54 protein-coding genes and 1 tRNA gene (2 of these 55 cut by a window edge) are annotated in these 56,439 nt (G+C 70.2%); 33 read left to right on the forward strand and 22 right to left on the reverse strand.

What is annotated here, in order from left to right; genetic code table 11:
* Nucleotides 1–392, forward strand: partial view of a GDP-mannose 4,6-dehydratase gene (locus AC1RTC_RS10280; RefSeq protein WP_493155435.1) — the final stretch only. Its footprint begins 547 nt before the window's first position; only the last 392 of its 939 coding nucleotides appear in the window; the start codon falls outside the window, past its left edge; it ends in the stop codon at nt 390–392.
* On the opposite strand, the gene AC1RTC_RS10285 is transcribed toward AC1RTC_RS10280, so the two are convergent.
* The gene (locus AC1RTC_RS10285; RefSeq protein WP_493155436.1) at nt 389–1,342 is read right to left on the reverse strand and encodes a GlxA family transcriptional regulator; all 954 of its coding nucleotides are present in this window, start codon (nt 1,340–1,342) and stop codon (nt 389–391) included. The two genes, AC1RTC_RS10280 and AC1RTC_RS10285, sit on opposite strands and share 4 nt — an antisense overlap.
* Nucleotides 1,343–1,470: 128 nt before the next feature.
* On the opposite strand from AC1RTC_RS10285, the gene galE reads away from it, so the two are divergent.
* The 4 genes from galE to AC1RTC_RS10305 all read left to right on the forward strand — a co-directional run bounded on the left by galE (nt 1,471) and on the right by AC1RTC_RS10305 (nt 7,287).
* A complete protein-coding gene (gene galE / locus AC1RTC_RS10290; RefSeq protein WP_493155437.1) occupies nt 1,471–2,451 on the forward strand; it encodes a UDP-glucose 4-epimerase GalE in 981 nt (326 codons plus the stop codon).
* A gap of 100 nt (nt 2,452–2,551) precedes the next feature.
* Nucleotides 2,552–2,875, forward strand: a complete 324-nt coding sequence (locus tag AC1RTC_RS10295; RefSeq protein WP_493155438.1) for a WhiB family transcriptional regulator — start codon at nt 2,552–2,554, stop codon at nt 2,873–2,875.
* A 51-nt stretch (nt 2,876–2,926) separates the two neighbouring features.
* Nucleotides 2,927–5,743, forward strand: coding sequence for a glycosyltransferase family 2 protein (locus AC1RTC_RS10300; RefSeq protein WP_493155439.1), 2,817 nt, complete (start codon nt 2,927–2,929; stop codon nt 5,741–5,743).
* Entirely contained in the window at nt 5,740–7,287 is a 1,548-nt protein-coding gene (locus tag AC1RTC_RS10305; RefSeq protein WP_493155440.1) for a DUF5719 family protein, read from the forward strand. The genes AC1RTC_RS10300 and AC1RTC_RS10305 overlap by 4 nt, the downstream gene beginning before the upstream one ends.
* A 7-nt stretch (nt 7,288–7,294) precedes the next feature.
* On the opposite strand, the gene AC1RTC_RS10310 is transcribed toward AC1RTC_RS10305, so the two are convergent.
* Nucleotides 7,295–7,738, reverse strand: a complete 444-nt coding sequence (locus tag AC1RTC_RS10310) for a metallopeptidase family protein (RefSeq protein WP_493155441.1) — start codon at nt 7,736–7,738, stop codon at nt 7,295–7,297.
* Nucleotides 7,739–7,800: 62 nt separating this feature from the next.
* Between AC1RTC_RS10310 and AC1RTC_RS10315 the strand changes: the two genes are divergently transcribed.
* The 4 genes from AC1RTC_RS10315 to AC1RTC_RS10330 all read left to right on the forward strand — a co-directional run bounded on the left by AC1RTC_RS10315 (nt 7,801) and on the right by AC1RTC_RS10330 (nt 12,839).
* Nucleotides 7,801–8,016 (forward strand): DUF3499 family protein, encoded by a 216-nt coding sequence (locus AC1RTC_RS10315; RefSeq protein ID WP_493155580.1) that lies wholly within the window; start codon nt 7,801–7,803, stop codon nt 8,014–8,016.
* A 104-nt stretch (nt 8,017–8,120) separates the two neighbouring features.
* A complete protein-coding gene (locus tag AC1RTC_RS10320; protein WP_493155442.1) occupies nt 8,121–9,644 on the forward strand; it encodes a phosphohexomutase domain-containing protein in 1,524 nt (507 codons plus the stop codon).
* A gap of 25 nt (nt 9,645–9,669) precedes the next feature.
* Nucleotides 9,670–11,811: an ROK family protein gene (locus AC1RTC_RS10325; protein ID WP_493155443.1), complete on the forward strand. Its 2,142-nt coding sequence runs from the start codon at nt 9,670–9,672 to the stop codon at nt 11,809–11,811.
* Nucleotides 11,811–12,839, forward strand: a complete 1,029-nt coding sequence (locus AC1RTC_RS10330; protein WP_493155444.1) for an alcohol dehydrogenase catalytic domain-containing protein — start codon at nt 11,811–11,813, stop codon at nt 12,837–12,839. Before AC1RTC_RS10325 ends, AC1RTC_RS10330 begins: the two co-directional genes overlap by 1 nt.
* Here the strand turns inward: AC1RTC_RS10330 and AC1RTC_RS10335 are convergent.
* From AC1RTC_RS10335 to AC1RTC_RS10350, 4 genes are read right to left on the reverse strand one after another with little or no spacing between them, the layout of a single operon-like run.
* Nucleotides 12,836–13,630, reverse strand: a complete 795-nt coding sequence (locus AC1RTC_RS10335; RefSeq protein WP_493155445.1) for an SDR family NAD(P)-dependent oxidoreductase — start codon at nt 13,628–13,630, stop codon at nt 12,836–12,838. The genes AC1RTC_RS10330 and AC1RTC_RS10335 overlap by 4 nt on opposite strands.
* A gap of 4 nt (nt 13,631–13,634) precedes the next feature.
* A complete protein-coding gene (locus AC1RTC_RS10340) occupies nt 13,635–14,624 on the reverse strand; it encodes a hypothetical protein (RefSeq protein ID WP_493155446.1) in 990 nt (329 codons plus the stop codon).
* Nucleotides 14,621–15,550, reverse strand: a complete 930-nt coding sequence (locus AC1RTC_RS10345; RefSeq protein ID WP_493155447.1) for an HAD family hydrolase — start codon at nt 15,548–15,550, stop codon at nt 14,621–14,623. Before AC1RTC_RS10345 ends, AC1RTC_RS10340 begins: the two co-directional genes overlap by 4 nt.
* Entirely contained in the window at nt 15,547–16,695 is a 1,149-nt protein-coding gene (locus tag AC1RTC_RS10350; RefSeq protein ID WP_493155448.1) for an ROK family protein, read from the reverse strand. Before AC1RTC_RS10350 ends, AC1RTC_RS10345 begins: the two co-directional genes overlap by 4 nt.
* On the opposite strand from AC1RTC_RS10350, the gene ahcY reads away from it, so the two are divergent.
* Complete coding sequence (gene ahcY / locus AC1RTC_RS10355; RefSeq protein ID WP_493155449.1) at nt 16,589–18,052, forward strand: adenosylhomocysteinase; 1,464 nt, start codon at nt 16,589–16,591, stop codon at nt 18,050–18,052. The genes AC1RTC_RS10350 and ahcY overlap by 107 nt on opposite strands.
* Before the next feature lie 12 nt (nt 18,053–18,064).
* On the opposite strand, the gene AC1RTC_RS10360 is transcribed toward ahcY, so the two are convergent.
* A complete protein-coding gene (locus tag AC1RTC_RS10360) occupies nt 18,065–18,922 on the reverse strand; it encodes an RDD family protein (protein ID WP_493155450.1) in 858 nt (285 codons plus the stop codon).
* A gap of 16 nt (nt 18,923–18,938) precedes the next feature.
* On the opposite strand from AC1RTC_RS10360, the gene AC1RTC_RS10365 reads away from it, so the two are divergent.
* Entirely contained in the window at nt 18,939–19,934 is a 996-nt protein-coding gene (locus AC1RTC_RS10365) for a stage II sporulation protein M (protein WP_493155581.1), read from the forward strand.
* On the opposite strand, the gene AC1RTC_RS10370 is transcribed toward AC1RTC_RS10365, so the two are convergent.
* The gene (locus AC1RTC_RS10370; protein ID WP_493155451.1) at nt 19,931–20,446 is read right to left on the reverse strand and encodes a helix-turn-helix domain-containing protein; all 516 of its coding nucleotides are present in this window, start codon (nt 20,444–20,446) and stop codon (nt 19,931–19,933) included. The genes AC1RTC_RS10365 and AC1RTC_RS10370 overlap by 4 nt on opposite strands.
* A gap of 61 nt (nt 20,447–20,507) precedes the next feature.
* Here AC1RTC_RS10370 and AC1RTC_RS10375 point away from each other — a divergent pair, with 61 nt between their 5' ends.
* Nucleotides 20,508–21,899 carry an MFS transporter gene (locus AC1RTC_RS10375; protein ID WP_493155452.1) on the forward strand — a complete coding sequence of 464 codons (1,392 nt, stop codon included), beginning with the start codon at nt 20,508–20,510 and terminating at the stop codon, nt 21,897–21,899.
* A gap of 108 nt (nt 21,900–22,007) precedes the next feature.
* Here the strand turns inward: AC1RTC_RS10375 and AC1RTC_RS10380 are convergent, their stop codons facing one another.
* The 6 genes from AC1RTC_RS10380 to AC1RTC_RS10405 all read right to left on the reverse strand — a co-directional run bounded on the left by AC1RTC_RS10380 (nt 22,008) and on the right by AC1RTC_RS10405 (nt 28,198).
* A complete protein-coding gene (locus tag AC1RTC_RS10380; RefSeq protein ID WP_493155453.1) occupies nt 22,008–22,757 on the reverse strand; it encodes an aquaporin in 750 nt (249 codons plus the stop codon).
* A gap of 48 nt (nt 22,758–22,805) precedes the next feature.
* Nucleotides 22,806–24,098, reverse strand: coding sequence for a DUF58 domain-containing protein (locus AC1RTC_RS10385; RefSeq protein WP_493155454.1), 1,293 nt, complete (start codon nt 24,096–24,098; stop codon nt 22,806–22,808).
* A gap of 55 nt (nt 24,099–24,153) precedes the next feature.
* Complete coding sequence (locus AC1RTC_RS10390) at nt 24,154–25,110, reverse strand: AAA family ATPase (RefSeq protein ID WP_493155455.1); 957 nt, start codon at nt 25,108–25,110, stop codon at nt 24,154–24,156.
* A gap of 75 nt (nt 25,111–25,185) precedes the next feature.
* Nucleotides 25,186–26,373: a DUF4350 domain-containing protein gene (locus AC1RTC_RS10395; protein WP_493155456.1), complete on the reverse strand. Its 1,188-nt coding sequence runs from the start codon at nt 26,371–26,373 to the stop codon at nt 25,186–25,188.
* Entirely contained in the window at nt 26,370–27,020 is a 651-nt protein-coding gene (locus AC1RTC_RS10400) for a DUF4129 domain-containing protein (protein ID WP_493155457.1), read from the reverse strand. The genes AC1RTC_RS10395 and AC1RTC_RS10400 overlap by 4 nt, the downstream gene beginning before the upstream one ends.
* On the reverse strand, nt 27,017–28,198 hold the full coding sequence (locus tag AC1RTC_RS10405; RefSeq protein ID WP_493155458.1) for a glycerophosphoryl diester phosphodiesterase membrane domain-containing protein: 1,182 nt from the start codon (nt 28,196–28,198) through the stop codon (nt 27,017–27,019). The genes AC1RTC_RS10400 and AC1RTC_RS10405 overlap by 4 nt, the downstream gene beginning before the upstream one ends.
* A gap of 114 nt (nt 28,199–28,312) precedes the next feature.
* Between AC1RTC_RS10405 and mtrA the strand changes: the two genes are divergently transcribed.
* The 6 genes from mtrA (at nt 28,313) to secA (ending at nt 36,643) form a co-directional block, all read left to right on the forward strand.
* Entirely contained in the window at nt 28,313–28,993 is a 681-nt protein-coding gene (mtrA, locus tag AC1RTC_RS10410; RefSeq protein WP_493155459.1) for an MtrAB system response regulator MtrA, read from the forward strand.
* A 4-nt stretch (nt 28,994–28,997) separates the two neighbouring features.
* Complete coding sequence (mtrB, locus tag AC1RTC_RS10415) at nt 28,998–30,602, forward strand: MtrAB system histidine kinase MtrB (RefSeq protein WP_493155460.1); 1,605 nt, start codon at nt 28,998–29,000, stop codon at nt 30,600–30,602.
* A complete protein-coding gene (locus tag AC1RTC_RS10420; protein WP_493155461.1) occupies nt 30,595–32,253 on the forward strand; it encodes an LpqB family beta-propeller domain-containing protein in 1,659 nt (552 codons plus the stop codon). The genes mtrB and AC1RTC_RS10420 overlap by 8 nt, the downstream gene beginning before the upstream one ends.
* Nucleotides 32,254–32,322: 69 nt before the next feature.
* The gene (locus AC1RTC_RS10425; protein ID WP_493155462.1) at nt 32,323–33,009 is read left to right on the forward strand and encodes a ComF family protein; all 687 of its coding nucleotides are present in this window, start codon (nt 32,323–32,325) and stop codon (nt 33,007–33,009) included.
* A 61-nt stretch (nt 33,010–33,070) separates the two neighbouring features.
* Nucleotides 33,071–33,763: a ribosome hibernation-promoting factor, HPF/YfiA family gene (gene hpf, locus AC1RTC_RS10430; RefSeq protein WP_493155463.1), complete on the forward strand. Its 693-nt coding sequence runs from the start codon at nt 33,071–33,073 to the stop codon at nt 33,761–33,763.
* A gap of 69 nt (nt 33,764–33,832) precedes the next feature.
* On the forward strand, nt 33,833–36,643 hold the full coding sequence (secA, locus tag AC1RTC_RS10435; RefSeq protein WP_493155464.1) for a preprotein translocase subunit SecA: 2,811 nt from the start codon (nt 33,833–33,835) through the stop codon (nt 36,641–36,643).
* Between the two features lie 4 nt (nt 36,644–36,647).
* Here the strand turns inward: secA and AC1RTC_RS10440 are convergent, their stop codons facing one another.
* Nucleotides 36,648–37,115, reverse strand: coding sequence for an Rv3235 family protein (locus AC1RTC_RS10440; RefSeq protein WP_493155465.1), 468 nt, complete (start codon nt 37,113–37,115; stop codon nt 36,648–36,650).
* 134 nt (nt 37,116–37,249) lie between these two features.
* Between AC1RTC_RS10440 and AC1RTC_RS10445 the strand changes: the two genes are divergently transcribed.
* The gene (locus tag AC1RTC_RS10445; protein ID WP_493155466.1) at nt 37,250–37,849 is read left to right on the forward strand and encodes a hypothetical protein; all 600 of its coding nucleotides are present in this window, start codon (nt 37,250–37,252) and stop codon (nt 37,847–37,849) included.
* Here AC1RTC_RS10445 and AC1RTC_RS10450 read toward each other — a convergent pair.
* Nucleotides 37,846–38,112 (reverse strand): helix-turn-helix domain-containing protein, encoded by a 267-nt coding sequence (locus tag AC1RTC_RS10450; RefSeq protein ID WP_493155467.1) that lies wholly within the window; start codon nt 38,110–38,112, stop codon nt 37,846–37,848. The two genes, AC1RTC_RS10445 and AC1RTC_RS10450, sit on opposite strands and share 4 nt — an antisense overlap.
* 87 nt (nt 38,113–38,199) lie before the next feature.
* Between AC1RTC_RS10450 and AC1RTC_RS10455 the strand changes: the two genes are divergently transcribed.
* From AC1RTC_RS10455 to AC1RTC_RS10465, 3 genes are read left to right on the forward strand one after another with little or no spacing between them, the layout of a single operon-like run.
* The gene (locus tag AC1RTC_RS10455) at nt 38,200–38,832 is read left to right on the forward strand and encodes a hypothetical protein (RefSeq protein WP_493155468.1); all 633 of its coding nucleotides are present in this window, start codon (nt 38,200–38,202) and stop codon (nt 38,830–38,832) included.
* A gap of 1 nt (nt 38,833) precedes the next feature.
* A complete protein-coding gene (locus AC1RTC_RS10460) occupies nt 38,834–40,009 on the forward strand; it encodes a CpaE/TadZ family protein (protein ID WP_493155469.1) in 1,176 nt (391 codons plus the stop codon).
* A 9-nt stretch (nt 40,010–40,018) separates the two neighbouring features.
* On the forward strand, nt 40,019–41,515 hold the full coding sequence (locus tag AC1RTC_RS10465; RefSeq protein WP_493155470.1) for a sensor histidine kinase: 1,497 nt from the start codon (nt 40,019–40,021) through the stop codon (nt 41,513–41,515).
* 42 nt (nt 41,516–41,557) lie between these two features.
* On the opposite strand, the gene AC1RTC_RS10470 is transcribed toward AC1RTC_RS10465, so the two are convergent.
* On the reverse strand, nt 41,558–41,806 hold the full coding sequence (locus AC1RTC_RS10470) for a WhiB family transcriptional regulator (RefSeq protein WP_305001608.1): 249 nt from the start codon (nt 41,804–41,806) through the stop codon (nt 41,558–41,560).
* A gap of 223 nt (nt 41,807–42,029) precedes the next feature.
* Here AC1RTC_RS10470 and AC1RTC_RS10475 point away from each other — a divergent pair, with 223 nt between their 5' ends.
* Nucleotides 42,030–42,398, forward strand: coding sequence for a hypothetical protein (locus AC1RTC_RS10475; RefSeq protein ID WP_493155471.1), 369 nt, complete (start codon nt 42,030–42,032; stop codon nt 42,396–42,398).
* A 27-nt stretch (nt 42,399–42,425) separates the two neighbouring features.
* On the forward strand, nt 42,426–42,863 hold the full coding sequence (locus AC1RTC_RS10480; RefSeq protein WP_493155472.1) for a VOC family protein: 438 nt from the start codon (nt 42,426–42,428) through the stop codon (nt 42,861–42,863).
* Here AC1RTC_RS10480 and bcp read toward each other — a convergent pair.
* Nucleotides 42,860–43,330, reverse strand: a complete 471-nt coding sequence (gene bcp, locus AC1RTC_RS10485; RefSeq protein ID WP_493155473.1) for a thioredoxin-dependent thiol peroxidase — start codon at nt 43,328–43,330, stop codon at nt 42,860–42,862. The genes AC1RTC_RS10480 and bcp overlap by 4 nt on opposite strands.
* A gap of 50 nt (nt 43,331–43,380) precedes the next feature.
* Between bcp and AC1RTC_RS10490 the strand changes: the two genes are divergently transcribed.
* A tRNA-Lys gene (locus AC1RTC_RS10490) sits at nt 43,381–43,456 on the forward strand.
* 68 nt (nt 43,457–43,524) lie between these two features.
* Here AC1RTC_RS10490 and AC1RTC_RS10495 read toward each other — a convergent pair.
* Genes AC1RTC_RS10495 through AC1RTC_RS10505 form a run of 3 tightly spaced genes read right to left on the reverse strand, consistent with a single transcriptional unit; the run spans nt 43,525 to nt 47,067 of the window.
* Nucleotides 43,525–45,351: a heavy metal translocating P-type ATPase gene (locus tag AC1RTC_RS10495; RefSeq protein ID WP_493155474.1), complete on the reverse strand. Its 1,827-nt coding sequence runs from the start codon at nt 45,349–45,351 to the stop codon at nt 43,525–43,527.
* Nucleotides 45,348–46,148: an SDR family NAD(P)-dependent oxidoreductase gene (locus AC1RTC_RS10500; protein WP_493155475.1), complete on the reverse strand. Its 801-nt coding sequence runs from the start codon at nt 46,146–46,148 to the stop codon at nt 45,348–45,350. Before AC1RTC_RS10500 ends, AC1RTC_RS10495 begins: the two co-directional genes overlap by 4 nt.
* A 28-nt stretch (nt 46,149–46,176) precedes the next feature.
* Nucleotides 46,177–47,067 (reverse strand): universal stress protein, encoded by an 891-nt coding sequence (locus AC1RTC_RS10505; protein WP_493155476.1) that lies wholly within the window; start codon nt 47,065–47,067, stop codon nt 46,177–46,179.
* A 150-nt stretch (nt 47,068–47,217) separates the two neighbouring features.
* Between AC1RTC_RS10505 and AC1RTC_RS10510 the strand changes: the two genes are divergently transcribed.
* The 7 genes from AC1RTC_RS10510 (at nt 47,218) to AC1RTC_RS10540 (ending at nt 55,616) form a co-directional block, all read left to right on the forward strand.
* Nucleotides 47,218–48,066, forward strand: coding sequence for a universal stress protein (locus tag AC1RTC_RS10510; protein ID WP_493155477.1), 849 nt, complete (start codon nt 47,218–47,220; stop codon nt 48,064–48,066).
* Nucleotides 48,063–48,743 carry a BON domain-containing protein gene (locus AC1RTC_RS10515; RefSeq protein ID WP_493155478.1) on the forward strand — a complete coding sequence of 227 codons (681 nt, stop codon included), beginning with the start codon at nt 48,063–48,065 and terminating at the stop codon, nt 48,741–48,743. The genes AC1RTC_RS10510 and AC1RTC_RS10515 overlap by 4 nt, the downstream gene beginning before the upstream one ends.
* A complete protein-coding gene (gene mgtA, locus AC1RTC_RS10520; RefSeq protein ID WP_493155479.1) occupies nt 48,743–51,382 on the forward strand; it encodes a magnesium-translocating P-type ATPase in 2,640 nt (879 codons plus the stop codon). The genes AC1RTC_RS10515 and mgtA overlap by 1 nt, the downstream gene beginning before the upstream one ends.
* A gap of 31 nt (nt 51,383–51,413) precedes the next feature.
* The gene (locus tag AC1RTC_RS10525; RefSeq protein ID WP_493155480.1) at nt 51,414–52,205 is read left to right on the forward strand and encodes an SDR family oxidoreductase; all 792 of its coding nucleotides are present in this window, start codon (nt 51,414–51,416) and stop codon (nt 52,203–52,205) included.
* A 104-nt stretch (nt 52,206–52,309) separates the two neighbouring features.
* Nucleotides 52,310–53,515: a cytidylyltransferase domain-containing protein gene (locus AC1RTC_RS10530; protein WP_493155481.1), complete on the forward strand. Its 1,206-nt coding sequence runs from the start codon at nt 52,310–52,312 to the stop codon at nt 53,513–53,515.
* Entirely contained in the window at nt 53,488–54,357 is an 870-nt protein-coding gene (locus AC1RTC_RS10535; protein WP_493155482.1) for an N-acetylneuraminate synthase family protein, read from the forward strand. The genes AC1RTC_RS10530 and AC1RTC_RS10535 overlap by 28 nt, the downstream gene beginning before the upstream one ends.
* Nucleotides 54,354–55,616, forward strand: a complete 1,263-nt coding sequence (locus tag AC1RTC_RS10540; RefSeq protein ID WP_493155483.1) for a DUF6716 putative glycosyltransferase — start codon at nt 54,354–54,356, stop codon at nt 55,614–55,616. The genes AC1RTC_RS10535 and AC1RTC_RS10540 overlap by 4 nt, the downstream gene beginning before the upstream one ends.
* A gap of 3 nt (nt 55,617–55,619) precedes the next feature.
* On the opposite strand, the gene AC1RTC_RS10545 is transcribed toward AC1RTC_RS10540, so the two are convergent.
* Nucleotides 55,620–56,282 (reverse strand): 4a-hydroxytetrahydrobiopterin dehydratase, encoded by a 663-nt coding sequence (locus AC1RTC_RS10545; RefSeq protein WP_493155484.1) that lies wholly within the window; start codon nt 56,280–56,282, stop codon nt 55,620–55,622.
* Nucleotides 56,283–56,383: 101 nt separating this feature from the next.
* Between AC1RTC_RS10545 and AC1RTC_RS10550 the strand changes: the two genes are divergently transcribed.
* Nucleotides 56,384–56,439, forward strand: partial view of a ThuA domain-containing protein gene (locus AC1RTC_RS10550; protein WP_493155485.1) — the 5' portion only. 643 nt of this gene lie beyond the right edge of the window; 56 of the gene's 699 nt are visible here — the first part of the coding sequence; its start codon is at nt 56,384–56,386; its stop codon lies beyond the right edge, outside the window.

Here is a 56,439-nt window from a genome sequence, read left to right on the forward strand (position 1 = left end):
TCACGGCGGCGGCCGCCCGCATCGCCGCGGGACTGCAGGACCGGCTCGAGCTCGGCAACACCGCCGCGCGCCGCGACTGGGGCTGGGCGCCCGACTATGTGGACGCGCTGCACCGCGCCGCCACCGCGGAAGCGCCGGGCGACTTCATCGTCGCGACGGGGGTCTCCCACTCCGTCGAGGACTTCGTGCGGGTCGCGTTCGAGCGGGCCGGCGTCGACGACTGGCGCTCGCGCATCGACGTCTCCGACCAGCTGCTGCGCACGGGCGACGCCGCCGAGCAGGCGGGCGACGCGGCCCGCGCGCGCACCACTCTCGGCTGGGCGCCCACGAAGTCGTTCGAGGAGATCGTCGGCGCCATGGTCGACGCCGATATCGCGCTGCTCCAGGACTAGCCCGCGAGCCGCGCCCCGAACGCCCTGCGGTAGGCCTGCGGCGAGGTCTGCAGCACCTTCACGAAGTGGTGCCGCATGACGGCGGCGGTGCCGAAGCCCGTCTCCTGGGCGATCGTCTCGAGGCCGTAGTCGGTCTGCTCGAGCAGCTGCTGCGCCCGGATGAGGCGCTGCCGGTTGAGCCAGGCCGCCGGGGTCGTCCCCATGTCGGCACGGAAGCGCCGGGCGAAGGTCCGGCCGGACATGAGCGCCTTGCGCGCGAGCTGGTCGACGGTGAGGTCCTCTGCCAGGTTCTCGAGCATCCACTCGGCGACCGCGGCGAAGGAGTCTGCGCACTCCGCCTTGACCGGCTGCTCGATGTACTGCGACTGGCCGCCGTCGCGCTGCGGAGGCACCACCATGCGGCGGGCGATGACGTTGGTGGCCGCGGCGCCGTGCTCCTTGCGCACGATGTGCAGGGCGGCGTCGATGCCGGCGGCGGTGCCCGCGCTCGTGACCACCTTGCGGTCCTCGACGAAGAGCACGTCAGGGTCGACCTGCGTGCCCGGGTAGAGGGCGGCGAGCCGGTCGGTGTGCATCCAGTGAGTCGTGGCCCTGCGGCCCTCCAGGATGCCCGCCTGGGCGAGCGCGAAGGCGCCAGAGCACACGCTCAGCACCCACGCTCCGCGGGCCTCCGCCGCGCGGATCACCTCGAGGTAGCGCTCGTCGATGTTCTCGATGCGGTGGGCGGGAACGGCGATCAGGTCGGCGTCCGCGGCGGCGTCGAGGCCCTCGGTGATCATCATGTCGAACCCGAGGCTCGTGGCCACGGGTCCGGGGGTCGCCGTTGCGATAGTGAAGTCGAAGGTGGGGCCGCCGGTGTCCTTGCGGTCGATGCCGAACACCTCGCACACCACTCCGAACTCGAACGGGGCGACGCCGGGGATGGCGAGAAGCACGACTTTCTGCAGCACGGCTACTCCTTGGCAGTAATTGACCGAACAGTGGCTAGCCTGCCACTCGTGGCGCGATCTTGCAACTCGTAGCGTTACTGCCATCGCGAACGGATACCGGCGGGCCAGGAGCCGCTAGCGTTGTCGGCATGACTTGGCTCGTGACCGGCGGCGCCGGCTACATCGGATCGCACGTGGTTCGTGCACTGCTCGACGCCGACCTGAGGACGGTGGTGCTCGACGACCTCTCCACGGGCCACACCGACTTCGTGCCGGCGGAGGTGCCCTTCGTGCGCGGCTCGATCCTCGATGGTGCCCTGCTGCTCGACACGATCGCCGACCACGACGTGAGCGGCGTCATCCATGTCGCGGGCTACAAGTACGCGGGGGTCTCCGTCACTCAGCCCCTGCACACCTACCAGCAGAACGTCACCGGCACCGCGACGCTCCTCGCCGCGATGGAGTCGAAGGGCGTCGACCGGATCGTCTTCTCGTCGAGCGCGGCCGTGTACGGCACCCCGCGCACCGACCTCGTCACGGAGGAGACCCCCAAGGCCCCGGCGTCGCCGTACGGGGAGTCGAAGCTCATCGGGGAGTGGCTGCTCGCCGACCAGGGGGTTGCCCGCGGCCTCAGGCACACCTCCCTGCGCTACTTCAACGTCGTCGGCTCCGGCGACCCCGCGCTGTACGACTCGAGCCCGCACAACCTGTTCCCGCTCGTGTTCGAGGCGCTTCTCGCGGGCCGCACGCCGCGCATCAACGGCGACGACTACGACACCCCGGACGGCACCAACGTGCGCGACTACATCCACGTGGCGGACCTCGCGGCGTCGCACGTCGCGGCCGCGAAGCGCCTCGACGCGGGCGAGCCGGTCGAGCGCGCGTACAACCTGGGCAGCGGATCGGGCAGCTCGGTCGGCGAGATCATGCGGGCGATAGCGGATGCGACAGGCATCGATTTCACCCCCGAGATCGGGCCCCGCCGCCCCGGCGACCCCGACCGCATCGTGGCCAGCGGGGAGCTCGCGGCCCGCGACCTCGACTGGAGGATGCGCCACACCCTCCGCGAGATGGTCGAGAGCCAGTGGATTGCAACACGCCGTGCGGGTGAACCCTCTGTCGCTGATTGAGCCATTTATCATCGCGCGACTTGACGTGGGGGTAACTACAACGGTGTAATTACCTAACGCGCGTCGGTGATTCAGCTCGAGTGCGGAGGGGAGACAGAGCATGGCGAACAACGGGTACCGTACGGGCGTTCCGGACGACTGGTTTGTCGACCCGGTCCGGCTCGGCGTCCCGGGGGTCCGCCAGCAGGTCGCCGAAGAGGATGAGAATCCTCTCGCCTGGCAGTCCGACTCCCTCTGCGCACAGACCGACCCCGAGGCGTTCTTCCCCGAGAAGGGCGGATCGACCCGCGACGCGAAGAAGATCTGCCAGTCCTGCGAAGTCCGCACCCGCTGCCTCGAGTACGCGCTGGAGAACGACGAGCGCTTCGGCATCTGGGGCGGCCTCTCCGAGCGCGAGCGCCGGAAGCTGCGAAAGCGCGCCTAGTCAGCGAGTCACCCCGCGGGGTCCCGTGCCCGCGCTTAGTCTCGTGGGGTCATGCAGCCCAGAGTCATTGCAGTACTCATCGCCAGGAATGGCGCGCAGTACCTGCCCCGCACGCTTTCCGCGCTGGCGGCGCAGACCCGGCGACCCGATGCGGTGCTCCTCGTCGACGCGAGCTCGTCGGATGAGTCGCCGGCCCTCCTGAGCGCTGCCTCCCCGGGCGGCGTCGTCACGACACCGGGGCGCCGCACCTTCGGCGGCGCGGTCGCGTACGGGCTCCAGGCAGCTCAGCCGCAGGCCGTCGAGAACGAGTGGCTGTGGCTCCTCGGCCACGACAACGCCCCCGACGCCTCCGCCCTCTCGGCCCTCCTCGGCGCCGTCGAAGTCGCCCCGTCGGTGGCGATCGCCGGCCCCAAGCTCATGCGCTGGGACGAGCCGCACGTCATCGCGAGCTTCGGGGAGACGATAACCGCCTACGGTCGCTCCGTCGACCTGGTCAGCGGCGAGCTCGACCAGGCCCAGCACGACCTGGGCAGCGACCTCCTCGCCGTCGCCGCGGGCGGCATGCTCGTGCGCCGCAGCGTCTGGACGGCGCTCGGCGGCTTCGACCCGGGACTTCCCAGTGTGGACGCCGCACTCGACTTCGCCGTGCGCGCGCGCCTGGCCGGCCACCGCGTCGTGGGGGTGCCGTCCGCGCGCGTCGCCTCCGCCGGGCCGCCCGAGCTGTTCGGCCGCCGGTCGGTCGCCGCGGGGGCTCAGAACCGCATCCGCCGCGCCGCCCAGCTGCACCGCCGACTCGTCTACGCGCCGCCGCTCGCGGTTCCTCTGCACTGGCTCACCCTCGTGCCGCTCGGCATCCTGCGCTCCCTCGTGCAGCTCGTCGCCAAGCGGCCGAACTTCGTCGGGGGCGAGCTCGCGGCCGCCCTCCGCGGAGCGTTCGACGGCAGCGTTCCGCGCGCCCGCGGCGTTCTGCGCCGCAACCGGCGGATGGGGTGGGCGGCGATCGGCGCCCTGCGCATCACTCCCCGCGAGCTCAGGGAGCGCCGGTCCGGCGAGCGCGCTGTAGCCGCGGCCTCGGCCGCGGCGGCCCGCGAGCGCCCCGGCTTCTTCGCGGGCGGCGGCGCCTGGGTCGTGCTGCTCGCCGCCGTCATCGGCATCGCGGCGTTCGGGGGGCTCGCCGGTGCAGCGGCGCTCGCGGGCGGCGGCCTCGTTCCGCTCAGCGCGACCGTGGGCGAGCTGTGGTCGCACGTCGGGTACGCCTGGCACGACCTCGGCTCCGGCTTCTGGGGCGCGTCCGACCCCTTCAGCTACGTCCTCGCCGTGCTCGGCAGCCTCACCTTCTGGTCGCCGTCGTTCAGCATGGTGCTGCTCTACCTCGTTGCGATCCCCCTCTCGGCACTCACCGGGTGGTGGTGCGCCGCGCGGTTCTCGACGCGGGGGTGGGGGCCCGCCGTGGCGGCGCTGGCCTGGGCGGTGGCACCGCCGCTTCTCGCGGGCCTCGGCGGCGGGCATCCCGGAGCGGTCATCGCCCACATCCTGCTGCCCACCCTGATCCTGACCGCGGTCAATGCCGCGCGCAGCTGGTCGATGGCGGGCATCGCGTCGATCGTGTTCGCGGTCGTGGCGGCATCGGCGCCCATGATCGTCCCGGCGCTGCTCGTCGGCCTTCTCGGCTGGGCGGCGGCGAACCCGCGCGGGATCGTCCGCGTGCTCGGCATCCCGCTGCCGGCCGCTGCCCTGTTCGCCCCGCTCATCGTCGACCAGGTGGTACGCGGCACTCCGCTCGCCCTGTTCGCGGAGCCGGGGGTCGCGCTGCGCGCCGCCACCCCCGCGGTCCATGAACTGGTGGTGGGCTCTCCCGGCTCCGGCCTGAACGGGTGGGGCGAGTTCCTCACCTCGCTCGGCCTTCCCGCGGCGGCCGCGCCGGTCGTCGTGATCGTGCTCCTCGCCCCGCTCGGCATCCTCGCGCTGCTCTCGCCGCTGCTGCCCGGGGCGATGCGGGGCATCCCGGCCATGGTCCTGGGGCTGCTCGGCTTCATCACCGCCGTGGCCTGCCTGCACCTGCAGGTGACCATCGTCGGGTCGACCGCGGTCTCGGTGTGGCCCGGCGCCGCGCTGAGCCTCTACTGGCTCGGCCTCGTGGGCGCCCTGGCGATCTCGCTCGAGGGGATGCGCCGCCGGGCCCGCGTGCCGGCTCTCGTCGCCGCCGTGTTCCTGGTGGTGCTCGCCGTCCCGTCGCTCGTGGCATCCGTGAACGGGTCGGTCGCCGTGTCGGCGAGCAACGGGCGCCTGCTGCCCGCGTTCGCGTCGGCGGAAGCAGTCTCCGACCGGACGCTCGGGACACTCGAGCTCACGTCGCAGCCCGACGGCGGAGTTGCCGTCAGCGTGCACCGCGGCCTGGGCACCACCCTCGACGAGCAGTCGACCCTCGACTCGACGGATGCCGCGCCGACTCCGGAGGACGAGCGCCTCGCGGTGCTCGCGGGCAACATCTCCTCGCGCAGCGGCTTCGACGTCGCCTCGGAGCTGGACAGCCTCCACCTGGCCTTCGTGCTCGTGCCGCACACCGCTGGCGCCTCTGACGCGACGCGCCAGCGCGTGGTAGACGCCCTCGACGGAAACCGGCTGCTCACCCCGATCGGAGACACCGCGGTCGGCACGCTCTGGCACTACGACGGGCTGGGCGCGGGTACCGCGCCGACCGGCCCGGGGCCCCTCGGCACCCCCACCGGCATCCTCGTGCTCGCGGTGCAGGGCCTCGTCTTCCTGTGCGCGCTCCTGCTGGCCATCCCGACCACGCGCCGCCGCCGGCTGCGCACCCGCGCCGCGGGGGATGCCCCCGAGACTGAGTCCGCGGAGGAGGAGTCATGAGCGGCGATCTGGACCTGCCCGAGGAGCCGACCGGCGACGAGTTCGCCGACGACCCCGCCTTCCCCGAGCAGGATGAGCCCGAGACCGAGGCGCGCCGCGGGGTGACCGCGAAGGGCGTCGTCGTCGCCGGCGCGCGCACCGTGGCGGGCCTCGTCGGGATCGGCGTCGCCGCGGTGACCATCGCTGCCGCCGTCCTCCTGCCGCTGCCCACTATCAGCTCCACTCCCGCCAGCATGCTCGTGACGCCCGTGCCGACCGCCCAGCAGCTCGTGTGCGCGGGATCCGTGCTGCGCCTCGCCGATGACTCCGGCGAGGGCGCGACCACCGTCTCGGCGCTCGGCAGCCCCGACCTCCGCGCGGAGGCGAGCGAGGGCCGGGTCTCGACCACCGCGGTCGAGGTGTCCGACGCCTCGACGGGCGGCACGTCCTCCGCTCCCGCCGTCGTGAGCACGCCCCCGTCCGCGGCGGGCGCCACCGAGAGCGCGCTCGTGAGCGGCGCGCAGTCCGAGCTCGTCAACGAGGGCGACTTCGTCGGTCTGGCCGCTGCCGACTGCGCGGTGCCGAACGGCGACAGCTGGCTCGCGGGCGGCTCGACCGCCGTGGGGCGCACCACGCTTCTCTCGCTCACGAACCCCAGTGAGGTGCCCGCCACCGTCAACCTCGAGATCTTCGGCGAGGACGGGCCGGTCACCGCCCCGGGGACCAGCGGCATCATCGTGCCGGCCAACGGCCAGCGCGTGCTCTCCCTCGCCGGGTTCCAGCCGGACATCGTCTCACCCGTGGTGCACGTCAAGAGCACGGGCGGCCAGGTCTCCGCGACCCTGCAGCAGGCGACGGTGCGCACGCTGACGCCCGGTGGGCTCGACATCGTCTCGTCCGTCCCGGCGCTGACCACCGACACGGTCATCCCGGGAGTCGTCATCACCGGCCTGGACGCCGTGCAGGCGCTGCGCAAGGGCGGCGACCCGCAGTTCGACGACGTCGAGACCGCCGTGCGCGTGTTTGCCCCGGGGGAGGGCACCGTCTCGCTGACCGTGACCGTCACCCCGGAGGACGGCGCGGGGACGGGCACGTCGTTCCAGGTGGATGTCGATGCGGGCCGCGTCACGGACGTGCCGATCGAGCAGCTCGCCACCGGCAGCTACACCGTGGGCATTGCCTCCTCGGCCCCGATCGTCGGCTCGGTCCGGGTCACCTCGGCGGTGGGGCAGACCACCGACTTCGCGTGGTTCACCGCCGCGTCCCCGCTCGCGACGGCGGCGCAGGTCACGGCGGCACCCGGTCCGAACCCCGTGCTGCACCTCGCGAACCCGGGCACGGCGGCGGCGGACGTCGTCGTCGCCGGCACGGACGGCACCAGCCGCACGGTGACCGTGCCCGCCGCGGCATCCGCGCTGGTCTCCCTCAGTGGGGGCGAGACCTACTCGCTCACGGGCTTCACACTGCTCTACGCCTCGGTCACCCTCGCGGACGCCGGGATGATCGCCGGCTACAGCGTGCGACCGCCGGGCGTGGGCTCGGGTCCGATCCTGATCTACCCGTAGCCCGCCGCTACAGGTGGCGGAAGCGCTCCGGCGCGAGATCCCACGGGTCCTTGCCGAGCAACTCGGCGACGGCGCGGAACACGCAGCTCTCCACCATCATGCGCTTGTGCAGGTCGTCGTAGCGGTGCAGCCGTGACAGGCGCTCGATGGGCAGTCGGTACAGGATGACGCGGCGCTCGCCCGCGAGCACGCGCCAGCGGTCGACGCCCGGGTCTCCGCCCAGAGCCGAGGGCATGCCCGCGATCTCGAAACTGACGTCGGCGAGCTCGTCGGGCCACAGGTCCTTGAGGTACTCCGCGGTCGAGGCGACCGTCATCTCGAAGGTGTCCGCCCGACTGCGCAGCAGCGGCAGGTGCGGCCCGGTCACGGCGGCGCGGATGCCCCTGCCGTGCCTGTCCCGCCATCCCGGCCGCACGGACGCGGGGAGCGGTCTTCTCGTCGGCTTCGCCACCTGTCGATTCTACCGGCGTGGCTCGCCCGACGGCCTGCCGGCGGTCGTACTCTTGCAGCGAGATGAGTGGTCGCCCGTGCAGCAAGGTCGCCTGTAACCAGGAGGCCTCCGCCACGCTCACCTACGTCTACGCCGACTCGATGGCGGTTCTCGGCCCGCTCAGCCAGACCGCGGAGCCGCACAGCTACGACCTGTGCGACCGTCACGCCGAGCGCCTCTCCGCTCCGCAGGGGTGGCAGGTTGTGCGCCACGTAGTCTTGGGGCATGAGTTTTCGTAAGGCCACCGTCACGCCCGCGGAAGCGGGAGGCTATGCTCGACCGCACCGCACCGTCTCGGGGGCGCTATGGCACCGCCCCACACCCGAATGGAAGAAGTAACTCCTTGACCGCCTCCGGCTACAACTCGTCCGCTTACTTCGACGAGGCGTTCATCGTCGACACCGGCTTTCGCGAGTATGACGCGCGGTGGGTGATCGAGCCCATCGACGGGGGCGACATCGAGCTCAACTACGTCGGCATTCGCTCGATCGGGTACCGGCTCGGGATGTTCCTCCAGCACGACCTGGGAACCGGGGCGGACATCGTCGTCGGGCACGATTTTCGGAGCTACTCGGAGCACGTGAAGAACGCGGTTGTGCTCGGCCTCCTCCAGGCGGGTATGCACGTGCACGACATCGGGCTGTCTACGACTCCGGGTGCGTACTTCGCGCAGCACTACCTCGGCGTCCGCAACGTGGCCATGGTCACCGCGAGCCACAATGACAACGGCTGGACCGGTCTCAAGATGGGCCACGACTTCTCGAAAACTTTCGGGCCCGAGGAGATGACCCGTTTTCGCGACTCGGTCCTCAACGGTGAACTCGTCGGGGGGACGGCCGCGAAAAGTACGTACACGCCGGTCCAGGGGATCCGCCAGGCGTATATCGACGATCTTGTCGCAACGTGGGGTCCGCGTTTCGCGGACCTCCCGCGGCCGAATGTCGCAGTTGAGACGGGCAACGGCACGGCGGGACTGTACCTTCCCGAGCTTCTCGAGAAACTCGGATTTCCAGTGAACAGGGGGAACGTCGAGCTCGACTGGACCTTCCCGCACTTCAACCCGAATCCCGAGAGTATTCCGTTCCTCCGTTCGGTGGAGAACCTCGTCGTCGCTTCCGGGGCCAAGGTGGGGTTGTGCATCGACGGAGATGGCGACCGGCTCGGCGTGGTCGACGACACGGGCAGCCTTGTGTTCGCCGATCGGATCGGGCTGCTGGTTGCCAAGCACCTAGAAGGGACGTTCGGATCCGACCGTCCCTTCGTAATCGACGTCAAGTCGACCTCACTGTACGAGCGCGAGCTGGAGTCGAAGATAGTCTGGGCGAAGACTGGGCACTCCTACGTGAAAGCGGCGGTGGCCGAATCCGGGTCGATCGCGGGCTTCGAGCGCAGCGGGCACTTCTTCTTCGGAGAGCCGCTGGGCCGCGGCTACGACGACGCGTGTCTGGCTGCGCTGGTCGTGCTCTGGGTGCAGTGCGAGGCACTGGCCAAGGACCCGACGGCCGCGCTGTCCGTTCAGCTGGCCGCGCTGCCGCAGTCGCACTCCTCGCCCAACCGCCAACCCGCCGTGTCCGACCGCACGAAGTACGAGGTCGTTGACGCCATCGCGCAAGAGCTCTCCGCTCGATCCACGTTCGCGGGACTCGAAGTAGTCGACGTCAATCTGCTCAACGGAATCCGTATCACCCTGTCGGACGGCAGTTGGCTGCTCGTCCGGGCGTCGTCCAATTCGCCGAACCTCGTAATCATCGGGGAGGCCTTCGACGACGAAGGACTTCTGCTGCGCCGCATGGACGAGGAGTTGCGCGAGGTAATCGAGAGCGCGAGCGTCGAACTCGGGTCGTTCGACCCTCTCTACGAGTACTGAACCACCACCTTCGGCGAGAGGGACCGTGGCTGGGATCATTTCCTTCGACGTCGGAGGCACGACCCTGCGCTCGGGGGTCGTCACAAACGACGGATCGGTTCTCGGCCTCGAGTCAGAACCTTCGCCCAGCTATCGCGCGTTTCCACACCTCAGCTCCCGCGAACTGCAAGCGCAGGTCGTTGCGACGCTCGTGCATCGTGCAGAAGTCCTGCGCGAGCAGTTCCCTGACCTGGAACTCACCCGCGCTGGCGTGTCCATCGGCGCCGCGGTCAACGCGCACACCGATACCGTGGCAGGTCGGGGTCCGCTCTGGGGTCCCACCGGAGACGACATCAACCTCCGGGCGGCGCTCACATCCGCTGATCCATCGACGTCCTGGAATGTCGTCAATGACGTGACTGCCTCCTTGGCGCACCATGCCTATGTGCGCCAGCACGAAGGGCTCGCGAGAATCGCGCTCCTGACGATAAGCACGGGAATCGCCCTCCGCACGTTCGACTACAGGACCGATGGCGTTCCGGTCGACCGGCGCTCGGGGCTGCAAGGGGAGATTGGTCACCTTCCGACCGTGTTCTCCTACCGTGATGTCAGCTATTCGCTCGCGTGCGACTGCGGTGGTCGGAATCATCTGAACGCGTTCTGCTCCGGCCGCGGCATCGAAGCTGTGCTCAGCGCCATGGACCTGTATCAGACGGAGAGTGACGCCGCGGAGTCGGACTATGTCCGGTCCCGCGCACTGGCAAGAGCCCTGGCTAGTGCCGAGCCGTCGGCCGTGGCTCTGTTCGCCAGCCTTGTCACGCCCGTCGCCGAGGCGCTCCTCGCGGGACTCACCGTTGATCCGCTCATTGAGCGGGTGGTCGTACAAGGAGGTGTGACGGAGCTCTTCCCCGGCTATCGAGGAGTGCTCGTCGACGAGTTGAGCCGGATCGGGCTGTACGGGCATCCGGCCGCGCAGAACTACTTCAGCGAGCTCATCGAGTTCGCGCCGCCGGGTGTCAACGCGGAACTCCTGGGCGCGGCACGTTGTGCGCGCAGTGCTCCGGACGAACGGGAGGGGGCGGATCGAAGTTGGACTGTGCAGGCGAACCGCGGTGTGCGCTACGGGGTGACGGGCACCACGGGTCTGCTTGATCCGCGCAATCCGGTGCTCGCCACGGCTGGAAACTCCGACGCCGAGTCTGGACGGCGGCTTGTAATCACGGACGCGCGCGTTGCCTCGCTCTACGGCGGCGCGATCGCCGAGTACTTCGCATCTCGCGGGATTCATACGAGGATCCTCGAGATCAGAGCATCTGAGGCCGACAAGACGCTCGGCACGATCGACCTCGTGCTCGACGAACTGGACACCTGGGGCGCCGGCCGCCGTGAACTGACAGTCGTGGCCTTCGGCGGCGGAGTAGTGCTGGACATCGTCGGCCTGGCCGCGAGCCTCTATCGACGGGGAATCCCCTACCTCAGAGTGCCGACGTCGCTCCTAGCGATCGTTGACGCCGCCGTGGGTGTAAAGGTGGGCGTCAATTTCGGTGCCGCGAAGAATCGCGCGGGCGCGTTCCACCCACCCGCCGCGAGCGTTTACGACCCGGCGATGCTCGCAACGCTGTCGCCGAGAGAGCTGCGCAGCGGCGCTGCCGAGATTCTCAAGCTCGCGGTCGCGCGCGACCCCGGACTGTTCGACATGATGGAGGCGCAGGGACCGACCCTCATCGAGTCCGCGTTCCAGACGGCGGGCGGCGCCGCGATAGTCGAGCGGGCTATCACCGGCATGCTGGACGAGCTCCGGCCGAATCTCTGGGAGGACGACCTCAGGAGGCCCGTGGATCTCGGCCACACGTTCGGGCCGTTGCTTGAGCTCGATCCGCGCTTCGACTTGCTGCACGGCGAGGCTGTATCAGTTGATATCGCGATGAGCGTCGCACTCGCGAGAAATCGCGGCCTGTTGTCGCCAACGACGACCGGCAGAGTCCTCCGCCTCCTTCGCTCCCTGGAGCTCCCGACGAGCATCCGCGATATCCGGCGAGTCGACTTCGGGCTTGCTCTCGATGAGTCGGCGCGGCATCGCGGCGGGTCCGCTCGAATACCGGTGCCGACCTCGCTCGGGGCGGTCACGTTCGTCGATGACATCACGGTCGCGGAGATAGCAGAAGCGCTGCGCTCGTTGGAAACCTGATGCGCGCTGACACGGTCGTTCGCCCACTCATGGTCGGAATCTGCGGGACCGACCTCGACATACTGCGCGGCGATCGTCCGGAGACAATCCCTGTGGTCGGGCACGAGGGGTACGGGCGGATCGAGAGAGCCACCCTCGGCGGGCCCTACGAGGTAGGCGACCTGGTCGTATTCAACCCGGTGAATCAGGAGGACCCGGATGACGTACTCGGGCATTCCAAACCGGGTCTGTTGCAACCGGAGTTGATCGTCGGCCCCGATGAGCTGGCGATGCTCGTTCCCATGGAGCCAGGCTTGGCACCTCGCGACGGCCCCTTGGCAGAGCCCTTGGCGACGGTGATCTACGGGCACTCCCTGGTGTCGGCGGCCACCGACCAACGGGAGGTCGCGATCGTGGGGGCGGGTTCGATCGGGTGCCTCCATGCGCTGCATGCGCGCCTGTGCGGTGCAGCCACGGTCCTTCTGCTTGATCGTGATCCCGCACGACTGGAGTGGGCTGTCGCCAACGGCATAGTGAGACCGGGGGAGGCGATCCTGTTGGATCCTTTGGCGGCGGATCGAGTACTCGCCTCCACGGGCGGTCGGGGAGTCGACGCCGCGTACTTGTGCGTGTCGCGCGCGGGCGCCCAGGAGCTGCTGGATCTTGTCGTTCGAATCACCAGAGACGGCGGCTGTATCGACCTGGTGAGCGGCTTCCCCGACGGCACGTTCGTGCCGAGCCTGCCCGGCGTGGACCTGAACGCCGTGCGACGGGCCGACACGTGCGGGGTACCGCGCTCCGCACCGCCGACGACGGTGAGGACGGCGTACGGTGCGCGGCTCGTCCTGGTCGGCCACCGCGGCACGTCCGCGGGGCATCTGCGCGAGGCTATGCGCCTCTTGCGAGCACACGCAGGAACCTTCCGGCCGATAGTAACCCACGTGGTCGGCTTCGCCGACCTGAATGGCATCCTGGCGAGAGTCGCGCACCGGGAGAGGACGTTCGGCACTTTTCCCGCGACGAAGATCCTTGTCAGGATGGACGGCTAGGAGCCCAGCGCGGCACCGGGCTCGGGGATGACGTGCTCGAGGTGGACTGAGTGCAGGCCGCCCGTAACATAGAGGACTGTGGCCGTGGTGAAAGCGCTCATCGGCGATGCCAGGAAGGCGATTCCGTTTGCCACCTCACGAGCGGTGCCCATGCGCGCCAACGGCGTCTGTCGCAGCATGAAGTCGAAGTAGGCGCCGGATCGGGTTCGACGGAACGGGGTATCGATGCGCCCCGGAGCGATAGCGTTCACCCGGATGCCGCGCGAAGCCAGCTCCAGCGACAGAGACAGCGTCAAACTGTTCATCGCGGCTTTCGACGCTGCGTACGCGGGGCCTTCGAACGATCCGGTGGACGCCGCAAGCGACGACACATTGACTATCGAGCCGCCGTCAGCCGGAAGGTACTTGAGTGCCTCCTGCGAGCAAAGGTATGCACCCTTCACATTCGTATCGAAGATGCGATCCCACTCGGCTTCTTCGTGCTCCGCCAGGGGTGCGAAGGATGCAACGCCTGCGCAGTTGACGAGGTGGTCGATTCCGCCCAGCGCCGAAACCGCTCGGGCGAAAGCGTCCCTCACTGAGCGACTATCGCGGACGTCGACCTGCACGGCTTCCGCTGACACACCGACGTCCCGCAGTTGCGACACGACATCCAGCGCTCGGTCGCGGCCCCGGTGGTAGCCGACCGCCACATTCGCTCCTTCCTCGGCGAGGACGTGCGCGGCGGCGGCGCCTATCGCCCCGGACCCGCCCGTGATGAAAGCAACTTTTCCGCGGAGCTCGAGATCCATGGTCCTAACGATTCAGCGCTTCGCGGGCGAGCTCCAGAAGGTACTTGCCCAGTCGAGTCGCCCCGAAGACGAGCACGCCGAAGAGCACGCTGACAACGATGTCCCCGAAGATCGTTCCGCCGAACGAGTCGGGGAGATGGATTATGTCGCTGATGAACAGCGCCGCAACCGCGGCGGCCGCAAGAGCCGAAGCGGCGATCAGCCGCACAAGACTCCATCGTCGGTGCTTACGGTACTTCTCATGAAAACCGACCACGTCGCCGCGCTTGTTCGGCCACTCCACGAAGATGGCGTCCAGAAGGTCCGTCACGTTCGAGGACCCGAGGTACATCGTCGTCACCAAGTACAGTCCGAGCCCGTCGGTCTTGGCGAGCATGACAGGGAACTCGCCCTTCTCGTCGTACATCAGGGGCAACCAATCCGGCCGCCAGCGCTTGAACCCGCCCGAGTACATCTTGCGGGGATGCAAGCCGGCCAGGGACGCCTCGCCCGTCGACCCCGGGGGGAACCAGGCGACGTCCGTGTGCGGGTAGTTACTGTAGAGGTGGACTGGCAGGTGCTGGAGAAGCGGATGTCCCAGCAGGCGCGGGCTTCTCGTGACCTGGTCGCCGAACACCTGCTCGTCGGTGGTCTCCACGAGGATCTCGTTCCGGAAGAGTGTGTCGTACGCCTTCTGGTTCGGATGCCAGCGCTTCGGTTGATTCTCGAGGATGAGCAGCTTGCCCTTCTTGACGAACCTCCTGAAGTGGTCGTCGTAGAACTCCACGATCTGCTGGGTCCGGTCCGAGCCGTACATCAGGGCGCCATCGAGCACGCACCAGTTGAAGATGACGACGTCGTAGCGGTAGACGTCAAAGAACTTCCGCTCGTCCATCTTTGTGAGCAGGCTCACGAGTTCCACTGTGATGCCCTCGAGGGGCGCGAGGTGCTCCTCCCAGAAGGAGGTCCGCCGGCGCGTCGGATCCAGATCGTCGACGATGATTGCGACTCTCACAGGCTGTCTCTTCTCTGGGGCGGGTGGGGGGGAAGTAGCGGAAGGAGGGTGGAGAGGTCGCCGACGGCGAAGAGCCCGGTCGCCGGGTTGGTGACGCCGCGTTGGCCATCGGCCAGGAGGATCGCTAGCGCCGTGATCCCCATAGCGAGCGGCGTCTCGATATCTGATGCGAACGAATCACCGAGCACTGCCCAACCGACGGGCTCCGATCCGATGTCACGGCGCACGGTATCGATCGCCTTGAGGAAGAACTCCGGGCTGGGCTTGTCGATCGGGTCTCCGATGATCGCTCCGCGGAACTCGAGGCCCTTCTCCCGAAATGTCGCTAGCCGTCGCTCCTTCAGGCGTCGGGACCGATCCGGGTCGTACTCGAACTGCCCGGACGGCGTCAGGCGCATGCGCGCGTCGCTGCCCGTGATGATGTACACAGGCGCGGTCGCGCCCACGGCGGAGACAAACTCCCGCGCGCTATCCATGAACGCGGGGCGGGACACGAAGTCTTCCCAGTACGCGTCGACGGCTGTTTCAAGAAGCTCCGCCGAAAGTCGCGCTCCGACATCCTGGGCGGCGAGCAGGAGGAGCACTTCGCGGCTGAAGCGCTTTGTGCCGCCCCAGCGCTCCCCGACGTCGAGCTGGACCGCTTCGACGCGCTCCTCCAAGACGGCAGCACCGACGGTTCCGGACTGGTCGCGGTTCTGGTGGGACGCCAGCAGCGTCGCGAAAATGTCCTTGAAACGCTCGGACGTCATGGAGGCGAGCTCGGAGCCCAAGCTCGCCGTCAGCACCTGTTCGACTCGCCGTGCCGCGCGTGGGTGGCTTTGGGCGGTGGCAACCAGCGTGTCGTCCAGATCAATGAGCCACACGCCCGTGGCCGCGTCGGCGATCGCAGCCGCAAGGCGCGCGCGCGCGATCGCCTCGGCCGTCACTGTGGGCCCCCGTGGCTGACGGGAGGAGACGCCGCCTCCGACGGCGCGGCGGCGATCGCCGCGCCGATCGCGCCAGCCTGGTGGCCGTAGCCCGCGCTCACGACGGTGGCCCGAGTCCCGGGCCGGGAGAAGGCGAGTTGCCGCATCCGCGTGACGGCGGGGATGAGGATCGGGTCGCCAATTGTCGCGACCCCGCCCGCGAGCACGATGAACTCCGGGTTGAACACGTTGACCAGCGATGCCAGTGCGACCCCCAAGTACTGTCCAGTCGAGGCGATGACTCCGGTCGCCTCGGAGCTGCCGCGCTCGGCCAGGTCCCAGACCTCGCGTCCGCTCGAGACCGCATCGCGGCCCGTCGCCTCGTTGTAGCGGGCAGCAAGTGCAGTTCCCGACACATACGCGTTCAAGCATCCCCTTGCACCGCAGTCGCAGGCGCGGCCCTCGGTCTCTATGCTCATGTGGCCCAGTTGCCCGGCGGTTCCATCCAGTCCGCGCAGGACCTGCCCGGCGAGCATCACCGCCGCACCCACGCCCGTTCCGAGCGTGAGGCACAGGGTTGTCGCCCCGTGAGGTATGCTCGCCCGCCAGATCTCCGAGATGAGAGCCATCGTCGCGTCATTGTCCACGACTACCGGATGCCCCACGAGCTCCTTCAGGGCGGTGGCCACGTCGACGTCGTTCCACGCCGGCAGGATGATCGAGTCAATCACTGTCCTGGCCGGCGTGACGAGGGCGGCCACGCCCACGCCGACCCCGCGGCAGTTCTCCGGTCCACCGGCGTCGCCCTCCAGGCTGCGGACCAGTCGAGCGATGTCGGCAAGAATGTCGTCAGCGTCAGCGAAACGGCGAGTGGGAATGGTTCGAGAGTGCAGGATCGCGCCGGACGCAGACCTAACCACGCCCAAGGTCTTCGTGCCCCCGAGATCGATCCCAATGACGTACTCGTCATGTGTCGAACCGTGCCTCGGGATCACTCCATCAATGTAGCGGGAGAGCGGCGTCCGGGCGCGCTGGATTCTTTCCTGAGAGAATGGGCCTATGAGCCCCGTCACGACCGCCCTCCCGTACAAAGTGGCCGACCTCTCCCTCGCCGAGGCCGGTCGCCACCAGCTCCGCCTCGCCGAGCACGAGATGCCCGGCCTCATGGCCCTCCGGGAGGAGTTCGGACCCTCGCAGCCGCTCGCGGGCGCGCGCATCGCCGGCTCCCTGCACATGACGATCCAGACCGGTGTGCTCATCGAGACCCTCGTGGCCCTCGGCGCACAGGTGCGCTGGGCCAGCTGCAACATCTTCTCCACGCAGGACGACGCGGCCGCCGCCATTGCGGTCGGCCCGAACGGCACAGTGGATGCCCCCGCCGGCGTGCCCGTCTTCGCCTGGAAGGGCGAGACCCTCGAGGAGTACTGGTGGTGCACCGAGCAGATCTTCGACTGGTCGGCCGAGGGTGCTGCCGGCCCCAACATGATCCTTGACGACGGCGGGGATGCCACACTCCTCGTCCACAAGGGCCGCGAGTTCGAGCTTGCCGGAGCGGTTCCCGCGACGCCGGCGGATGCGAGCCACGAGTGGAGCGTCATCCTCGACGTCCTCCGCAGCTCCCTCGCCGCCTCGCCCGACCGTTGGACCACCATCGCCGCCGAGATCAAGGGCGTCACCGAGGAGACCACCACGGGCGTCCACCGCCTGTACGAGCTCGCCGCCGCCGGCAACCTGCTGTTCCCGGCCATCAACGTCAACGACTCCGTGACGAAGTCGAAGTTCGACAACAAGTACGGCATCCGCCACTCCCTGCCCGACGGCCTCAACCGCGCCACCGACGTGCTCATCGGCGGCAAGGTGGCGTTCGTCGCAGGCTACGGCGACGTGGGCAAGGGCGCCGCCGAGGCACTCCGCGGCCAGGGCGCGCGCGTCATCGTGTCCGAGATCGACCCCATCAACGCCCTGCAGGCCGCGATGGACGGCTTCCAGGTCACCACCATCGAGAAGGCCCTCGGCGAGGTCGACATCTGGGTCACCGGCACCGGCAACGAGAACGTCATCACCACCGAGCACCTGCTCGGCATGAAGCACCTCGCCATCGTCGCCAACGTCGGCCACTTCGACAACGAGATCGACATCGCCGGCCTCGAGAAGCTGCCCGGCGCCGTGAAGGTCGAGATCAAGCCGCAGGTGCACGAGTGGCGCCTGCCGTCCGGCCGCAGCGTGCTCGTGCTCTCCGAGGGGCGCCTGATGAACCTCGGCAACGCCACCGGCCACCCGTCGTTCGTGATGAGCAACTCGTTCACGAACCAGGTGCTCGCGCAGATCGAGCTCTGGGCGAACAACGGCTCCGGCCAGTACGCGAACCAGGTCTACGTGCTGCCGAAGCACCTCGACGAGAAGGTCGCGCGCCTGCACCTGGACGCCCTCGGCGTCGTGCTGACGGTGCTGTCGCCAGAGCAGGCCGCCTACATCGGCGTGCCGGTCGAGGGCCCGTACAAGGTGGACCACTACCGCTACTGAGCGGCGCGGCCGCTACCCGCGGTCGGGGAAGCCCCGCGGCATCCCCTCGAGCACCGGCGCCAGCCGGTCGAGCCCGGCCTTCTCGAGCTCGAGCGCGGCGAACTCCCGCTCGCGGCGGAGCGCCGCGACGGCCGCGAGGAACAGCTCCGCGTCGGCGGACGGCACGGGTGAGACGAACACGGAGACCTCGTTGGCGAGCTCGCGGCTGAGGCGGTCCCGCGAGGCGGGGACGAGGCTGGGCGCCTGCGCGAGGAACCCGGCGACCCGCCGGGCGAGCGCGTCGGGCAGTTTCGCGACATCGGCAGTGCGGCCCCACTCGATCAGCGGCACGGGCACGCCGTAGACCGGGGTGACGACCCGCGATACGCGCTCGTTCTGGCTGTAGGTGCCGGCGACCATATCGCCGATGCGCTTGGCGCGCCCGTTGAGCAGCCCCGTGATCGCGGCGATGGACCCGAACGTCATGAAGGTCTCGATGACATTGAGCAGGGACCGGATGAAGGCGTGCCGGAACCCGATCGCCCCGCCGTCGTCCCGCACGATCCGCGCGCCCACGGCGAGCCTGCCCAGCGACTTCCCGTGGCTCAGCAGCTCGACCGCCGTGGGGATCACGACGATGCACAGCACGATGCCGGCGACCCCGATCGCCTGCATGAGGGCGTCGTCGATGCCGAGCTGCGTCGCGAACGTGAACAGGACGACCATGATCAGGATGTAGCTGCCGAAGTACACCAGGTAGTCGATGATCGCGCCCGCGGCCCGGAGCACGAAGCTCTGCGACCGGAGGTCGAGGGCGACGGCCTCGCCGGTCACGAGCTCCTGTGGGTCGTCCACATGGTCGAGTACGTCGGCGGAAGCGGGGCGGGCCATGCGATCATTTAAGCAGATGGACCTCGACGCCTACTCCGCCGCCCACCGCGATGAGTGGGAGGAGCTTGCCCGGCTCGGGTCGAAGCGCACGTTCAGCGGCGCTGAGGCCGATTCTCTCATCGACCACTACCAGTCCGGCGCGACCCAGCTCTCCGCGATCAAGACGACGTCGGGCCAGTCTGCCGCGGGAGACCGGCTCTCGCTGTGGCTCAGCCGGGCCCGTCTGCGGTTCACCGGGGCGTCCACGAACGTGGTCAGCCAGCTGCCGCAGTTCTTCGTGAACCAGCTGCCCGCGGCCCTGTACCGGGTGCGGTGGCTGTCGCTGGTGGTCACGGCGGTGTCGGCGCTGATCGCGGTCATCTACGGCGCGTGGGCGGCGAGCGACCCCCAGGTGCTCGCGGCGACGAGCGGCACGGAGGCGGACCTCGAGAGCTACCGCAAGGAGTTCGTGGACTACTACTCCAACTACTCCGGCTCCTCGTTCACGGGTTTCGTGTGGACGAACAACGCGTGGGTCGCCGCGCAGTCGATCTTCCTCGGCGTCTTCGGGGTCTTCACCCCGGTCATCCTCTTCACCAACGCGCAGAGTGTCGGGATCGCCGGCGCCCGTCTCGAGCACTTCGGCGAGCTGGACGTGTTCTTCCAGTACATCGGCCCCCACGGCCAGCTCGAGCTGTACGCGATCTTCGTCGCCGGCGCCACCGGCATGAGCATCTTCTGGGCGTGGGTGGCTCCGGGCCGGCGCACGCGGGCTCGGGCGATCGCCGAGGAGGGCCGCGCCCTCTTCACCATCGTGATCGGGCTGATCGGCGCGCTGTTCGTCTCGGGAGTCATCGAGGGGTTCGTCACCCGGCAGCCGTGGCCCTGGCCGATCAAGATCGGCATCGGCACCGTCGCGCTCGCGGCGTTCCTCAGCTACCAGTGGATCGTCGGCCGCCGCGCGGTGCGCGCGGGGGAGACCGGCGACCTCGAGGAGTTCGAGGCGGGCGCGAAGCAGCTGGTCGCGGGCTAGCGCCCCTGCTGGTCGGGATGCTCGACGAAGAACAGTGAGATCGGGTCGCCGTCCGGGTCGGACTCGGCGGAGGCGTACTCCTGGAACAGGGCCTCGAACCGGGACAGCATCTCGTCCCTGCGCTCGGGCGAGAGCTTGAGCCCGAGCCTCGTCGCGTTGAGGGCATCCGGCGGCAGTCCTTCGATCTCCTGCAGGAAGGTCTCGAGCAGCAGAGTGCCGACGCCCGGCACGTAGTGGCCCCAGGAGCGGCGGGTGGCGCGGTACGGCACCTCGCGGGCGCCGCGAGCGCCCCGGCGCGGCTCCTCGGCCCGCAGGAACCCGTTCGCAACGAGAGACCGCACGTGGTGGAGGAGGCTGCCCGGGTTGACGCCGAGGAGGACGGCGAGCTCCTTGTTGGTGCGCGACTCGTGCAGGCAGAGCCTCAGGATGCGCATGCGCAGTGGTGACGCGAGGGCCCGTGCGCGCGCCTGCTGGGCGGCGTCGTCATCGGGCTCGGGCACGGTCGAGGACATGCTCACAGGCTAGCAAGTGCTCCGATTGACTTATCCCAATCGCGGGATCGATACTGGACCCGTGAGCACACCCCGTCCCCTCCTGCGCAACCGCGACTTCCTCTGGTTCTGGACGGGCGAGGGCATCAGCCAGCTCGGCGCCCAGTTCACGGGCCTCGCCCTCCCGGTGCTCGCCGTCACCCTGCTCGGCGCCACCGAGTGGCAGGTGGGCGTGCTCGGCGCCGCCCAGACCGCGGCGTTCCTCGTGGTGGGCCTCCCGGCCGGGGCGTGGATCGACAGGATGCTCAAGCGCAGGGTCATGATCGTCGCCGACCTCGTGCGGGCGGTGGCGCTCGCGCTGATCCCGGCGCTGTGGTTCGCGGGGTCGCTCGAGATCTGGCACCTCTACATCGTCGGGGCCGTCGTCGGCGTCGCGACGGTGTTCTTCGACGTCTCGTACCAGAGCTTCATCCCCGTGCTGCTACCGGGGGAGCAGGTGGGCAGCGCGAACTCGAAGCTCGAGGCGACGTCGCAGATCGCGCACATCGGCGGACCCGGCCTCGCCGGCGCGCTGCTCACCATCGTGAGCGCGCCGGTGCTGCTGCTGGCCGACGGCCTCTCGTACCTCGTCTCGGCGTTCGCGCTGTGGCGGGTGCGCGATACCGAGGCCCTTCCCGACCCCCAGGATCGGCAGAGCCTGCCGCGCGAGATCGCCGAGGGGCTGCGCTTCGTCTTCGGGCATCCGCTGCTGTGGCGCATCACCGCGACGACGGGAACGTCCAACTTCTTCAGTACGCTCATCTTCACCCTCGAGTCGATCCTGATCCTGCGCATCCTGGGGCTCAGCCCCGCCGCGTTCGGCATCATCCTGGGGGTCGGCTCGGTCGGCGGCCTGCTGGGCGCGCTCGCGACCCCGTGGATCCAGAAGCGCATCGGCGAGGGCACCTCGATCTCGCTCTCGGCGGTCGCGATGGCGGCGGGGGTCCTGGCGATGCCGCTGTCGGCGGTGTTCCCGTCCGCTGCCATCCCGATCCTGATCGCGGGAACCTTCGTCGTCTCGTTCCTCGTCCTCGTGTACAACATCACGCAGGTCACCATGCGCCAGCGCCTCACTCCGCCGCGCCTGCTGGGCCGGATGAACGCCTCCATCCGATTCGTCGTGTGGGGCGTCATGCCGATCGCGTCGCTGGTGGCGGGCGTGCTGGGCGAGACCATCGGCGTGCTGCCGACGATGTGGATCGGCGTCGCCGGCGGCTTCCTCGCCTCCGTGTTCGTGCTCTTCTCCCCGCTCACCACGATGCGCGTTCTGCCGACGGAGCTGGTGGCGCCGGCCTCCGCCGAGCCCGAGGGCCCCGCCGCCCCCGCCGCGCCCTCCGCCGAGCGGGCCGCCCCCGCCGACACGGCCGCCGAGATCGCCGAAGACGTGCGAAATGCAGGAGATGCCGACGGCCGCGTCAACGATCCGCTGGTCTGACAGCTGCGGGATGCCGAGATCTCCTGCATTTCGTACAGGGCTGGGTGCGCGGGGGTTAACGGGGGATGCCCGGGGCCGACCGGCCCCGGGCATCCTCGTGCATGACTGCTAAGCGCGCTTGCGGTCGAACAGGAAGCCGTACGTGAAGCCCGCGATGAGCGCGCCCACGATCGGGGCGACGATGAACGCCCAGAGCTGCTCGAGCGAGCCGGCGCCGCCGTAGATCGCGGTCGCGATCGAGCGGGCCGGGTTGAGCGACGCGTTGCTCACCGGGATCGTCACCAGGTGCAGTGCGGCCAGGGTGAGGCCGATCGCGAGCGGGGCGAAGCCGCTGGGCGCGCGGCGGTCGGTGACGCCGAGGATGATGTACAAGAAGATCGCGGTCGCGACGACCTCGGCGAGGAGCACGGCCGGCAGGTTGAAGCCCGCGGGGGAGTGCTCGTCGAAGCCGTTGGACGTGGCGGTGAAGCTCGCGAACACGTCGCCGCCCGCGCCGGCGCGGATGCCGAGCAGGATGGTCGTGGCGAGCGCGCCGCCCACGACCTGGGCACCGATGTAGGGCAGCACGTCGGTCCAGGAGAAGCGGCCGGATGCTGCGGCGCCGATGGTCACGGCGGGGTTGAAGTGGCCGCCCGAGATGTGGCCGAAGGCGTAGGCGCTGGCGAGCACGGCAATACCGGCGGCGAGCGCGACGCCCACCCAGCCGGTGTTCTGCGACGCGAACTGCGCCGTCCCGATCACACTGCAGACGAGGATGAACGTGCCGGCGAGCTCGGCGACGAGACGCTGGATAAGGGTCGGCGCGCCGATGGGGACATCGGCATTGGTTACGGGGGCTGAGCTATCGACCTTGGCCACGAGAGACCTTTCTGTGAAAGTGCTGAACTTCCTCGACCCTACACAGGGCTACAGCCGACCGGCGGCTTTCAACGCAATATAACGGTCGGCGAGTGCCGGAGGCAGGTCCTGCGGGGCGCCGGTGACCACCTCTCCGCCGAGCTGGCGCACCGCCGCCGCCACCCGTGCCTGGTCGAGCAGCGCTCGCTCCGCGGCGGCGGCGCGGTAGACCTCGTCGCGCGTGCCGCGGTCGTGCGTGGCATCCAGGACGTCCGGATCCGTGACCGATGACACGACAACGGTGTGCTTGCGGGTCAGTTGCGGGAGCACCGAGAGCAGGCCGTGCGACGCGCCGGGGGCGTCGATCGTGGTGGCCAGCACGATGAGGGAGTGCTGCGAGGTCACGGAGCGGACGAGGCCGGGGACCGCCGACCAGTCCATCTCGATGAGCTCGGGGTCGACGGTCGCCATGCTCGACACCATGCGCGAGAGCAGCTCGGCGCCCGTCGCGCCCTGCACGCGCGCTCGGACCCTGCGGTCGAACACCAGCAGGTCCACCCGGTCGCCGGCGCTGCTCGCCAGGGCCGCGAGGAGCAGAGCAGACTCGAACGCCGTGTCGATGCGCGGCTCGTTGTCGATGCGGGCGGCGGAGGTCCGGCCGCTGTCGATGATGATGACGACGCGGCGGTCGCGCTCCGGGCGCCACGTGCGCACCACCAGATCCTTGCGGCGAGCGGTGGCGCGCCAGTCGATGGAGCGCACGTCGTCGCCGCGGACGTAGTCGCGCAGGCTGTCGAACTCCGTGCCCTGGCCGCGCACCATGACGCTCGTGGCGCCGTCGAGCTCGCGCAGCCGCGCGAGGCGCGAGGGCAGGTGCTTGCGCGAGTTGAACGGCGGCAGCACGGTGATCGCCCCGGGCATCGCGATGCTCGCCTGGCGCGCGAGCAGGCGGAGCGGCCCGAACGAGCGGATAGTGACGTGGGCGGCCCGGCGCTCACCGCGGCGGAAGGGGGTGAGCGTTGTCGTGATCATGCGGCGCTCACCTCGCGGCACGTCGATGCGCGCACGGCTCGGTGAGGCGACGGCGGACGGCTGCCAGCCGTCCCGGATCATCCCGCGGACCCGGCGGCGACCGTTGTTCGCGACGAACAGGCTCGACGAGACAGTCTCGCCCAGCCGCACTCGGCCGGGAAGGTCGCGGGAGAGCACGACGGCGCGCGGCGAGCCGGCGAGCAGCAGGTCCGCCACCCCGAGCACCAGGACGAGCACGAGCCAGAGCCCGAGCACGACCGGCTGCCCCGTCAGCACGATCGGCACGACGCCGAGGGCGACGAGGGCGACGAACCACCCGCTCACTGCCACGTCGTGCAGTCCTCTCCCACGATGGTTCGCGGGCACCCCTGGTGAATGGCGCGCATCAGATCGGCACTTGCACCTGCTGCAGGATGCTGCGCAGGATCGCGTCGGCCGAGACGCCCTCGAGCTCGGCCTCGGGCCGCAGCTGGATACGGTGCCGCAGCACGGGCAGCACCATCGCCTGCACGTGGTCGGGGGTGATGGCGTCAAAGCCCTGGAGCCAGGCCCACGCCTTCGCGGCGCCGAGCAGCGCGGTCGAGCCGCGCGGGCTCACACCGAGCTTCACTGACGGGCTCTGGCGGGTCGCGCGGGCGAGGTCGACGGCATAGCCGATGACGTCGGCGGACGCTCCCACCTGTGCGACCGCCTTCTGCGCCTGGGCGATGGTCTCCGCGTCGAGCACGGGCGTGACGCCGGCGGCGACCAGGTCGCGCGGGTTGAAGCCGGCGGCGTGACGGGTGAGCACCTCGACCTCGTCGGTGCGCTCGGGCAGCTCCAGGATGAGCTTGAGCAGGAACCGGTCGAGCTGGGCCTCCGGCAGCGTGTAGGTGCCCTCGTACTCGATCGGGTTCATCGTGGCGGCGACCATGAACGGCACCGGCAGCTTGCGGGTCTCGCCGTCGACGGAGACCTGCCGCTCCTCCATCGCCTCGAGCAGCGCGGACTGCGTCTTCGGGGGCGTGCGGTTGATCTCGTCCGCGAGCATGATGTTCGTGAACACGGGCCCGGCCCGGAACTCGAACTCGCCCGCCTTCGCGTCGTACACGAGTGAACCGGTCACGTCGCCGGGCATCAGGTCGGGCGTGAACTGCACGCGCTTCGTCTCGAGGCTGAGCGCCTGGCTGAGGCTGCGCACGAGCAGGGTCTTGGCGACACCGGGGACGCCCTCGAGCAGCACGTGGCCGCCGGCGAGGAGCGCGATGGTCAGCCCGGTCACCGCGGACTCCTGCCCCACGACGGCCTTGCCGACCTCGGTGCGCAGACGGGCGAAAGAGTCTCTCAATTGAGCGTCAGTCATAAGTCGATTCTTTCCTATCGCTGGGTGTCGGGGTTCGCAGGTGTGAGGGTTCGCCGGTGTCAGGGTGTGCCGGTGTCAGGGTCGCACGGCCGCGGCGACGGCGCGCTCGAGCTCGAGCAGCTCGTCGGAGAGTGCGACGAGCTGGGCGTCCGAGGTGGGCTCGGCATCGAGCAGAATGCGCCGGATGCCCGCGGCCGGGTCGCCCGTCGCCTCCGCCACGGCCGCCACGACGTCGTCGACCGAGGCCGTGCGCGAGAGGCCGCACAGGCCCGCGAGCCGACGCACGGACCCGATGCGCAGCGCGTCGAGCGCCCGCAGCCGCGCGGCGGACCGCTGGTACAGCCGCGCCCGCCCGAGCATGGTCTCGCTCGCGCGCACCGTGACGGGGAGGTTCTCGACGACGAGCGGGCCGAAGCGGCGCGCCCGCCAGAAGGCGCCCGCCACGAACGCGAGCAGCAGCAGCGCGAGGGCCGGAGTGACCCAGGGCGGGGTGAGGGTGCCGAGGTCCGGCGGCACCGAGCCCGCCAGGTCGTCCACCGAGGGGAGGTACCAGACCAGGTCGTCGTGCGCGCCGAGCAGGTTGAGCGCGAGGGCGGCGTTGCCCTGCTCCACGATGTGCTCGTTGGTGAGGGCGCTCGTCGCGCCGAGGATGACCAGCTGGGTGTCGCCGCGGTCGAGCTGCACGAGGGAGTAGACGCCGTCGCCGCTGCCGAGGCATCCCGCGACGTCCGGACCCTCCTCGACGATGCGGTAGCCGTTGCCGTCGCTGGTCACCGTGCCGGCCTTCTGCGCCGGGCCCAAATCGCAGTCCGCGTCGAGCGTGCCGCCGGCGAAGCCCGCGAGGGCCAGCTCCGGCGCGACCGCCTGGAGGGTGTCGAACGTGGCGTCGGCGATCACGACAGTGGCAGCCCGCCGCACGGCCTCCCGGAGCTGCGCTGCCGTGAGATAGCCGTTCGGGTCGTAGACGAAGAGGGTCGTGTCTGCGGCGTCGGCGATCTCCCGCTCGGTCTCCCTGAGGCTCGAGGTCGCGGTGACCGTCACTCCCTGCTGCCGCAGCACCTCCACGAGCGCCCGGGCACCGGGAGGGGCGGCATTGGCGGAGTCGAGGCGGGTGCCGCCGGCCTGCGACCCCGCCGTGGCGACGACGATGACCGTGATGATCGCCAGGAACACGACGACGCCGAGCCAGAAGAGCGAGCGCTTCACGACCCGCCCGGACGTCGGGGTGAGGACGCGCTGGCCGGGTGCGGCCGTGACCGTCACGCGGGCACCGCGTCGAGCGGGGACTTCGCGGAGCGCAGGTCGTTCTCCAGGGCGGCGATTGCGGCGTACTGCTCGGCCGTGCCGGTGCGGTCGAGGTAGCGGACGCCGTCGAAGACCGCGGCGGAGTCGGCGAGCCGCTCGGCCAGGCCGGGGAACGTGGAGCCGGTCCGCGCCGCGAAGTCCCGCGCGGTCGTGCCCGGGCTGGTGGTGATGATCGTGCGCTCGGCGAGGCCGCGGGCGATCGCGCGGAACATCTCCATGACCGCTGTGGAGTAGTCACCGGCGGCGGCTGCCCGCTCGGCGTCCTGCCGAATACGCGCCGCGGTGCGGGCGTCGTCCTCGCCGAAGAGCGACCCGGCGACCCGGCTGCGCCGGTTGAGGCGCGGGAGCCCGAAGAGGAGGAACGCCACGATGAGGGCGCCAGCGACCAGAGCGATCACGACGACGAGCCCGACAGTCGGCGGACCGTCTGCCGAGCCGAGCTGCAGCGAGGAGAGCCAGTCGGAGATCGCCTTCGCGACACGGTCGAACAGGGTCGGCTGCGCCGCCTGGTACGGCGCTTTGGAGAGCTCGTCGATGAGCCACTGGGTGGCTTCTGGCGCGTCTGGGTCGACCGGCACGTCCAGCGGGAGCAGGGCGGGGATCACGACCAGGGCGAGGCCGTCGGTGCCGCGGGGGATGCCGCGGGCGGCGCCGTCACGAGGTACGGGTCCTGTACGGAGGCATCCCCGGCCTGGCGCGCCTCGACGAAGCGGCTGAGCTCGAGGTCCAGGCCCTCCTTGCGCATGCGGATGTCGATATAGAGGAGTGCCGGCGTCGCGGCCTGCACGACGGCGCCGATCGCGCCGAAGACCACGCCGAAGATGATCGTGAGCACGTAGATGACGATCGCGCCCGTGATCAGCCCGCCGTTGCTGCCGTTCGGGTCGAGGAAGGTCGTGCCGAAGCTCACCACCAGCTGCAGCGGCGTCGAGACTATCGACGACACGACGTAGATGATCGCGGAGACGAGGATCAGGATGCCGAAGGTGCGCCAGAAGTAGCCCTTCGTGAGGGACCACGAGCGCGCGACGGCGGCCCGCAGGGGGAGCCGCTCGAGCATGAGAGCGCTCGGCACGAGGGAGAGCTTGGTGCCGAGCCACACGGCCAGGGCGATGGCCCCAGCGCCGAGCGCGAGCCCCAGCAGCACGCCGGCAATGAGGCCGACGACCCCGCCGAAGGCAACGATGAGCCCGATGAGCACGGCGGCGATGGAGATCGCAACCACGACGACGGCGACGAGGATGCCCGACCACCCGATGAGCGCGCCGATCCGGCCCTTGGCCGCCCGCCACAGCCCGGGCAGTCGCAGTTTCTCGCCCAGCGTCGCGCGGGCCACTTCGAGCGAGATCACGCCCTGCAGGATCGCGCTGCCGACGACCGCGAGGGCTGCCGGCACCAGGGCGGAGAGGATGATGACGCCGACGCTGCCGGCGGCAAGGGCATCCGCATCGTCGCTGCTGTTCGCGAACTGGACCCGGGAGAGCGCGAAGAACGTCACGAAGCCGACCACGCCGAGGCTCACCACGTAGATCACGCCCGTGACGAGGAGCGAGAAGCCGAAGGTGGGGCGCGGGTTGCGCCGCAGCACCTGGAAGGAGGCACTGAGGATGGTGCCGAGGGTGAGCGGGCGCAGCGGGATGAGGCCGGGCTTGGGCGGCGGGGTCCAGCCCACCGCAGCGGGCGGCGGCGGGAAGGAGGGCGTCGCCGAGGGGCTCGCGTACGGGGAGGGAGGGGCGGCAGGGGCGGCGCCCGCGGGGGGCTGCCACGAGGTGCTGTCGGTCACGTGCTCTCCTGACGGAATCGCTGGGCGTCGCCATCATGCTTTCACACTCGGCTACTCTTGTGCGAAAGCTCCCCCTGCACCCTGGGGATGAGCCCCAGGCAGTGGCGAGGACAAGTGAACGCGCGAATTCTGGTGGTCGACGACGACACCGCGCTGGCGGAGATGATCGGCATTGTGCTGCGCGCCGACGGGTTCGAGCCGTTCTTCTGCGAGGACGGCCTGCAGGCCGTCGAGGCGTTCCACGCCGCGAAGCCCGACCTGGTCCTCCTCGATCTCATGCTCCCCGGCCTCGACGGCATCGAGGTGTGCTCGCGCATCCGCGAGGAGTCGGGCGTACCGATCATCATGCTGACGGCCAAGAGCGACACCGCGGACGTCGTGAAGGGCCTCGAGAGCGGTGCCGACGACTACGTGGTCAAGCCCTTCAACCCCAAGGAGCTCGTGGCGCGCGTGCGCACCAGGCTCCGCCCCACCCCGCAGACGACCACCGGCACGCTGCAGATCGGCGACCTCACCCTCGATGTCGCCGGGCACGAGGTCAAGCGCGCCGACACCAAGATCAACCTGACGCCCCTCGAGTTCGAGCTCCTGCTCGCCCTCGCGCTCAAGCCCCAGCAGGTATTCACGCGCGAGATGCTCCTCGAGCAGGTGTGGGGCTACCACTACAAGGCCGACACTCGGCTCGTGAACGTGCACGTGCAGCGCCTGCGCGCCAAGGTCGAGGAAGACCCGGACAACCCGCGGATCGTCATGACCGTCCGCGGCGTCGGCTATCGCGCGGGCAGCACCGCCTAGGGCGATGCGCGACTTCGACCTGCGCGCCTGGTTCGAGAACCTGGCCCGGCTGTGGCGCTCGTCACTGCAGCTGCGCACGGTGGCCATCACGGTCCTCCTCTCGGGCGTCGCGGTCGGCATCATCGGCGGCTACATGTCGTTCGCGGTCGGCACGAACCTCTTCGACCTCCGCCGCTCGCAGCTCGAGACCACCTCGGCCGGTGCCACTCTCGCGGGCCAGACCTTCTTCGACCAGGCCGCCGAGCAGGTCGGGGTCGAGGACATCGACGCGACGACGCGCGACGCGCTGGCCGCGATCCTCAGCACGGCGACGAGCACCGGCACGACCCAGCTCGCCCTGCTGCGCTCGCCGGGCCAGGAGGGCTCGCCTATCACCCAGGACAGGGCGGTCGGCTTCAACACGCGCGAGCTCGTGACCGCCGAGCTGCGGACGGCGGTGCAGGACTCGAACCAGCCGCGCACCTACTCGCAGCCGGTCGCGATCCCGCAGGAGGACGGCAGTGTGCACCCGGGGGTCGTCGTCGGCTCGATGCTCGACATCAGCGGCCAGCGGTACGAGCTGTACCTGGTCTACGACACGATCGACCTGCAGCAGGCCCTCGGGTTCGTCCAGCAGACCCTCGTGCTCGGCGGGCTCGCTCTCGTGCTGCTCATCGCGGCGGTCGCGGCTCTCGTCGTACGTCTCGTCGTCGGCCCGGTGCAGGTCGCCGCCGAGACCAGTGAGAAGCTCGCCGCCGGCCAGCTCGAGGTGCGCATCCCGGTCAAGGGCGAGGACGTGATCGCGACCCTCGCCCGCTCGTTCAACGGCATGGCCGCCTCGCTGCAGAACCAGATCACCAGGCTCGCCGCCCTCTCGCAGGTGCAGCAGCGCTTCGTCTCCGATGTCTCCCACGAGCTGCGCACGCCGCTCACCACGATCCGGCTCGCCGGCGACGTGCTGTACGACCAGCGCGAGACGTTCCCACCGGCGACGGCGCGCACCGCGGAGCTGCTGCACACCCAGGTCGAGCGGTTCGAGCTGCTGCTCGCCGACCTCCTCGAGATGAGCCGCTACGACGCCGGCGCGGTCGACATGGAGACCGAGCCGACCAACCTCGTCCGCCTCGTCGAGGACGCGATCGAGAGCGTCACGACCCTCGCCGAGTCGAAGGGCTCTCAGCTGCGGCTCGTCGCCCCGGGCGGCTACTTCGAGGCCGAGGTCGACAGCCGGCGCATCCGGCGCATTCTCCTGAACCTGCTCGGCAACGCGATCGACCACGGCGAGGGAAAACCGATCGTCCTCTACGTGGACAGCGACACGAACGGGGTCGCGATCGCGGTGCGCGACTACGGGGTCGGGATGACGGCGGCCGCAATGTCCCGCGTCTTCGACAGGTTCTGGCGCGCCGACCCGTCTCGCCAGCGGGTCACCGGCGGCACCGGCCTCGGCCTCGCGATCTCGCTCGAGGACGCCGCGCTGCACGGCGGCTGGCTCGAGGTCTGGTCGGCGGAGGGCGAGGGCTCCTGCTTCCGGCTCACGCTGCCGCGCGTGCGCGGCGCGGTGCTTACCCAGTCGCCCCTGCGGCTTCCCCCGGACGACGAGATCCCCCTGGAGGTCGACCATGCGTAGGGGCCTTGCCGCCGCCGTGGCTGGAGCACTCGTGCTCGCGCTCGCCGGGTGCGTGGGCATCCCGACGTCGGGCGGTGTCAACGACGGCGCGATCATCGACGACCAGGCCGCCCCCGAGTTCGTCGTGCTGCCCTCCGACCCGGTGCCGGGCTCGACCCAGGAGCAGATCCTCGCCGACTTCATGCAGGCCGTCAGCAGCCCGCAGAACGGCTACGCGGTGGCGAAGAAGTTCCTCACGGCGGATCTGGCGACGACCTGGAACCCCGACGCGAGCGCGATCATCCGGAGTGCCTCGGTCTCGGCGGAGACCACGGCGGCCAACACGATGACGTACTCGTTCTCGAGCAAGTCGAACGTCAATGAGATCGGCCAGTTCACGGAGGAGCCCGACGAGTCGGAGCAGTCACTGACCTTCGTCTTCGCGAGGGAGAACGGGGAGTGGCGCATCAGCCAGGCCGCCGACGGGATTGTGCTCTCGCAGTCCGGTTTCGACACCGCCTTCCGCGAGCAGGCGCTCTACTTCTTCGACCCGAGCTACGCGTACCTCGTTCCCGACGTGCGCTGGTTCCCCGCCCGCCAGACGTCCTCCGCGCGCGTCGTGCAGGCGCTTCTCGCTGGCCCGGCGCCGTGGCTGCAGCAGGCGGTGAACACGGCGTTCCCCGACGCGACGACCCTCGGCGGCATCACCACCGAGCCGGGCAGCGTCGTCGTCGACCTGAGCACCGAGGCCCTCAGCTCCAATGCGCAGGCGCGCGACCGCATGCGGCAGCAGCTCGTCGCCACCCTCGACAAGCCCAACGTCTCGCTCACGGTGCGCGGGCTCGAGCTCGCGACCCCCGACGCGACCGGCGACCGCGCGATCGTGCCGAGCGTCGACCCGGCCGTGCTCATCGGGTCAGGCGGCACCGCGTTCGGGTTCGACGGCGGCAGCGGGATCACTCCGCTCAAGGGCCTGACCGACCAGGTCGTCGCGGGCGGCGCAGTGACTGCCGCTCTCGCCTCCGACAAGCAGACCGTGGCTTTCAGCAACGGCGACGGGGCGGTGCTCGTGGCCCTCGCGGGCGACGGCGAGCCGACCCTGCTCGACGGAGAGCCCGGCCACGCCGCGCCCTCCGTCGATCCGTTCCGGTTCATCTGGTCGGCCTCCGCGGCGAACGCGGCCTCGCTCACCACGTGGGAGGTCGACGGTACGCCGCACCCGATCACCGGCCTCGCCTCGGACAACGCGATCGTCTCCCTGGATGTCTCGCGCGACGGCGCGCGTCTGCTGCTGCTGCTCAGCACCCCGGTCGGCCCGAGGCTCATCGTGGTCGGGATCATCCGCCAGAACCTCGTGCCCGTCGCTCTCGGCGAACCCACCGACCTCCCCGTCGGCTCGGAGACTCCGCTCGACGCGACCTGGGTCGACGACCGCACGGTCGCGACAGTCTCCTCTGATGCGGACGGCCACACGGTCGTCACATCCTTCGAGATCGGCGGCCCGAGCCACTCACTGGGCCGCATCGACGGCGCCCGCACGATCGCGGGCGGCAACGGAGGCACGGACGGCCTGCGCGTCCTCACCGCGGACGGACAGGTGTGGCGCCCGCGCGGCAGCGAGGGCTGGGTGTCCACGGGCATCCGGGCTACGTTCCTCGCTACCAAGCAGTAGCCCCCGCCGTTCTCCACAGGCGCGCCGCCCGTCTCACCACGCTGACCGCCCGGCGGTCACAGTGGTCGTATGGGATTGCGGGATGCGCTGCTCGACGCCTGGGCGCTGTTGATGCCGGTCGAGTGCACAGGGTGCGAGAGCCCCGACCGGTCCCTGTGCGCGCCGTGCGCGGCCAGCCTCGTCCCGCTCACGACGGTGCGGGCCACGCCCGGCGGCCTGCGCGTGGTCACGGCGCTGCGCTACGAGACGGTCGTGCGCCGTGTCATCCTCTCGTTCAAGGAGCAGCATCGTACGGATGCCGCAGCGCACCTCGCCCCTGCCCTCGCCGCCGCGCTGCTCGCGAGCGCCGACGCCGCCGGTCCCGCCGAGGTCGTGGCGGTCCCGACCAGTCGCGCGGCCTACCGCCGTCGCGGCTACGACCCGGTGCGGCTCGTGCTCCGCAAGGCCGGCTGCAGGCCGGTCCGAGTCCTCCGGGTTGCCCGCCGCACGTCGGCGCAGAAGGCCCTCGGCGCCGCTGAACGGGCCGCGAACCTCCGCGGTGCGCTCGCCGCGCGGGGCTCCCTGGCGGGCCGACGATTCCTTCTCGTGGACGACATCCTGACCACCGGCGCGACTCTCGACGAGGCCGCGCGCGCCATCTCGGAGGCGGGCGGGACGGTGCTCGGGGCGGCAACCATAGCGTTCACTCCGAGGTTGTCGGCATTCCGTGACAAGCCCCGCGGGGAGGACTACGGTGGGGCGAAAGGCGCACGATGACGGACCGCCTCCAAGCGGGCGGCCGAGTCAGCGCAAGCGCCGAGAGGGCTGGGAGGTCGCCGTGGAAATCACTGTCAGCGGACGAAACCTGGGGGTCACGGACAGGTTCCGTGAGTACGCCATCGAGAAGGCCGAGAAGATAGACCATCTCGCCGAGAAGGCCATCGCCTTCGAGATCAAGGTGTCGCGCCATCACGAGACCCGCGGGTCGAGCGGGGACGACCGCGTCGAGCTCACCCTCGTGGGCCCCGGCCCGCTCGTCCGCGCGGAGTCCTCCGGCTCCGACAAGTACGTAGCCTTCGACCTCGCGATCGCGAAGCTCGTCGAGCGCATGCGCCAGGCCAAGGACCGCAAGAAGGTGCACCGCGGCCAGCACCGCCCGGTGTCGCTGCACGAGGCCTCGTCCGCCGGGTTCAGCGTCATCGACATCACGCCGGCGAGCCCCGAGGTGCTCGAGAAGGTGCTGACCGGCGAGATCCCGGTCCAGTCGGCGGAGGCTGAGGCGGCCGAAGAGGACTACACGCCCGTCGTCATCCGGCGGAAGGTGTTCCCCACGTCGCACATGACGGTCGAGGAGGCCCTCGACCACATGGAGCTCGTGGGCCACGACTTCTTCCTGTTCATCGACAGCGAAACCGACCGCCCGAGCGTCGTCTACCGGCGCAAAGGCTGGGACTACGGGGTCATCGCGCTGCAGGATGAGGCTGAGGAACTGCCCAAAGTCGCGTCGAGGGGCCGCAGTAGAGGGCGGTAGTCCTGCCGCTGTTGGTACCATTACAGGTCGGTAACGGCTCTCATCAGCCGTGCCAGAACTGGAGTAATCGTGGCCAACGTTCTCGAGCGCGCACTTCGCGTCGGTGAGGGTCGTCTTCTTCGACGCCTGAAGAACTACGCGGAAGCCGTCAACCACCTGGAAGACGACTTCAAGGAACTCAGCGACGAGGACCTCAAGCACGAGACCGTGGAGCTGCGCGAGCGCTTCGCGAACGGCGAGTCGCTGGACGACCTCCTGCCGGAGGCGTTCGCCGCCGTCCGCGAGGCCGCCGTGCGCACCCTCGGCATGCGGCACTTCGACGTGCAGCTCATGGGCGGGGCCGCGCTGCACCTCGGCAACATCGCCGAGATGAAGACCGGCGAGGGCAAGACCCTCGTCGCCACCCTCGCGGCCTACCTCAACGCCATCGCCTCGCGCGGCGTGCACGTGATCACCGTCAACGACTACCTCGCGAGCTACCAGTCGGAGCTCATGGGCCGCGTGTTCCGCGCGCTCGGCATGACGACCGGCGTGATCCTCGCCGGCCAGACCCCGGCCGAGCGCCGCGAGCAGTACGCGTGCGACATCACCTACGGCACGAACAACGAGTTCGGCTTCGACTACCTGCGCGACAACATGGCGTGGCAGGCCGTCGACATGGTGCAGCGCGGCCACTACTACGCGATCGTCGACGAGGTCGACTCGATCCTCATCGACGAGGCCCGCACCCCGCTCATCATCTCCGGCCCGGCCTCGGGCGAGGCGAACCGCTGGTTCACCGAGTTCGCGAACCTCGCGACGAAGCTCGTGCCCGACGTCGACTACGAGGTGGACGAGAAGAAGCGCACCGTCGGCGTGCTCGAGCCCGGCATCGAGAAGGTCGAAGACTACCTCGGTATCGACAACCTCTACGAGTCGGCGAACACGCCGCTCATCTCGTTCCTCAACAACTCGATCAAGGCGCGCGCCCTGTTCAAGAAGGACAAGGACTACGTCGTCATGAACGGCGAGGTGCTCATCGTCGACGAGCACACCGGCCGCATTCTCATGGGCCGCCGGTACAACGAGGGAATCCACCAGGCCATCGAGGCCAAGGAGGGTGTCGCGGTCAAGGCCGAGAACCAGACGCTCGCTACCGTCACGCTCCAGAACTACTTCCGCCTCTACAGCAAGCTCTCCGGCATGACCGGTACTGCCGAGACCGAGGCCGCCGAGTTCATGAGCACCTACAAGCTCGGCGTCGTCCCTATCCCGACCAACAAGCCGATGCTCCGCAAGGACCAGTCCGACCTCGTCTACAAGAACGAGCAGGCGAAGTTCGAGCAGGTGGTGGAGGACATCGCCAAGCGCCACGCCTCCGGCCAGCCCGTGCTCGTGGGAACCACGAGCGTCGAGAAGAGCGAGCTGCTCTCCCGCCTGCTCGCCAAGAAGGGCGTGCGCCACGAGGTGCTGAACGCCAAGAACCACGCGCGCGAGGCCGCGATCATCGCCCAGGCCGGCCGCCTCGGCGCCGTGACCGTGGCGACGAACATGGCGGGGCGCGGTACCGACGTGATGCTCGGCGGCAACGCCGAGTTCCTCGCGGTCGCCCAGATGAACAGCCGCGGCCTCAGCCCGATCGAGACCCCGGACGAGTACGAGCGCGAGTGGGACGGCGTGTACGAGGCCGTCAAGCACGAGGTCGAGACCGAGGCCGCCAAGGTCATCGAGGTCGGCGGCCTGTACGTGCTCGGCACCGAGCGCCACGAGTCGCGCCGCATCGACAACCAGCTGCGCGGACGCTCCGGCCGCCAGGGCGACCCGGGCGAGAGCCGGTTCTACCTGTCCCTGCAGGACGACCTCATGCGCCTCTTCAACAGCGGTGCCGCCGAGGCGCTGATGGGCCGCGGCAACGTCCCGGACGATCTGGCCATCGAGTCGAAGGTCGTGAGCCGTGCCATCCGGAGCGCTCAGTCCCAGGTCGAGGCGCGCAACGCCGAGATCCGCAAGAACGTGCTCAAGTACGACGATGTTCTCAACCGCCAGCGCGAGGCCATCTACGGCGACCGTCGGCACATCCTCGAGGGCGACGACCTCCAGGACCGCGTCAAGCACTTCCTCGAGGATGTCATCACCGAGGTGATCGACGTGCACACCGCCGAGGGCCACTCCGACGACTGGGACTTCGATGCCCTGTGGACCGAGCTCAAGACGCTCTACCCGATCTCCATCACGGTCGACGAGCTGCTGAGCGAGGCCGGCACGCGCGGCAAGGTCACGTCGCAATTCGTGACGAACGAGATCCTCTCGGATGCCAAGCTCGCCTACGAGCGCCGCGAGCGCCAGCTCGGGGAGCCCGCCATGCGCGAGCTCGAGCGCCGCGTCGTTCTCTCGGTGATCGACCGCCGCTGGCGCGACCACCTCTACGAGATGGACTACCTGAAGGACGGCATCGGGCTGCGCGCCATGGCGCAGCGCGATCCGCTGGTCGAGTACCAGCGCGAGGGCTTCGCCCTGTACCAGTCGATGATGGGCGCGATCCGCGAGGAGTCGGTCGGCTTCCTGTTCAACCTCGAGGTCGAAGTGACGGGCGGCGCGTCGGTAGAGGCCCGCGGTCTCGCGGCGCCGGCCTCCAACCCGAACCAGCTGAGCTACTCGGCACCGAGTGCGGATGCCCAGGGCGAGGTCGAGGTGCGCAACCAGCGCGGCCAGCTCGAGGGAGCGGCCACCGCTCGCGCGCAGCAGGCGCAGGCCGCCCAGCAGCGCCCGCTGCAGGCACCGCCGGCCGCGGCATCGCAGCCCGGCGCGCGCGGAGCGTTCGGCCAGCGCGCCGAGGGTGGCGCCACCCCGCCGCCTGCCAACCGGGCTGAGCGCCGCGCGCAGGAGAAGAAGGGCCGCTAGGCGCTCAGAGCACGTTGATCGCGGTCGCCCGCCAGCGGTTGTCGAGGCCCTCGAGCCTGAGGGCGACAGCGCGCGAGCGGGCGCGGCCGTGCACGACGACTACCGACTCGACGACACCGTCGCGCGGCGTGCACTGGGTTGTCGAGCCGATGGTGAAGGCGGGGCGCGTCACCGAGCGCCCCGAGGCCTGACGAGCGCGGGCCGAGAGCACCACTCGCTTGAGGAGGTGGCGGTACACGTCGTCCGTCACCCAGCGGGAGATCTGCTCCAGGTCGCGGGCGCCCGCGAGGATCTCGACCACGCAGCGGGTGAGGTTCTCGAGCAGTGGCGTCGGATCGGGAAGAGCGGAGCTCGAGGTCGGCTGGTGGCCGAAGAACTCGTCGGGGACGAATCGCGGCCGGATGATCTTGGACGGCAGGGTCACCTGCGTGGCCGCGCTCGCGGCATTCTCTCGCGGTAGTGCAGAGGTCACGTGTCTCCTCGGAGTAGTTCTACGCGGGTAGGCCATCGACACTTAAGCAGTTGGCGCGAGAGCTTGTCCATGGCCTCCCACAAATCTGTGGAAACTTCGCCAACGGCCGGCTCGCGCGCTCGTAGCGTCGCGTCATGCGCTGGGACAACCTGTTCGACGACCTCGAGTCCCAGCTCGAGCGGGAGCTCACGGCGGAGGAGCTCGACCTCGAGATCGAGGAGGAGCGGCTGCGTCTCGGCCGGCTCTCCGTGCGCGACCGGCTCATCGCGCTGCACGAGGCGCGGGCCGGGGCGGCGTACCGCCTGGTGGTGACGCTGGGGTCAGGCGAGCGGCTGTCCGTGCATCCCGTAGCCTTCGGCCGGGACTGGTTCTCCGCGGATGTCGCGGTCGAGGGCTCCCGCACGCGGCACTGCATAGTCCCGATCGGCGTGCTGGCGGGCGTGGGGCTCGAGGCGTCGCTCGTGCCGGGCAGCCTGGAGCCGGCGCGGGCGGCGGACGGGCATCCCTCGCTCTCGGCCCGACTCGGGTTCGCGTTCGTGCTGCGCGACCTGTGCCGACGGCGCCGCGCGGTCGACCTGGTGGTGGCCGGAGGGGAGCTGCACGGCACACTCGACCGGGTCGGGCGCGACCACGTTGACGTCGCCGTGCACGACCGGGGAGTGGCGCGGCGCACGTCGGAGGTGAGGGAGGTCCGGATCGTGCCGCTCGCGGCGGTGCTGCTGGTGCGGCTCTAGGGGAACGGCAGCGCCGTGACGTTCGCGAAGTCGGACTGGATCCAGAGCGCGTGCCTGCGGGTCTCCTCGTAGCGGGCCTCGATGTAGAGCTCGAGCATCCTGCGCTCGATGCGCCATCGGCCCGCGGTGCCGACCCTGATCGCCGGCAGCTCGCCGGAGCTGACGAGCTCGTATGCCTGCTTCGTGGAGATGCTGAGCAGCTCCGCGGTGTCCGCGAGGGTGAGGAAGCGGGCAAGCTCCCCGGCGGCACTGTCGTCGTTCATCTCACGATTATGCGACCGCGGAACGGGTGGTGGACCGACTGTGGATAACTTCGAACCTGACAGTCTGTGGCTGACGACCATGGCCGGATGACCAGCACCCCGTCCCGCCCTGGCCGGCGCCTCCCGCCCTTCGACCCCCGGCTCGCCATCGGCCTCGCGCTCGTCGTCACCTCGGTGGGCGGCGTGGTCGCGCTCGTTGCCGCCGCCGACGAGACCACCGAGGTCCTCGTCGCGGGCGAGCCGCTCGCGCCGGGGGAGCTGATCGACCTGGACGACCTCGTCGTCGTCGACGTCCGGCTGGACGAGGCGGGCCGCAGCTACCTCGTGCCCGACAAGCTCCCCGACGAGGGGCTCATCGTCTCCCGGCCCGTGGGCGAGGGGGAGCTCGTGCCGCTGGCGGCCGTGGGGCGCGCGGACAGCCTTCGGCTCGCGTCGCTCGTCCTCGACGTGCAGGGGCCGCTCGCGGCATCCGTCCAGCCGGGCGCGGTCGTGAACGTCTGGGCCGCGCCCGCACTCGAGGGCGGCACGTTCGGCGCGCCAGCCGTGATCGCCAGCGGCGCGACGGTCGTGCGGCTCGTCACCTCAGACTCGATAGTGGCCGCCGACCGAACGACGGCCGTCGAGGTGCTCGTGCCCGCGTCCCGCATTGCGCGGGTGCTCGAGGCGTCGGCGAACTCCGCCGCGCTGTCGATCGTGCCGACCGCGATCCCGGTCCGCTGACGTGGCGCGGCTCCTTCTCGTACTGCCCCCTGCCGTCGAGGCCGAGCACGCCGAGCAGGCCGCGCGCCACGGGCACGAGGTCGTCGGCAGGGCACCGGCCGCTGCGGAGGCTGCGGCGCAGGTGCTCTCGCTCCGGCCCGACGCCGTGGTCGTGGCCGCCGAGCCGCGGTACCTGAGCGCACGGCTGCTCGCGGCGTGCGACGACGCGGGGGTGCGGGTGGTGGCGCTCGCGGTGGGGGAGCCCGAGCGCCGGCTCGCGGCATCCCTCGGGCTCTTCGAGACGACGGATGCCGCGGCCGGCTGGTCCGCCGTCGAGCTCGCGCTGGGCGGCTCGCCCCGGGCCGCCGCCGCCCGCGCTCGCAGCACCTCCGGCAGGGTGATCACGGTGTGGGGACCGGCCGGCGCCCCGGGCCGCACCTCCGTGGCGATCGCGGTCGCGGCCGAGCTGGCCGCGCTCGGCACGTCCGTGGCCCTCGCCGACGTCGACACGCACGGCGCCTCGATCGCCCCCGCGCTCGGGATGCTCGACGAGGCGCCGGGCTTCGCAGCGGCCTGCCGCCTCGCGGGGAACGGCGCCCTCACCCACGAGGAGCTGGACCGGATCGCGCAGAGGTACACGTCGCCGCTCGGCACGTTCCGGGTGCTCACCGGGATCGGCAGGCCGAGCCGCTGGCCCGAGCTGTCGGGAGAGCGGGTCGCTGCCGTCATACAGCTCTGCCGCACCTGGGTGGACTTCACCGTGCTCGACGTCGGCTCGAGCCTGGAGAACGACGAGGAGATCTCGAGCGACCTGTTCGCCCCGCGCCGCAACGCAGCCTCCGTGACGGCTGTGCGGGACGCCGACCAGATCATCGCCGTCGGCGCGGCCGACCCGGTCGGCCTGTCCCGGTTCCTCCGGGCCTATGTCGACCTCGAGGAGGCGGCCTCCGCGCGCGACGTGACGGTCGTGATGAACCGGGTGCGGGCCTCCGCGATCGGGATGAACCCGCACGGGCAGGTCGCGCAGACGCTCGCCCGATTCGGCGGGATCGAGGCGCCCGTGCTCGTGCCGCACGAGCAGGCGGCGTTCGACGGCGCGGTACTGAGCGGCCGCACCCTCGCGGACTCGGCTCCGCGCTCGCCCGCGCGCCTGGCGATCAAGGGCATGGTGGAGAGCAGGATCGTGCGGCGCGGCTAACCTTGGAGGATGTCGACCCTCAGTGAACTGGTCCAGGCGCAGGGGCGTTCGACCGAGGCGGATATCGAGTGGCTCCACCTCCTCGTGGGCGACTGGCAGCTCCTCGCCGATCTCGCCTTCGCCGACATCGTGCTGTGGGTGCCCGGCGCCGAGGACAGCTTCGTCGCGGTGGCGCACGCCCGCCCCTCCAGCTCGGCGACCCTGTTCTACCGCGACTTCGTGGGGCAGGCGATCAAGCCGGAGTGGAAGGCGCAGGTCACCGAGGCGTTCGAGTCGGCGCGCATCGTCGACACGGCGGCGCCCGACTGGTACGAGGAGACCCCCACCCGCGTGCGGGCGGTGCCGGTGCTGCGCCGCCTGAGCCCGAGCGGGAAGGCGACCACCGAGTTCCCGATCGCGGTCATCACCCGGCACACCAACCTCAGCGAGGCACGCACTCCCTCGCGCCAGGAGCTGACCTTCAACGAGTGCGCCAACGACCTCTTCGCGATGATCGCCTCGGGGGACTTCCCCGACCTCGGCGCTCCGAGCGGACCGCGCCGTGGCGCCCCCCGGGCATCCGACGGCCTCATCCGGCTCGACGTGGACGGCATCGTCACGTTCGCGAGCCCCAACGCCCTCTCGGCGTTCAACCGCATCGGCTTCGCCGGCGAGTTGGAGGGGGAGTCCCTCGCGGAGGTGACCACCGAGGTCATCGCGGGTCAGACGGTGGTCGACGAGTCGCTGCCGCTGGTGGTGACGGGACGCGCGCCGTGGCGCACCGACATCGAGGCGCGCGGGGTAACGGTCTCGCTGCGGACGATCCCGATCCGCAACCGGGGGGAGCGCGTGGGGGCGATAGTCCTCTGCCGCGATGCGACCGAGATCCGGCACCAGGAGCGCGAGCTCATTACGAAGGATGCCACGATCCGGGAGATCCACCACCGGGTCAAGAACAACCTGCAGACCGTGGCATCCCTGTTGCGCATTCAGGCCCGGCGGACCCACAGCGATGTCGCGCGCGAGGCGCTCGGCCAGGCCATGCGCCGCGTCGCCGCCATCGCCGTGGTGCACGACACGCTGTCGGAGGGGCTTAACCAGAACGTCGACTTCGACGTGGTGTTCGACCGGGTGCTCATGCTCATCGCCGAGGTCGCGTCGAGCCACAACACGACTGTGCACCCGAAGTCGACGGGCAGCTTCGGCACTCTGCCGAGCGAGTATGCGACGCCGCTCGCGCTCGCGCTCACCGAGCTCGTGACGAACGCCGTCGAGCACGGCCTGGCGGGTCGCGCGGACGGCGAGGTCGAGATCGTCGCGAAGCGCACGGATGACCTGCTGAGCGTCAAGGTGCGCGACAACGGTGTCGGCCTCGGCGAGGGCAAGGTCGGGTCGGGCCTCGGAACTCAGATCGTGCGCACCCTGATCCAGGGCGAGCTGAGCGGGACGATCGACTGGCACACGCTCGTGGGCAGCGGCACCGAGGTGACTATCGAAGTGCCGCTCACGTGGCTCAACACCCGCTAGCTGCGGGTTGAGTAAGGCGCTCCAGCGCCTGTATCGAAACCGCTAAGAAGCGCGCCGAGCGCGTGCGGCGCGGCGCTTGAGCGCGCGGCGCTCGTCCTCGCTGAGGCCGCCCCAGACGCCGGAGTCCTGTGAGGTGTCGAGTGCGTACTGGAGACACATCTCGGTGACGGAGCAGCGCGCGCACACGGCCTTCGCCTTGTCGATCTGGTCAACGGCCGGGCCGGTGTTGCCGACGGGGAAGAAGAGCTCGGGGTCTGCGGTGAGGCAGGCAGCTTTGTCGCGCCAGTCCATGGTGGTACTCCTTCGGTGCGTGCGGTGGGCTAGACCGCGGTCAGACCTCGAGAAAAAGGGAGGCCTGGAGAATTCGGGTTCACGTCTATTGGGACCCGCTCGCAACGCTGGGAGCTGGAAATCAACCTCACATAGACTCTCATAACGGTAGATGCAAATCAATGGTTTTGTAGGGGACGACGCTGTGAGTGAACTGCCTGCGAGGCCGGCGAGGCATCCTTTCGTGTTACTTCTCGTTGTCCTGCTGTTCATGGAGTGCGCACTGCTGACGGTGGCCACGATCTACCTCGTGATCGAGCTTTTGACCGCCACCGCCGACTCGCTCGCGAGCGCCGTGGCCCTCACCGTGCTGACCGCGATCGCCGCCGTGTGGCTCGGCTTCATCGCCGCGAACGTGCTGCGCGGGCGTGCCTGGACGCGCGGCGCCGCCATCGTGTGGCAGGTGCTCCAGGGCGCGGTGGCGATCGGCTGCTTCCAGGGGATCTTCGCCCAGCCGACGGTCGGCTGGCTGCTCCTCGTGCCCGCGCTCGTGGTGCTGGTGCTGCTGTTCACCCCGCCGGTCGTGGCCGCGACGAGCACGCGCGACGCCTAGTCAGGGGCGCTGGGTAGCATGCAGGGCATGGCTATCACACTGGAGAACGTCGGCATCGCCGTCCGCGACCTCGAGGCAACAATCGCCTTCTTCACCGACCTCGGGCTCACGGTTGTGGGCCGAGACACGGTGAGCGGCGAGTGGACCGACACGGCGGTCGGCCTCGACGGCAACCACGCCAAGATCGCGATGCTCCAGACACCGGACGGCCACGGCCGCCTCGAGCTGTTCGAGTACATCCACCCCGACGCGATCGAGACGGAGCCCACCCTCCCCAACGAGATCGGGATGCACCGCGTCGCGTTCTCGGTCGACGACATCGACGCCGCCCTCGCGATCGCGGCGAAGCACGGCTGCTTCCCGCTGCGCGGCGTCGCGAACTACCAGGACGTCTACAAGCTCACCTACCTGCGCGGGCCCAGCGGCATCCTCGTGATGCTCGCGGAGGCGCTGAAGCAGTCCTAGTCGATGTTCAGCTTCTTGCGGAGGGATGCCACGTGGCCGGTGGCCTTCACTCCGTAGAGGGGCAGCGTGATCGTGCCGGACTCGTCGATCACGAAGGTCGAGCGGATCACCCCGACGACCTGCTTGCCGTAGAGGTTCTTCTCGCCCCACACCCCGTAGCTCTCGTGCACCGCGCGGTCGGGGTCGCTCAGGAGCTCGAAGTTGAGGGCATCCCTCTCGCGGAACTCGGCAAGCTTGGCCTGGTCGTCGCGCGAGACGCCGAGCACGGTGTAGCCCGCGCTCTTCAGCGAGTTCAGGTTGTCGCGGAAGTCGCACGCCTGCTTCTCGCACCCGGGAGTCATCGCCTCCGGGTAGAAGTAGAGGATCACCTTCTGGCCGCGGAAGTCGCTCAGCGAGATCGTCGTGCCGTCTTGGTCGGTCAGGGAGAAGTCGGGAGCGACGGCCCCGGCTTCGAGTCGCTCGGTCATGGTTCTCATGCTAACCTTGTTCGTCGGCCCACCGTTCGTCGGGGGGCCAAGCACCTCTAGCTCAATTGGCAGAGCAACTGACTCTTAATCAGTGGGTTCCGGGTTCAAGTCCCGGGGGGTGTACCACGTTGGACATGACAAGGGTTCCGCTCGATCGAGCGGGGCCCTTTTCTTGTGAGGCCCCGCGACCCGACTCACTCCCTGACAGTGTGCCGCGCGGCCCGGAGGCTGTTCGCGATAGTGAGCACGTCCACGACCTCCTGCAGGGCGGCGCCCACGATCGCGGGGATCACCCCGAACGACGCGACCACCATCAGCGCGACGCTCAGCCCGATGCCGAGCCCGATGCTCTGGTAGGCGATCCGGACCACGCGGCGGGCGAGCACGACGGCCTCCAGCACGCGGCCGAGGTCCTCGACGAGGATCACGGCGTCGGCGGACTCGCTCGCGGCCGTTGCCCCTCGGGCGCCCATCGCGATCCCGACATCGGCCGCCGCGAGCACGGGGGCGTCGTTGACTCCGTCGCCGACCATGAGGGTCGGCCGCGGAGCCAGCTCCCGCACCATCCGCAGCTTGTCGCCGGGCAGGAGCGCCGAGCGAACGTCGGTGATGCCCACGAGCGCGGCGACCTTGTCCGCCGTCTCGCGCGCGTCCCCGGTGAGCATGACGATCGGTGAGACTCCGAGCCCCTGGAGGCCCGAGACCGTTGCCTGCGCGCTCGGCCTGACCTCGTCGGTCAGCACGATGCGGCCGAGCAAACGGCCCTCGCGGGAGACGTACACCGCGGTCTCGCCCGCGGCCAGCGCACCCCAGGGCACCTCGGCCCCCGGCGCGACGAAGGCAAGCTTGCCCACGGCCACTGCCGCGCCGCCCACCGTGCCACGCAGACCTGACGCCACTTCTTCAGACACACTGTGGGCCGCCGGGACCGTGAGGCCGCGGGCGCTCGCGGCATCGGTGATCGCCTGGGCGAGCACGTGCGCCGATCCGGATTCGAGCGCCGCCGCCATCCCGAGCACGTCGTTGTCCTCGTCGGCCATGCTCTCAATGCGATCGATCTCGGGGGCGCCCTGCGTGAGGGTGCCGGTCTTGTCGAACGCGGCCGAGCGCACCCGAGACAGCTGCTCCAGGGTGCCGCCGCCCTTCACGATGACCCCTCGGGATGCCGCACTGCTCATTCCCGCGATGAACGCGACCGGCGTCGCAATGAGCAGAGGGCACGGTGTGGCCACCACCAGGACCTCCGCGAGCCGGGCCGGGTCGCCAGAGAGCACCCACGCGAGCACGCCGATCGCGAACGCGCCGATCGTGAAGGGGATCGCAACGCGGTCGGCGAGCCGGACGAACGGCGCCTTGCTGTCCGCGGCCTCGCGCACGAGGTCGACGATCGTCTGGTACTGGCTGCCCGCCGCGGTGCTGACGGCGCGGAGGGTGACGACCTCGTCGGCGTTGACCGTGCCGCTGAGCACCGTGCTGCCGGATGCCCGCAACACCGGCAGGCTCTCCCCGGAGATCGACGACTCGTCGAAAGTGGCGCCGTCGGTGAGCAGCACGCCGTCGACCGGCACCATCTCGCCGGGCTTGACCTCCAGCAGGTCTCCCGGGGCGACCGAGCCCACCGGGACGTCGACAAACGTCCCGGCGGTCTCCCGGTGGGCGACCCGGGGAGCGCGGCTCATCAGCGCCTCGAGCTCGTGGTGCGCCCGCCGGCCCGCGAAGTCCTCGAGCGCCTCCCCGCTCAGCAGCATCAGGACGACCACGAGGGCGGCCCAGAAGTCGCCCAGGGCGACGGTCGAGACGATGGCCGCAATGGCCAGCACGTCGATTCCCCACGACCCGGTGCGCAGTGAGGCGATCATCGAGACCGCGCTCCGGCCGGCGATCAGCAGCACGTAGCCGCTCGCGACCCAGCGCGCCGCGGGGCCCTCGCCGAGGGCCACGAGCACCCCCGTCACGGCGGCGACGAGCAGGGTGGTCCAGATGTAGCGGTAGCGCGCGAGCATCCTGCCCGCCGTCGTCATCCGAGCAGCGCCTTCATCTGGTCCGCGATCAGCACGGTCGCGCGCCGCGGCGCGAGTCGCGCGAGACGGTCCATGAACTTCGCATCGCTGCCGATGCGCACTCGGAACGCCCCTCGCTCGAGCCCTTCGATCACCTGCCGGCCCGCCTCGGCGGGGCTGGTGGTCTTCGGGGCCTTGCCCGAGCCGCCCTTCAGCTCGGGCATCGCGACACCGGAGTTGGACGTGATGTTGGTGCTCACGCCCCCGGGGAAGACGACCGTGACGGCGAGGCCGGTTCCGCGGCTCTCCGCATACAGGGCCTCGGTGAACAGCTTGACCGCGGCCTTGCTCGCGCCGTACGCGGCCTGGCCCGGTACGGGGAGGAACCCGCCCATGCTGGAGACGTTGAGCAGTCCCGCGCTCGGCCGCGCCAGGAGGTGGGGGAGGAAGGCCTTCGTCATGTTGACGACGCCCCAGAAGTTGACGTTCATCACCCGCTCGATGTCGGCGAACTCCAGCTGCTCGATGCGCACGAAGGGCTGGATGATCCCCGCGACGTTCAGCAGGCCGTCGACCTGGCCGTGCGCCTTGATGACGGCCCCGGGGAGGGCCAGCACCGCCTGCCGGTCGGTCACGTCGAGCCGGTGGGTGCTGAGCCCGGATGCCGCGCCCGCCAGGTGCTTCGTCTCGGCGAGGCCCGCCTCGCTGAAGTCCGCTGCGGCGACCTGGGCCCCGCGCTTGAGGAGCCCGAGGACCACCTCGCGACCGATGCCGTTGCCGCCGCCGGTGACGACGAAGACCCTGTCCTTGAGCTGCATGGCTGTCTCCTCAGTTCTGTCGTGCCGGTCAGAGCTCGTCGTCGACGAGCTCGGGGTAGACGTCCACGGGCGCGTGCTTCTTGGGCAGGACGGCCACGGGCGCGGGCATGTTGAGCAGCACGTCGTGGCTGACCGATCCCAGGAAGAACCCTGCAATGGCGCCGCGGCCCCGCGAGCCCACGACGACGAGGGACGCGTTGGACGCCGCGCGGACGATGGCCGTTGCCGCCGATCCGGCGTGCAGCAGCTTGGTGACGCTGAGCCCGGGGTGCGCGACCTCGATGCGGTGGGCGGCATCGGCGAGCAGCTGCCGGTTGGCCGCGACGAGCTCCTGCACCAGGACCGCCGAGCCGGCGCCGTCCATGGGCGTGCTGGGCGGCGTGCTCCAGGTGTGGACGATGGCGAGGTCCTTCTTCGTGCGCTCTGCCTCGGCAGCGGCGAAGTCCAGCGCCGCCTCCGCGGTGGGGTCGTCCGACCAGCCCGCGACGACGTCGCCCTGACCGGCCTGCCAGCCGACCGGTACGACGACCGTCGTGCACTCCGCCTGGCCCGCCACCTTGAGTGGCAGCGTGCCGTGCGTGAGGCCGGCGACGGTCGAGGTCTTGTTGGTCCCGACGACCAGGAGGTCTGCCTTGCGGGAGGCCCTCACGAGCTCTTCCTGCGGGATACCTGCGCGCATCGCCGCCGTGACCTCGAGGTCGGGCAGCGCGGCCTTGGCCGTGCTCTGAGCGGTGAGCAGGGCCGCCTCGGCCGCCGTGTGGAAGCCGGTCTCCGCGCCCTCCGGCAGCTCTGCGTCCAGTCCCGAGATCGTGGTGATCTCCAGGCGCATCGGCACGGTCTTCGCCCGCTCGAGCACCCATGCCAGGGCCGCATCGCTTGCCGGGCCGCCGTCGACGGCGACGATCACTCTCTCAACCATCACGCTCTCCTTCTTCTCGGTCCCGCCATCGTGAACCCGTCCGGGCGCCCCACACAGGGCCGAAGGTCCCCCCGTCGCGCGCGGGACCTTCGGCCCTTACCGCGCGGACGACGCGGACGCAGGGTGGGATGCAAAGGAGGCGAGACAGCCATGGAGAAGATCGTCGTAGCCGTCAGCGCAGTGGAGGGGCCGCACCCCGCTATCGAGTGGGCGATGGGATTCGCCGCGCACCGCGATGTCGCGGTGGAGCTGGTCCACGTCGTCGACACCACCTGGGGCCACGCGCCCGAGGACTACATCGAGACCGCCCTGTTGCGGGCGGAGGAGCACCTGCGTGATCGCGCCGCGACGGCGCGGCAGGCATCCCCGGGAACGCTGATCACGTCGCACGTGCGGTTCGGCTCGCCCGTGACCGAGCTGGTCGCCAGCGCGCAGGGCGCTGACCTCCTTGTCGTCGGGGCGCACCCCGAGGGCCGGTACAGCGGCGCCAGTGCGCGGACGGTCCGGCTCGCGCGGCTCGCGCCGTGCTCCGTGGTCGTGGCACCGTCGGCGTCCGTTCCGTCCGGGCACGGCGTTGTCGTCGGGACCGACGGCTCGGAGGCATCCGCCCCCGCAGTGGCGTTTGCGGCCGAGCTGGCCGACCGCTACCACGAGGACCTCACCGCGGTGTTCGCCTGGGGGCAGCCCGAGCCCTGGGGGCTGACGGAGCCGCTGCTCGTCGACACCGAGCCGACGGAGGACGACCGCCTGGTGATCGCCGAATCGGTGGCGGGCCTGGCCTCGCGGTACCCGGACCTGACGATCCACACGGAGATCAGCGGCTCGCGCCCCGAGGTTGCCCTTCCGGCTGCCGGCATCGGCGCCCGGATGCTCGTGGTCGGCACGCACGGCAGGCACGGCCTCTCCCGGGCACTGCTCGGCTCGGTGAGCGAGGCGGTGGTGTCGGAACTGCCCTGCCCCGTGGCCGTCATCCGGCCGAGGGGTGCGGTGCAGCCGTGACCACCAAGACCACCGTCCCGGTCACCGATCCGCAGTTGCTGGAGGCGGTGCGACGCGAGCTCGAGTGGACGCCCGAGGTCGATGACAGCCACCTGATCGTCGGCGTCACGGACGGCGTCGTCGAACTGACGGGCTACGTGCCCAGTCTCGATCAGGTGCGGCTCGCGGCCGGCGCCGCCCTCCGGGTTGCGGGTGTCACCGCGGTCGCGAACGACATCTCGGTCAAGGTGCCCTACCGACCCGCGCGGAACGACCGGGAGATCGCCAAAGCGGTACGGGACTCGATCTTCTGGTGCTCGACGATCCCCAGGGACCGCGTCGGAGTGGTCGTGAGCGACCGGGTGGTCACCCTCGTGGGCACGCTGGAGTGGAACTTCCAGCGGCAGGAGGCGGAGCGGATCGCGGAGCACACCGTCGGGATCGTGCGCGTGGACAACCAGATCGCCCTTCCGGCGCACCCCGTGGCCCGGGACGCTGCCGAGCGCATCCGTGACGCCTTCGACCGCAACGCGCTCCTCGACGCCGACGGCATCGAGGTCACCGTGACGGGGAACGAGGTAGTCCTCCGCGGAACCGTGTACTCCGCCGTGGAGAAGGCGGATGCCGGCCGTGCTGCCTGGTCCACGCCCTATGTCACGAACGTCGTGAACCTGCTCGTCGTGAAGTCGACGAGGTAGTGGAGGCCGCGTCCGCGATCCAGACCGCCTCGGCGCAGACGACCGGTGAGGTGCTGGACTCCCTCCGTTCCGTTGAGCTCGGCCTGAGCGGCGAGGATGCCACGGGGCGCATCGCCGTTGTCGGCCCCAACGTCCTTCGGACGCGTCGCGCGCGGGGAGGGGCAGTTCTGATCCGCCAGCTCAGGAGCCCGATCCTCCTGCTCCTCTTCGTCACCGCCGTGGTCTCGGTCTTCGTGGGCGAGGGGGCCAATGCGGCGATCATCGCGGTGATCCTCACTGCCAGCATCGCGCTCGGGTTCGTCAACGAGTACCGCGCAGAGCGGGCGGCCGATGCGCTGCACGACAGGATCCGGCACACGGTGGTGTGCCTTCGTGACGGCGCCCCGACCGAGGTCGACGTCACGGCCCTTGTTCCCGGCGATGTCGTGCGCGTCGGCCTGGGCTCCGTGGTTCCGGCGGACCTGCGCATCCTGAGCTGCCACGACCTCACGTGCGACGAGGCGATCCTGACCGGGGAGTCGCTGCCGGTGGCGAAGTCCGCCGATCCGGTGGCGGGGGTCGCGGCGCTCGGCGACCTGTCGTCCTGCCTGCTGATGGGGACCGTCGTCCAATCCGGCACGGCTGTGGCCGTGGTGGTCGACACCGGCGCCCGCACCGAGTTCGGACGAGTTGCGGTGGGGCTCGCCGGAGCGCAGCCGCAGACAGAGTTCCAGCGCGGCCTCGGGCGGTTCTCCGCGCTCCTGCTCGTGGTCGCCGTCTCGCTGACCAGCCTCATCTTCGCGGCGAACGTCCTCCTTCAGCGCCCGATCATCGACTCGCTGCTGTTCTCCCTCGCGATCGCCGTGGGTATCACGCCGCAGCTTCTGCCCACTGTCGTCAGCGCGAGCCTCGCGGTCGGATCGCGCGCACTCGCGAAGCAGAAGGTCCTGGTCAAGCGCCTGGTCTGCATCGAGGATCTCGGCGACATCGATCTCCTGGTGACGGACAAGACCGGCACTCTCACCGAGGGCCGGATCAGGTTCGACGCGGCTCTGCCGGTCGCCGGACGGACCACGGCGGACGAGGTCGCCCTCCTGGGCCTGCTGGCGACGGAGGCCGACTACTCGATGAGCCCGGTCACCACCGTCGGCCTCAACGCGATGGACGCCGCCCTGTGGCAGTCGACCGCGATCACCGAGGGGCGCCCCAGGGGGTACCGGCAGGTCGAGGTCCTGCCGTTCGACCACGAGCGCCGCATGACCAGCGTGCTCGTCGACGACCCCGCGGGCCGTCGGATGCTCGTCACCAAGGGGTCGCCGGAGGACGTCATGCGCGTCTGCAGCACTGCGGATGCCGCGGCGCAGGCCATCCTCGATCGGGAGTACGCGCGGGGAGCCCGGGTCGTCGCCGTTGCCCGGCGGGCCGCACCGGGCGAGTCACGGCTCAGTGCGGGGGATGAGGCCGCGCTCGAGCTGGTCGGATTCCTGACCTTCGTCGACCCGCCCAAGCAGGACGCCCGTGCATCCCTCGAGCGACTGACCCAGCTGGGCGTCTCGGTCAAGATCGCCACCGGCGACAGCGCGATCGTCGCCGAGCGCGTCCTCGCGGAGGTGGGGCTCACCTCCGGCGGCACACTCGTCGGAACGGACGTCGATGCCCTCGGGGACGCCGAACTCCGGGCTGCGGCTGCTGCGGCGACCGTCTTCGCGCGGGTGTCGCCGGAGCAGAAGGCCCGGCTCGTCCGGGTGCTGCGGGACGCGGGCCGCTCGGTGGCCTTCCTCGGAGACGGTGTCAACGACGCCCTCGCCCTTCACCAGGCCGACATCGGCATCTCGGTGGAGACGGCGGCCGACGTCGCGAAGGACGCCGCCGACGTGCTCCTTCTCGACAAGGACCTCGGTGTACTGGCCGACGGCGTGGTCGAGGGGAGGCGGATCTTCGCGAACACGATCAAGTACGTGCTGATGGGAACCTCGAGCAACTTCGGCAACATGTTCAGCGCATCCGTGGCCTCCGTCGTCCTCAACTTCCTGCCGATGCTCCCCGGGCAGGTCCTGCTGAACAACCTGCTCTACGACGCAGGACAACTGGCGATACCCGGCGATCGCGTCGACAAGGAGCAGTTGCTGGCGCCGTCCCACTGGAACATCGGATACATCCGGCGCTTCATGCTCCTCTTCGGCATGGTCAGCTCACTGTTCGACTTCGCCACCTTCGCCATGATGCTCGCGGTATTCCATGCCGGGCCGGGCGAGTTCCGATCAGGCTGGTTCATCGAGTCGATCGCCACCCAGACGCTGATCATCTTCGCGATCCGTACTCGGCGCGTGCCGTTCCTCACGAGCCGGCCCTCCGCAGGGCTCGTGGCGGCCGCCCTCGCCGTGGTGGCTATCGGGAGCTGGCTGCCGTTCTCTCCGTTGGCCGGTGTGCTCGGGTTCACACCCCTCCCGCTTCCGTTCTTCCTCGCTCTCGTGGCGATAGTGATCGTGTACCTGGTGCTGGTCGAGCTCGCGAAGACCTGGTTCTTCTCCCGGCCGGCGCAGCGGTCGTCGGTGGAGGTCGCGCGCGGCCGGGGGTATCCGCACCGGGTGACGCGCCGGGCCGCACGGTTCACGGCGCGGTCCCGCGGGACTTTGGTCACTGGTGGATCGCCGCACTGACGAGGAGGCTCAAGGAACAAAGGAGACTCGAGTGGAAACCACACCCCGTACCTATGTCATCACCGGCTCCGCCAGCGGCATCGGCAGGGCCACCGCAGACCTGCTGCGCGAGCGCGGGCACCGGGTGATCGGCGTCGACGTCCACGACGCCGATGTCACCGTCGACCTCTCGAGCCCGCAGGGCCGCACTGATCTGGTCGGCCACGTCACAGAGCTGTCGGGCGGGCGGATCGACGCCATCATCGCCAACGCCGGGCTCGCAGCGCCGACGGCGACCACCGTCGCCGTCAACTACTTCGGAACGCTCGCCACGCTGAACGGGCTGCGGCCCCTGCTGGTCGGCTCGAGCGCGCCGCGCGCCGTGGCCACCGCCTCCATGGCATCCCTGTTCCCTCCGGACGATGCGCTCCTGAGCGCGCTCGCGGCGGGCGACGAGACCGCAGCGCTCGCCCGCGGTGCCGAGCTCGAGGCTGCCGGGGGCGACGCGGCGAACCTCATCTACGGCACCACGAAGCGGGCTCTTGCCCTGTGGATCCGCCGCAACGCTGCGACCGCCGAGTGGGCCGGCGCGGGCATCCCGTTGAACGCCATCGCACCGGGCGTCGTCGAGACGCCCATGACCGCCGCGCTCACCGGGTCGGCAGAGGCCCGCCAGTCCGTGCTCTCGATGGTGCCGATGCCCCTCAACGGCATCTTCCCGCCACGGGACGCCGCCTACCTGCTCGCGTGGCTGACCAGCGAGGAGAACGCGCACCTCTGCGGCCAGGTCGTCTTCATCGACGGCGGGTCGGATGTCGTGATCCGGGGCGACTCGACCTGGTGAGCCGTTCACCGGCCCACGCGGTAGAACGGGGCAGGTGGATGGCGCCCCCTCGCGTTCACCGGCTGGCCACCTGCGGTACGTGAGGCCCGCGTAGCTTCACACGAATGACCTCGACCGCCGCTCGCACCATCGCGGTGATCCCCGCGCGCGGGGGGTCCAAGGGCGTCCCCGGGAAGAACCTGCGCACCGTCGGCGGCGTCTCGCTCATCGCGCGGGCCGTCGGGTCGGCCGTCGCGGCGCGGCTCGTCGACGACGTGTATGTCAGCACCGACAGCCCCGAGATCGCGGCGGCCGCCCGTGCGGCGGGCGCGCTCGTCGTGGACCGTCCCGCTGAGCTGTCGGACGACGGCGCCAGCTCGGAGGCCGCGCTGCTGCACGCGCTCGGTGCGATCGAGCCCGCCCCGGGCATCCTCGTGTTCATCCAGGCGACCTCGCCGTTCATCGACCCCGCCGACCTGGACGCGGCAGTCTCGCGGGTCGCGTCCGGGGAGTCCGACGTGGTGCTCGCGGCGCGCGAGTCGCACGGGTTCCTCTGGCGGCAGACCGACGAGGGCGCGCGCGGCATCAACCACGACGCGTCGTTCCGACTGCGGAGGCAGGACTCCGAGCCGCAGTTCCTGGAGACCGGCGCGTTCTACGTGATGCGCGCCGCAGGCTTCGTGGAGGCGGGGTTCCGGTTCTTCGGGCGCGTCGGCCTCGCGATCGTCCCCGACCTCACGGCAATCGAGATCGACAGCTTCGACGACCTGCAGCTCGCATCGGCGATCGCGCCGCTCGTCTCGCCCGCCGGTCGCATCGACGTGGACGCCGTCGTCACCGACTTCGACGGGGTGCACACCGACGACCGCGTGCACGTGGGGTCCGACGGCTCCGAGTCCGTGACCGTCAGCCGCTCCGACGGCATGGGGATCGCCCTTCTCCGCCGCGCGGGGCTGCCGGTGCTCATCCTCTCGACAGAGGCCAACCCGGTGGTGTCGGTCCGCGCGCACAAGCTCAAGGTCGAGGTGCGGCAGGCGGTCGACGACAAGGCCAGCGTGCTCACCCGCTGGGCCGCGGACAACAGCGTCGACCTTTCCCGCGTCGCGTTCGTCGGCAACGACGTGAACGACCTCGGCTGCCTGCGGCTGGTCGGGTGGCCGGTGGCGGTCGCGGATGCCCACCCTCTCGTCCTCGCCGCGGCGCGCGTGGTGCTCACCAGCGCCGGCGGCCACGGTGCGATCCGCGAACTTGCGGACCGCGTGCTCACCCCTCACGACTCATCAACCCCAACCCTGGAGGAACTATGGTCACGCTCGGCGCCAACACCGTAGGCACGACGCACCCCGTCTACGTCATCGCGGAGATCGGGCTGAACCACAACGGCGACGTCGAGATCGCCAAGCAGCTCATCGACGTCGCGGCGGAGGCGGGCGCGCAGGCCGTCAAGTTCCAGAAGCGCACGCCCGAGATCTCCACGCCCGACCACATGAAGAGTGTGCTGCGCGAGACGCCGTGGGGCACCATGACCTACCTCGACTACCGGTACCGCGTGGAGTTCGACCGCGACCAGTACGTCGAGATCGGCGACTACGCGAACCTGCGCGGCCTCGACTGGTTCGCATCGCCGTGGGATGAGCCGTCCGTCGAGTTCCTCGAGGACCTCAACGTCGTGGCGCACAAGGTGGCCTCCGCCTCGGTCACCGACGTCGGGCTGCTCCGCGCCCTCGCCGACACGGGGAAGCCGATCATCCTCTCCACCGGCATGTCGACCATCGAGCAGATCGATGCCGCGGTCGAGGTCTTCGACCCGGAGAAGCTCATCGTGCTGCACGCGACCTCGACGTACCCGCTGCCGCCCGAGGAGGCGAACCTCCGCATGATCGAGACGCTCGGCACGCGCTACCCGGGCGTGCCGATCGGCTACTCCGGCCACGAGCGCGGACTGCAGATCTCGCTCGCCGCGGTTGCCCTCGGTGCCGTCGCCGTGGAGCGCCACATCACGCTCGACCGCACGATGTGGGGCTCCGACCACGCGGCATCCCTCGAGCCCGGCGGCTTCGAGCACCTCGTGCGCGACATCCGGATCATCACCGAGGCCATGGGCGACGGCGTGAAGCAGGTGTTCCCCGGTGAGCTCGCACCCCTCGCGAAGCTCCGCCGGGTCGGCGCGTGAAAGTACTCGGGATCTCCGACTCCGACTCGTACATCAAGTGGGGCGCCTCGGTGCTCGACCGCGTGCCCGCCGAGTGGGAGACCAGCCTCGTCGTGATCCGGACCCCGGCACTGCCGAGCCCGAGCCAGCTCGAGTCGGCGCTCGCGGGCACCGCGTTCCCCGCCGCCGAGGTTCCGCTCGTCGACCTGGACGGCCTCGCCGCCCTCGTGGCGCGGGAGCGCCCCGACGCGGTGCTGCTCTCCGTGCGAGGACCGGTGGTGCGCGTGCTGGTGCGGATGATCGTGGCCGCCGTCGACCGCCGCCCCGTCATCGTCAGCGGCCTCCCGGGCATCTCCATCCCGGAGACCCTCCTCGCGCTCTACTACCGCTCGCAGGTCGACCTCATGATCCTGCACAGCAAGCGCGAGATCGCCGCCTTCCGGGCGCTCGCCGCGCAGTGGGGTATCGAGCAGGAGTTCGCGCTCTCGACCCTGCCGTTCCTCTCGGCCTCGCCGGCGGCGGTCGGCGGGGGGCGCGATGTCGTGTTCGCGGCACAGGCCAAGGTGCCGAAACTCCTCTCCGAGCGGGAGCAGATCGTGTCGTGGCTCGTGGCGGCGGCCCGGCAGCAGCCCGAGCACCGCATCGTGGTGAAGCTCCGCGGCCTGGCGGGCGAGCAGCAGACGCACTCGGAGAGGTACCCCTACGACGAGATCCTGGCCGCCATCCCCGATCTCCCCGAGAACCTCGTCGTGAGCACGGGGCCGATGTCGAGCCATCTCGAGGATGCCGCGGCCCTCGTCACCGTGAGCTCGACGGCGGCGATCGAGGCCGTGGCGATGGGCGTCCCGGTGCTGGCGATCGACGACTTCGGCGTCTCAGGCCCGCTCATCAACCTGGTCTTCGAGGGCAGCGGGATGCTCGGCAGCTCCGCCGACCTGATCGAGGGCGTGTACCGCCTGCCGAGCGAGGCGTGGCTCGACGAGAACTACTTCCACGCCGCATCCGACGAGACCTGGATCGCGGCCATCGAGGCGGCGGTCGCCCGCGGTCCGGTGCCGCTGCGGAAGCAGTTCCGCGCGACCCTCGGCGGGAACCTCCGCCGGATCTGGGACCGCAAGCGTGCTCTCGGCCCCTACGACCGCACGCTCGGCGGCTATCTCGCGCTCGCCGTGGGGCTCCCGCTGCGCGGGGCCGTCCGCCGGCTGCGCAAGGTCCGCGCGCTACTGAGCCCGCCCGCGCCGGTCGAGCCGCCGGTAGTCCGTCCCCGCACCAACGCCTAGCGGCTATCCCTCGTCCTGGAAGTCTTCGAAGTCGGGCCAGATGGCGACATCGATACCGTGGTTGTCGGGCGACGCGATGGTCCACCACTCGGGCGACGAGTTGACGAGCCGGCCGCCGGCGGCGAGGGCGGCCGCGACCCGGGCCTCCGCGAAGTCCGCGGGCACCGAGATGTCGATGTGGGTGCGGCCGCGGCCCGGCTTCGGCGGGGTCAGCTCGTGCACCCAGACGTGCGGGTTGCGGCGCTGGGGGTCGATCGCGTCCCCCTCGCCGAGCACCTCGTAGCCCATGATCGCGGCCCAGAACGGCCGCACGTCGACATCCTTGTCCTGCGCGACGGCGATGCCGGTGACCAGGAGCGTGGACGGGTCCGAGCGGTAGCCGCCCGCGCGGGCGACCTCGGAGACGCGCCGCGCGAGCTGGGGGTCCGCCGCCCCGAGGCTCCCGTCGGGGTGGGTGAAGGTGCGGACGGTGACCCCGTGCGGCCGCATGTCGATGTCGGGGGAGTGCCCGACCTCCTCGGCGACCTCGGCGATCGCCGCGACGAGGGCGGCGGCGTGCGCGAACGAGTCGCACACGTAGTGGGCGTAGGCGCCCCAGTACAGCACGCGCCAGTCGTCGACGCCCGGCTCCTCGTGGAACTTCTTCGCGGTCATGCGTGAGGTCATGACTCCTGTCTAGGGCCTGCCACCGATATCGGAAAGATGTTTTTGCGCAAAAAGCCTGTGGAGGTTTGACCGGGTGTCTGGCCCGCGCCTACCGTGAGCGCATGCCCCAGGCCCTCATCGTGCGCGGCGGGTGGGACGGCCATGAGCCGGTCGCCGC

This window comes from Rhodoglobus sp. GW821-FHT12B09, assembly GCF_058809925.1.

Coding starts and splice junctions, on each gene's coding strand:
- AC1RTC_RS10510 (WP_493155477.1), top strand. CDS start 47,218: ATGGAGAAGATCGTCGTAGCCGTCAGCGCAGTGGAGGGGCCGCACCCC.
- bcp (WP_493155473.1), bottom strand. CDS start 43,330: ATGACCGAGCGACTCGAAGCCGGGGCCGTCGCTCCCGACTTCTCCCTG.
- AC1RTC_RS10350 (WP_493155448.1), bottom strand. CDS start 16,695: ATGAGGCCGGGCATCTCGTGCTCGGCGAGGCGGAGCTGGTGGCGACCG.
- mtrB (WP_493155460.1), top strand. CDS start 28,998: ATGCGCGACTTCGACCTGCGCGCCTGGTTCGAGAACCTGGCCCGGCTG.
- AC1RTC_RS10365 (WP_493155581.1), top strand. CDS start 18,939: ATGGACCTCGACGCCTACTCCGCCGCCCACCGCGATGAGTGGGAGGAG.
- AC1RTC_RS10330 (WP_493155444.1), top strand. CDS start 11,811: ATGCGCGCTGACACGGTCGTTCGCCCACTCATGGTCGGAATCTGCGGG.
- AC1RTC_RS10300 (WP_493155439.1), top strand. CDS start 2,927: ATGCAGCCCAGAGTCATTGCAGTACTCATCGCCAGGAATGGCGCGCAG.
- AC1RTC_RS10530 (WP_493155481.1), top strand. CDS start 52,310: ATGACCTCGACCGCCGCTCGCACCATCGCGGTGATCCCCGCGCGCGGG.
- AC1RTC_RS10390 (WP_493155455.1), bottom strand. CDS start 25,110: ATGACTGACGCTCAATTGAGAGACTCTTTCGCCCGTCTGCGCACCGAG.
- AC1RTC_RS10425 (WP_493155462.1), top strand. CDS start 32,323: ATGGGATTGCGGGATGCGCTGCTCGACGCCTGGGCGCTGTTGATGCCG.
- AC1RTC_RS10335 (WP_493155445.1), bottom strand. CDS start 13,630: ATGGATCTCGAGCTCCGCGGAAAAGTTGCTTTCATCACGGGCGGGTCC.
- AC1RTC_RS10505 (WP_493155476.1), bottom strand. CDS start 47,067: ATGGTTGAGAGAGTGATCGTCGCCGTCGACGGCGGCCCGGCAAGCGAT.
- AC1RTC_RS10360 (WP_493155450.1), bottom strand. CDS start 18,922: ATGGCCCGCCCCGCTTCCGCCGACGTACTCGACCATGTGGACGACCCA.
- ahcY (WP_493155449.1), top strand. CDS start 16,589: ATGAGCCCCGTCACGACCGCCCTCCCGTACAAAGTGGCCGACCTCTCC.
- AC1RTC_RS10445 (WP_493155466.1), top strand. CDS start 37,250: ATGCGCTGGGACAACCTGTTCGACGACCTCGAGTCCCAGCTCGAGCGG.
- AC1RTC_RS10455 (WP_493155468.1), top strand. CDS start 38,200: ATGACCAGCACCCCGTCCCGCCCTGGCCGGCGCCTCCCGCCCTTCGAC.
- AC1RTC_RS10315 (WP_493155580.1), top strand. CDS start 7,801: ATGAGTGGTCGCCCGTGCAGCAAGGTCGCCTGTAACCAGGAGGCCTCC.
- AC1RTC_RS10295 (WP_493155438.1), top strand. CDS start 2,552: ATGGCGAACAACGGGTACCGTACGGGCGTTCCGGACGACTGGTTTGTC.
- AC1RTC_RS10545 (WP_493155484.1), bottom strand. CDS start 56,282: ATGACCTCACGCATGACCGCGAAGAAGTTCCACGAGGAGCCGGGCGTC.
- AC1RTC_RS10480 (WP_493155472.1), top strand. CDS start 42,426: ATGGCTATCACACTGGAGAACGTCGGCATCGCCGTCCGCGACCTCGAG.
- AC1RTC_RS10470 (WP_305001608.1), bottom strand. CDS start 41,806: ATGGACTGGCGCGACAAAGCTGCCTGCCTCACCGCAGACCCCGAGCTC.
- AC1RTC_RS10535 (WP_493155482.1), top strand. CDS start 53,488: ATGGTCACGCTCGGCGCCAACACCGTAGGCACGACGCACCCCGTCTAC.
- galE (WP_493155437.1), top strand. CDS start 1,471: ATGACTTGGCTCGTGACCGGCGGCGCCGGCTACATCGGATCGCACGTG.
- AC1RTC_RS10450 (WP_493155467.1), bottom strand. CDS start 38,112: ATGAACGACGACAGTGCCGCCGGGGAGCTTGCCCGCTTCCTCACCCTC.
- AC1RTC_RS10500 (WP_493155475.1), bottom strand. CDS start 46,148: ATGCAGCTCAAGGACAGGGTCTTCGTCGTCACCGGCGGCGGCAACGGC.
- AC1RTC_RS10305 (WP_493155440.1), top strand. CDS start 5,740: ATGAGCGGCGATCTGGACCTGCCCGAGGAGCCGACCGGCGACGAGTTC.
- AC1RTC_RS10495 (WP_493155474.1), bottom strand. CDS start 45,351: ATGACGACGGCGGGCAGGATGCTCGCGCGCTACCGCTACATCTGGACC.
- AC1RTC_RS10370 (WP_493155451.1), bottom strand. CDS start 20,446: ATGTCCTCGACCGTGCCCGAGCCCGATGACGACGCCGCCCAGCAGGCG.
- AC1RTC_RS10420 (WP_493155461.1), top strand. CDS start 30,595: ATGCGTAGGGGCCTTGCCGCCGCCGTGGCTGGAGCACTCGTGCTCGCG.
- AC1RTC_RS10465 (WP_493155470.1), top strand. CDS start 40,019: ATGTCGACCCTCAGTGAACTGGTCCAGGCGCAGGGGCGTTCGACCGAG.